Genomic DNA, 54298 nt, shown 5'->3' on the forward strand with positions numbered 1-54298 from the left:
CCCGGGCTGGGGCTGCGAGCTGGTCATTTCCCACCACATGAAGGCCTATGACCTGGACAAGAGCGTGCACGTCAACCAGGGCTCGTACTTCGCCCTGATGGCCGACACCATCACCCGCTACAAGGAAGGCAAGCCGATCCTGTACTTCACCTGGGTGCCGCAGTGGATTGCCAGCGTGCTGGTCGAGAACACGGACGTGGTCTGGCTGGAAGTGCCGAAGACCGACCTGCCGGATGGCAATAACGATGTGGACACCATGTACAAGGGCAAGAACCTCGGGTTCGCCGTGGACAAGGTGGTGGCGGTGCTGAACAAGGACTTCGCCGAGGAGAACCCGGCGGCCGTGAAGTTCCTCTCGCAGGTGCAGATCAGCACCGATGACGAGAGTGCGCAGAACCTGAAGATGCAGCAGGGCGAGAAGAAGCCCGCCGACATCCAGCGCCACGCCAAGGAGTGGGTCGCCGCGCATCGCCAGCAGTTCGACAGCTGGCTGCAAGCCTCGCGAACCGCCGCTGGGAACCAGGTCAGCCAGACCAAGCAGTAATGCCTTCGGGAGCCCGTGCTGCGGGCTCCCTCATTCCCTTTAGCCAGAACCCGTCTGTGGAGTCTCCACATGTCGCTCTACTCGTTCGTCCGCGATTTCCGTTTCCACGATGCACCGTCCCATACCCGCGAGCTGCTGCAGACCTGCTTGCTGGATATTCTCGGTGTGGCGGCCGGTGCGCGAGACAACCACACCAGCCAGGCGCTGAAACGCTACGCACTGGCGCATTACCCGGCTGGAAAACTGGCCAGCCGCCTGCTCTTCGATGGTCGCGCTGTGCATCCGCTAGGAGCCGCGTGGGCAGGCGGCTTCAGCGTCGATAGCCTGGATGCCCACGAAGGCCATTTCACGTCCAAGGGGCATGCAGGGGCGACCGTGGTGCCGGCCCTGCTGGCGATCGTCGACGCATGCCGTGAGCAGGGTAGGAACATCAGCGGTGAGGAACTGCTGAGCGCCCTCTGCATCGGTTACGAAACCGCTCTGCGTGCCGGCGCCGCGCTGATGGCTACCGCTCCTGAATACCATGCCTCCGGAGCCTTTTCCGGCGTCGGCGTCGTATGTGGAGGCGCGCGCTTGCTGGGCCTGGACGAAATGCGCTTCCGTCACGCGCTGGGTATCGCCGAATACTTTGGTCCGCGCTGCCCGATGATGAGACTGGTCGATCATCCGTCGATGTTGCGTGATGCCCATGGCGCGGGAGCCTACGCTGGCATCAATGCGCTGCTGCTGGCTGAAGCAGGTGTCACCGGGGCGCCGGCCGAGACGGTGGAAGATGATGCAGTGGCCGCCCATTGGCGGGATCTCGGCGAGCGCTGGGAAATCGATGCCCAGTACTTCAAGCCCTGGCCGGTTTGTCGCTGGGCTCAGCCGGCCCTCACCGCCGTGACGGGCCTCATGGCCGGGCATCCGCAGATCCGTGGCGAAAACATCGAGCAGATCCAGGTGCAGACCTTCCATGAATCCATGCGCCTGCAGGGGCATACGCCGGCCAACGCCGACGAGGCCCAGTACGCGTTGGCCTTCCCGCTTGCGGCGCTTGTGGTGCGTGGTCAGGTCGGGCCGCTGGAAGTGACGGGCGAAGCGATCCACGCCGCCGACATCCTCGCGGTGAGTCAGCGCATTGAAATCGTTGAAAGCGATGAGCTCTCCGCACGTTTCCCCAATGAAATCCTGTCGAGGGTTTCGATCCAGCTCAAGGATGGTCAGGTCCTCACAAGCCCGATCACCGCCGCCAAGGGGGACCCCGAAACCGCCATGACCCACGCGGAATTCCTCGCCAAGTTCAATTTGCTGGCCGGAATCAGCCTGGGACCGGAGCAGCGGCGCGAAATCGAACAGGCTATTGCGGCACTCCCGGGTAGCCCCAGCTGCGAGCGTCTTTTCGCCTTGCTATTCGAGCAGGCAGGCGCGATTCGATGACGTTGAACGGGATGCGGGTCGGCCCGTGTGGTGTGGTTGGTTTTTTTGGATTGGGGGGGACGCGCCGCTACCAGGGATGGAGTGGCAATGATGTAAATCCTGTACAGCTGTGAGTCGAGAAATGAGAACGTCATTCGAGAGTGTATTGAAGTGCAAGAACCTGGCGCATCTGGATAGGGCCAGTCGTGCAGGGCTGACGACGCCCGTACGCCGTGTCGCCTTCATTCTGCGCGAGCACTTCTCGATGATGGCCTTCACCGGTGCGGTGGATGCATTGGTGACGGCCAACCTCATGAGCTCGACTCCAGTGTTCGAGGTCCTGGTCGTTGGGGGCGAAAGCAACCTGGTGACGAGCGACCTGGGGATTGCCATTTCCACCGACTGCACCCTTGCTGAACTGGACGAGAAGCACCAGGAGATGATTGTGGTGTGCGGCGGATTCCGTGTCCGTCTCCAGAGTGAGCCGCAGCTGAAGACGAAACTGCGTAATGCCGGCGCGGCGGGTGCGGTGCTTGGCGGCCTCTGGAATGGTGCTTACTTCCTGGCTGAGGCCGGCCTGTTGAATGGCCATGAGTGCGCCTTTCATCCTGACGGTCGAGCGATGATGTCCGAGCTCTTTCCCAAGGTCAGCGTCACCACCCATTCCCACGTGCTGGACCGCAAGCGAATGAGTTGCGCGGGCGCGAACAGCTCGCTGGGCATGATGCTGGAAGTGGTGGGACACAGCGCAGGCCAGGAACTTCTGGACGCGGTGGAGGAGGTCCTGGGTTGCGACAAGATGCGGGAAACCGTTGACGTTTCAGTGGTGTCGATCGACTTCGATCCAACCTTGCTGCGAACGCTCAAGCTCGCCCTGGAACTTATGCACAGCAACATCGAGGATCCAATCGACATCGGTGAGATCGCGCGATACGCACGTATTTCCAGACGCCACCTGGAGCGTCTGTTCAGGCGATACGTAAAGGCGACACCTCCGCGCTACTACATGGAGCTGCGACTCACCCATGCGCGCCAGCTGTTGCAACACACCAACAAGTCCTTGACCGAAATATCGGTGGCCAGCGGATTCGCCACCCTTCCGCATTTCAGTCGCTGCTTTCGCGAGAAATTCGATGTGGCTCCCGGTCAATTTCGTTCTCGGTCTCAGTTCCGGGTCGGATAGGTAGCGACGCTGCGAGCTTCAGGGCTGCCCTGGGGCTGTGAGTAAAGTTCAAGCTGTCAGCAGCCATCAGTCCGGGCGCGGCGTCGTTTCGGGAAATGGAAGCGGCGAATGCAGAACTGTCCGGAAGCCCCCAATTGTGAGAATTTGCTTGCGCTGGTCCCAGACTTTGGACCGACATCCGGGTATCAGCAGAGGGAATGTCGATCCGCACCCTGAGTTGCTGTGAGTCGAGAAATGAGAGCGTCCTTCGAGAGCGTTCTGAAGAGCAAGAACCTGGCGCATCTGGACAAGGCCCGTCGTTCAGGGCTGACCACCCCTGTTCGTCGTGTGTCCTTCATCCTGCGCGAGCATTTTTCGATGATGGCCTTCACCGGTGCGGTGGATGCCTTGGTGACGGCCAATCTGATGAGTTCGACCCCCGTGTTCGAAGTCGAGGTGGTGGGTGGGGACAGCAATCTCGTCGTGAGTGATCTTGGCATCTCCATCTCCACCGATTGCACCCTCAACGAGCTGGATGAAAAGCGTCAGGACATCCTGGTGGTCTGTGGCGGCTTTCGCGTTCGACTCGAGGGTGAGGCGCTGCTACGGACGAAGCTTCGGTCTGCCGACGCCGCTGGGGCTGTACTCGGAGGGCTCTGGAATGGGGCGTTCTTCCTGGCTGAAGCCGGCTTGCTGGATGGCCATGACTGCGCATTCCACCCGGACTGTCGGGCAATGATGATGGAGCTCTTCCCGAAGGTGAATGTGACGAGCCATTCCCAGGTGCTCGACCGCAGGCGAATCAGTTGTGCCGGCGCGAACAGCTCCCTGGGCATGATGCTGGAAGTCGTGCGCCACAGTGCCGGCGACGAGTTGGTGAGTGCCGTGGAAGAGGTGCTCAGCTGCGACAAGATGAAGGATGTCGTCGATGTGTCAGTTGTCTCCATCGATTTCGATCCGACCTTGCCCGAGTCGATCAAGCTCGCACTGGAGTTGATGCACAGCAATATTGAAGATCCCATCGAGATCGAAGAGATTGCGCGCTACGTGGGGATATCCAGGCGACACCTGGAGCGCCTTTTCCGGCGCTACGTGAAGGCGACGCCGCCACGGTACTATCTCGAACTTCGGCTCACCCGGGCACGCCAGCTACTGCAGCACACCAACAAGTCGCTGATCGAGATCGCCGTGGCGAGCGGGTTCGTCACCCTCCCACATTTCCAGCGCTGCTTCCGCGCGATGTTCGATATGGCCCCGGGGCAGTTCCGCAAACGCAATCACTTCAAGGTTTGAGCGTGCGGGCCAGGCAAATGGAGTCTGGGAAAGTGTCCGGAGGGGTGTCGATTTTCAGCGTCAGTTCGTGCCCCCGAACGCCTTCCGACCCTGCTGGTTGGCCAGCAATCTCGCATCATGTTTTACAACCAAGGACACCCCATGCCGTATCAGACACGGACTGAAGCCTTCTGGGCAGGCGTTCGCACGCTTATTCCTTTGACACCAGGCGTTGTGCCGTTCGGGCTGGTCGCCGGTGTCATGGCCATAGACATGGGGATGTCCCCCGGCATGACCATGGCGATGACCTTGCTGTTCTATTCGGGGTCGGCACAGATGGCCGCGCTTCAACTGCTGCACAACGATGTGCTGCCGGTGGCGATCGTGATGACGGCCCTGGTCATCAATTTGCGCTTTGTGATGTACAGCGCGTCGCTCGCGCCGTTCCTGCATCACTTGCCCCGTCGTTGGACGTGGCCGCTGTCTTACATGCTGTCTGACCAGTCGTACGCCATCTGCATTCTCAAGCTTTCCTCGGGGGAACTGGGGCGCTTCGCCCACTTCTTTTACGCCGGCACGGCTGTGACCATGTGGGTGTCCTGGCAGCTATCGGTACTGGCCGGCGTCTACCTGGGCGCCAGCATTCCCAGTTCATGGTCACTGAGCTTCGCCATACCGCTGTCTTTCCTGGCGATTCTGGTGCCCTCCATACGCAGCGTGCCCAGCCTCGGGGCCGCTGCGGTGGGTGGGGTGGTGGCGGTCTTCGCGGTCGATATGCCCTACAACCTTGGATTGGTAACGGCTTCGATAGCCGGCATCGTGGCCGGGGTGCTCATCGAAAATGCGCGCCAGCGTTCGCAGGACGAAAAGGTGGCTGAATGAGTGATTTTGCTTTGTGGGGGCTATTTCTGGCCGTCGGGCTTGGAACCTTCGCCATGCGTCTTTCGTTTGTCGAACTCTACGGCCGACTGAGAATCCCTGCGCTATTGAGACAAGCCTTGTTGTATGTGCCTGCCAGTGTGTTGGCCGCGCTGGTGTTGCCCGCAGTGATCTACCCTAACGGGCATGGCGACATTGCCCTGGATAATCCACAGATACCGGCGGCTATCGTCGCAGCCTTGCTCGCCTGGAAAACACGTAACGCTGCGCTGACCCTCGCGGGGGGGATGGCCACGCTTTGGGCGCTCAAGCTTTCAGGGTGGTGATTGACTGCGTAGTTCAGGTGGGCAGGGCAGGGCAACAAGGCGCCTGAATCGGGCACAAAGTCGGCGCAAAAAAAAGCCGCCTGTGTGGCGGCGGCGAGGTCTCAAGCCTATGGCCTTCGACGAGTCACGTCTGTACGGAGGAACCGGCTTCGAAGCATTCGAGGCCGTGCAGGTCGCAGAACCTGGAGAGGGTCTGCCAATGCGATCAGCTGGAAGCGCACCGTGATCAGCGGAGCGATGCTGTTCATGACCTGACTGCGACGCAGATTACGCCGCCTTTGCCGGGCGATAGCTGTCCATACCCGACCACAGAAAGGACGAACGCGACGCGACGCACTGATTCAATAGCCCTGGTTGCATGCGTCGGCAGCACTCAACAAAAAACGGAGCTCCAAACCGGCTTGCGCCGGCCTGGAAGCTCCGCAAGGTGCGACTCCCCAGTTCCTTCTTCGTTATTGCGCCGAGCGGTGTTCGACGACGTCGACATCCGGAGCATCCGGCGCGTCATTGGGTTCTGCCTCGACGGCATCGACGTCCGGTGCATCAGCGGCGTCATCGGCTTCGTCCGCCGCCTCCCTGGCTGCGTCGCGGGCTGCATTAGCCGCAGCCTTGGCCGCATCCCTGGCGGCATCCGCGTCGTCTCTTGCAGCGTCCCGAGCCGCATTTGCCGCGGCCCTGGCTGCGTCCCTGGCGTTATCCGCAGCCGCTCTTGCGGCATCCCGGGCCGCATCCGCGCCTTCGTCACCTGCCGCCCTGGCCGCATCCCTGGCCGCATCGGCGGCTGATCTGGCGGCATCCCTGGCAGCGTCTGCGGCATCCTTGGCCGCATCTCTGGCGGCGTCCGCATCAGCCCGGGCGGTGTCCCTGGCCGCATTTGCATCATCTCGGGCCGCGTCCCTGGCGGCATCGGCAGCATCGTTGTCGTTGTCGTTGTCGTTGTCGTTGTCGGCGTCGTTGTCGTGGTCGCCCCTATTGCCGGCGATACCTCCGTGGTCCGCATCGCCGTGTCCCGGCCCGCCATGGCCATCGCCATCGCCATCGCCATCGCCATCGCCGTCACCATGGCCGCCATGTCCGGAGCCGGCGTTGCCGCCGCCCCCGTCATGACCGCCACCGTCTCCGCCGTGGCCGGAACCGCTACCACCGCCATGGCCACCGCCGTCACCGCCACCGCCACCGCCGTGACCACCGCCACCTCCACTACCACCTCCACTGCCGCTACCACCACCGCCGCCGTGCCCACCACCTCCTCCGTCCTGGGCATGGACGCTGAATGAAGTCGAAATGTAATCAGGTACCAGCACGCTGGATGCCGAGAGAACACCACCAATCGCTAGAGTGAGCAGGCACTTTCTAAAAGACATAGTCGGGCCTCCGTCTCGGTCTTCTGGGGTTGTCCCCAAGGAACACTCAGTCGGTTGAGCCCGGAGCGAGGCGGTGGTTCATCGCGGGGGCTGTTCTTCTGGACAGGCGGGCGGGGCGCTTGCACGTGTCTCTTGGAGCTCAGGGGAATAATGGGAGGGCTCGTTGGTACGGGTCCTTTTAACGGCGAGGAATTTTGTGGGAAATTTTCCCACAATGATTCACGGGGGAAACAGTTGAAGGCTGTTCGCCGGACAGTTTGAACTTCCAGTCCGGCTTTACATGCAGGCATGCAGCTGACGAGCGGTATCCCATTCTTCCTTGAAGTTCGCCGGTGAGGGGTAGCGGGACAGGCGTCAGCGCTTCCCTATGGCCGAGCCGGGTGAGCTGTGCAGGCGCATCCCGCGCGGCAGCCTGAAGTCGGCGCGCAGGCCGCTGCCCTCGCGGTTGGCGAGGCTGATGCTGCCGCCCAGGCGAGAGGCAATCATCTGCACGATGGCCAAGCCGAGCCCCGCGCCCTGGGGGTTGTCCTGGCTGTAGAAGCGTTCGAACAGCCGCTCCAGCCGGCTCTCGTCGATGCCAGGCCCCTGGTCTTCGACCCGCAGCAGGAGGAAGTCCGGGCCATCCGGCCGCAGGCTGACCTTCACTTCGCTGCCGGCCGGGGAAAAGTTGCTGGCATTGGTCACCAGGTTCTGCAGGGCAATGCCGATGGCCGCCGGATCGCTGGTGGTGCGGTAGTCGCCTTCCGCCACGTCCAGGGACAGCTCCAGGCCCTTGTCCAGCACCAGGGGCGTGAGTTCGGCAAGGTGTTCTCGAACCAGCGGTTCCAGGTCCACGGGCTGCCATTTCTGTTTGGCCAGTTCCGGTTCCACCCGGGCCATGGTGAGCAGCTGGTGAACCACGCGGGTCAGGCGGTCGACGCCCACCGTGAGAAATCGCAAGGCTTCGGTGCGCTGCTCATCGTTCGTGGCTTCCAGGGCGTTCTGCGCATGCAGGCGCAGGACCGCGAGGGGTGTTCGCATTTCGTGGGCGGCGTCGCCGATGAAGCGACGTTCGCGCTGAAGCATCTGTTCGATCTGCGCCAACAGCCGGTTGATCGCCGCCTGCATGGGCTCCAGCTCCCGCGGCAGTGGCACGACCTGCAGGGGCGCGAGGGAGTCGGCATGCCGGCTGCGGATCATTCGCGCCATGTTCTGCAAGGGGCGCAGGCCCCAGCCGATGGCCAGCCAGACCAGCGTCGCGAGGATGAGGATGCCGATCAGGTTCGGCCACAGGGTGTGGCGCACGATGCGTTCCACCAGGTCCTGACGCACATCGTCGCGCTCGCCCACCCAGATCAGCAGGCCCTGTACCGGATCCGGCAGGACGAATCCGCGCCAGTGGTGGTCGCCGAGCTGGAGGTTGTAGAACCCTGTGCGAACGGGGACGTGGTCGAAGGGCGGCGAGCTGGCCGATTGCACCAGGCTACTGCCGTCGCGGTCCCAGACGTGGAAGGCCAGCTTGCTCTCGTAGGGGTGGCCGACCTTGTGCGGCCCGGCCTGGCTGAGGGCCTGGTTGAACGCCCGGAACAGTTCAGTCCGGTCGCTGTTGGCCTGCGGCATGTGCATGACCCCCAGCAATAGCCGGGCGTTCTGTGCCAGGTGGGCGTCGTAGATTTCCTCCACCTCATGGCTGCTGTCGCGGTAGTTGAGGTAGACGATGATCAGGGTGCCGAGCAACAGCAGGACCATCACCAGCCCCAGGGTGCGGCGGCGCAACGAGGTCATGGCTGCGCATCCACCCGGTAGCCGATGCCTCGCACGGTGCGGATGAGGTCGCTGGAGAGCTTCTTGCGAAGGTGGTGGATATGCACTTCCAGGGTGTTGCTTTCGGCTTCTTCGTCCCAGCCATAGAGCGTCTGCACCAGGCGCTCGCGGGTGAGCACCTTGCCCGGTTGCGAGAGCAGTTCGTGGAGCAACTGGTATTCCTTGGGCGTCAGCGTCACCGGGTTGCCCTGGTAGCTGACTTGCTGGTTGGTCGGGTCGAGCACCACGCCGGCGTGTTCGATGAGTACCTGTGGCCGGCCCGCGCTGCGGCGCAAGAGGGCGCGCAGGCGGGCCTTGAGTTCATTGAGGTCGAAGGGCTTGACCAGGTAATCGTCGGCGCCGGCATCCAGGCCGAGGATACGGTCCTCAAGGCCGTCGCGGGCGGTGAGTACCAGCACCGGCAACGTGGAGCCGCCAGCCCGGAGTTTCTGCAGGACGTGCACACCGTCCAGTCGCGGCAGGCCGAGGTCGAGGATGGCCAGGTCGAACTCTTCATTCTGCAAGGCGTGCAGGGCGCTGGCGCCGTCGGTGAGCCAGTCGATGGTATAGCCCTCCTGGCGCAGGCCGGCGCGCACGCCTGCGCCGAGGGCGTTGTCGTCTTCGACAAGTAGGAGTCGCATGGGTCGCCTTAGTGCTTCAGTGCGTCTGGATTTCCTGCAGTAAAGCATCGATTTCCTGACGCCTGCCCTGGTCGGCCAGCTCGCGCCCTGGACGCGGGGCGGCGGCCTTGGCCTTGAGCAAGGCCTCGCGCGCCTGCTCCGGGTGACCCTGGCGATTGAGGTGGTCGCCCCAGAAATACAGGCTGTCGATCCCCGCCGGGTTGATCTCCAGGGCCTTGCGCAGCAACTGGTCAGCCTTGTCCTCGTCGCCGAAGCTGACGGGCCAGCCGGGCACCCGGTCGTACAAGGCACCGAGGCTGGTATAGGCCGAGCCCTGCAGGGCCTGTGGGTCGAGCTGGATGGCTTTTTCCAGGGCGGCGCGGGCTTCCTTCACCTTGCCCAGCGCCCCCAGACCACCTTCGGCGCCGGCCCAGCTGCTGGTGACGATGCCGTGCCAGATCCAGGCTTCGGCCGCCTGCGGGGCGCTGCGGGTGAAGGCGCCACTCTGGGCGGCGAGCTTCTCGAATTCGGCGGAGCGCTGCTTCTCCGGAAGCTGGTACTGGATTTCCGCCCAGCGTTTCTGGATGTCCGCCAGCCGCTGGCTGCCGCCGGCGTCGAGGGCCCATGCGGGGATGCAGAGGGTCAGGAGCAGTCCGAAGGTGCACAAGAGCTTGTTCATCATGAATGGTCCTTGCCGTGATGGAGGCCGCTGAAGCGGCGAATGATCGGCAGTTGCTTGTGCAGGGCGCGATCCACCAGGCCCGGCAGCATGCTGTTGAGGCGGACGAAGAACTTCTCCGGCCAGCCGAGGTAGAGCTCGCTGAGGTCTTTCTCGATGGCCGCGATCACCGCTCCGGCCACTTGCTCTGGCTCGTCCACGCCGACCTTGAGTTCGGCGTTGAGGGCCATGGCGGTCTGGCTGTTCATGCTGGTGCGGGTGGCGCGCGGCGCGACGTACAGAACGTTCACGGAGGTGTCGGCCAGTTCCCGGCGCAGCGCCTCGGAGAATCCGCGCAGAGCGAACTTGCTGGCGCAGTACACGGCATAGCCGGGATAGCCGATGGAGCCGTAGGTGGACCCCACGTTCACCACCAGGCCGTGGCGCTGCTGACGCAGCAATGGCAGGAGGGCACGGGTCAGTTGCAGGGTGGCGGTGACGTTGAGGGCGAGCATGTCTTCGATCTGGCCGTCGTCCACCTGCTCCAGCATGGCGAAGGCGTTCACCCCGGCGGCGTTCATCAGGACGTTGACGCCGCCCATGCCACGGGCAGCATCCAGCACGCGCTGGCGGCCCGTGGCGGAACGCAGGTCGGCGCCGACCCAGGACAGTTGATGCGAGAAGCGCTGGCGCAGCTCGCCCAGGGTCTCTGGATGGCGACTGACCGCCAGCACCTGGGCACCCCGTGCGCAGAGTTGTTCGACCAAAGCCAGGCCGATGCCGCCACTGGCGCCCGTGAGCAGTACCCGGCAGTCATCGAGTCGCATGGCTCACCTCACCGGCGCGGGGCAGGCCGCGGAACATCTCGGCATACAGCTGGTAGACGACCTTGGCGGCGTGGATCACGGCCTGTTGGTCGTCTTCGTCTTCCAGGCGATCCATCAGGCGGCGGTAGGTGGCCATGTGATCCTGGTCGAGGGCACCGTGGGAGGACAGGTAGCTGAAGGCCTCCGCCGGCAGTGCGAGGCTCTCGCGGATGGCGCCGGCAGCCTGGGTCGCCAGGGCGATGCTGGTGCCTTCCAGCACGTTGACCATGCCGAACAGTCCCACCGGGTTGCCTCGGGCAATCAGGTCGTAGAGGTAGGCGACCATCAGTTCGATGGCCAGCGAGGGACGACTATGGCGGGCGGCCTCGGCGTCGCCTCCGCAGGCCCGGATGTCATCGAGAATCCAGCGTTCGTGGCCGTATTCCTCATCGATGTATTCGCACACGGCGCCCCGCAGCCATTCCAGACGCGAGGGCAGGCGCGCCCCGCACGCCATCATCAGCGGCACGGTATGGCGCACGTGGTGGTAGGCCTGGCCGAGGAAGGCGCGGTAGCCCTCCAGGCTCACCTGCCCGGCCAGGGCCTCGCGTATCACCGGAACACTGAACAGGGCGTCCCGCTCGGCGGCGGTGGCGGCTTGCAGCTGGTTGAAGAAACTCATGGTCGTACCTCGTTCTCGAGTTCGAGCAGGGCGCTGCGATAGCGCTCGGCGATGGCTTCGCGGCGCAGGCGCCCGTTGCTGGTGAGCAGTCCGTCGGCAACGCTGAAAGGAGCGGCCAGCCGGTGCCACGCCCTGACCCGCGCGTAGTCGGGCAGGGCGGCGTTGGCACTGGCCACGGCATCGGCGAGGGTCTGGTCGTCGCAATGCGGGTCCAGCGGCCAGAGCAGGGCCAGGTTGCCGGGCAGGCCTTCACCCTGGACGAAGGCCTGGGCGATCACCCCGCGCTGGGTGAGCTCGGCTTCTACCCAGTCTGGATTCACGTTGCGGCCGAAGCTGGTGATGAACTGGTGTTTCTTGCGGCCCTTGAGGTGCAGGTAGCCTTCGCTGTCGAACTCACCCAGGTCGCCCGTGGGCCACCAGTCATCTGCATGGGGCGCCTCGCCCAGATAGCCGAGCAGGGTGGAGCCGGCGACTTGCACTTCGCCGTCGTCCGCCACTCGAACCTGAACATGGGGCAGGGGCCGGCCGACGCTGCCAGGGCGATTGGCACCAGGGCGGTTCAGGCAGACCACCGATGCGCATTCGGAGAGTCCGTAGCCTTCGAATACCGGCAGGCCGACCCGCGCCGCGCGGGCCAGCAGATCCTCCGAGACCCGCGCGCCGCCCACCGCGACAAAGCGGAACTGTGCGGCGCTGAGGAGGCTGCGTTCGATGGCGGTGACCAGACCGAGTAACAGCTGCGGCACCAGGATCAGGCTCTGGGCACCACTGAGTACGAGGGTGGCGAGCATTCGTTCCCAGTCCACCCCGCTAGCCCCCTCGATACCCATCTGCCGCTGCGGCAACAGGGTGACGCAGGCGCCGGCGAGCAATGCGGCGTAGATCCCGAGGTTCTCCAGCAGCACGGCCATCGGCAAGACGGCCAGGTAGTGCGCCGGTGCAGTGGGGCGGCTGGCGACGTCCAGTTCCTGGCTGACCCTTAGCAAGGTCGGCGCTCCCAGGCAGACGCCCTTCGGCTGGCCAGTGGTGCCGGAGGTGTAGGTGATTTTGGCGGTTCCGGCGGGCAGGGCGGCACGGGTGCCGGCGGGCCTGCGCCAGAAGTTGTCGTCCGCCTGGAAGCCGGCGTCTTCCAGTTCGCCTGCGTAGCCTGCATCCGCCACGGCCAGGCGGACGTCACACTGCGCCAGGCAATGGGCGCGCTGCTGCGGGCTGAAGAACGGCGGCAGGGTCAGGCAGGGACGTCCGGCAAAGAGGGCGGCCAGGTCCCAGAGCAGCGCCTCGGGTCCGTTGTCCAGCCCGAGTGCCAGCACGCCCTCGGGCTCATTGCGCAGCAGGCTTTCGCGCCGCTCCACTTCGGCCAGCAACTGGGCATAGGTATAGCGCCGGGTATCGCCTCGGATCGCCAGGGGCATCGGTAGATGATTGGCATGTTCGCGCAGGCGCGCGCGCAGAGCTTCAGGCTGCATGGTGGGACGCCCTTTCGATATCGGGAAAGCCCAGGCGCGCGAGTACGCCGTTGCGCTGCAATTGCTCGAAGCCAAGGCGGATGCTGCCGGTGAACACCTGGGGTTTCTGCTCGTAGTAGGTGCCCCATTGCTGCTGCCCCTCGGCGAGGCGCTCGGGGTCGGCCTCGCCGAGGGGCAGGGGTTCCAGACCCAGGCGATGGAAGCTGTTGACCAGTGCCGGGGCGCCGGTGAACACCACCCATTCCAGCTCCCGCAGGTTCAGCAACCAGGTCATCGCAACGATGATCAGCCGCGCATTGCCGGCGTTGATCGACGCCAGGTTGCCCACTTCAACCACCTGCTCGCGCCTGACTTCGCCGCCTGTGAGGGCGGAGATCAACGCTTCCGCCGAGCGCTCCAGGTACTGCTCGAGGAACAGCGGCCCCTGCTCGGCGAGGCGGATGCCGGTCGCGGCGCTGAGCGCTCCGTGATGATTGCGCAGGCTGAGCAGTTCCGGCATGAACTGGCGGATGTCGGCACCGTGGGCACTGAGAAACCGACGATGGACGAAATCCTCGGTCTGGGTGCGTCCCGGGGTGCCGGGCAGCAGCAGGGATAGGAAGTGTTGCTGCGAATTCAGACCGAAACGTAAGGGGAACAGGGCGTTCCACTCGGCATTGTTCATCGCGGCCCTCCAGGCGAATGGCGAATGGAGGGAGTATCCGGCGCGAGTCTTAAGGGACTCTGAAGATGCCGCGCGCACCTGTCGCGCAGTGGTCATCTCGCTGACACGCAGGCGTCATGCCTCTGGAGCATCCTGATTGCAGGAACAGAAAGGGCACAGGAAGTGCCAGGGTGCAAACTGAAGCTGCCGGCGATGGCAGCTTTTTTTTTGCTTGCGGATAGGCGAAGCAGGCGTCGAGCGGTACGCCAACCTCGTTACAGCTTGTAGCCGATCTGCCTGAGCAGGCCCTTGCGCCAGGCGACGTCCTCTTCGCCTTCGATGCCCCTGGGGGAGAAACCGTCCACCACGCCGAGAACACCGCGGCCCTGTTCGGTCTCGGCCAGGATGACCTGGGTCGGGTTGGCGGTGGCGCAGTAAATGCGGCAGACCTCCGGCACGAGCTTGAGGTTGTTGAGCACATTGACCGGGAAGAAGCCTTCACCCAGGAAGACGATGAAACTGTGCCCGGCGCCTATGTCCAGGGCGTTCTTGCGGGCCAGTTCGAGCATGGCCTCATCGGTGCCGGAGCAGCGCACCAGGCAACTGCCGGAGGCTTCGCAGAAGGCCAGGCCGAAGCGGATGCCGGGCACGCTTCCCACCAGGGTTTCGTGGATGTCTTCGACCGACTTGATGAAGTGGGTCTGGCCGAAGATGAAGTTGATCGACTCGGGCTTGTCGATGCTGACGCTGATGAGTTGCATGTGGCGAACCTCCAGCCCCCATGGAAAGCATAGTCAGGTGTCTGGAGTCTCGGAATGTGCGCTTCTGTAGGGTGCGCTGTGCGCACCGGCTGTTTTGCACGTTAGTTTCCGTGCGCGTAGCGCACCCTGCCCGATGTCGTTCAGGGTCTCAGCAGAAAAAGAAAAACCCGGCATGAAGCCGGGTTTTTCGTAGCGGATAGCGCCTTATTCGGTGCTCAGCACACCGCGACGGATCTGGTCGCGTTCGATGGATTCGAACAGGGCCTTGAAGTTGCCTTCGCCAAAGCCGTCATCGCCCTTGCGCTGGATGAACTCGAAGAACACCGGCCCCATCAGGGTTTCCGAGAAGATCTGCAGCAACAGGCGCTTGGTGCCGCCTTCGGTGGTGCCGTCCAGCAGGATGCCGCGCGATTGCAGCTCGGCTTCCGGTTCGCCATGGTCTGGCAGACGGCCCTGGAGCATCTCGTAGTAGGTGGCCGGCGGTGCGGTCATGAAGCGCATGCCGAGGGCTTTCAGCTCGTCCCAGGTCTTGACCAGGTCATCGGTGAAGAACGCCACGTGCTGGATGCCTTCGCCGTTGAACTGCATCAGGAACTCTTCGATCTGCCCCGCGCCCTTGGAGGACTCTTCGTTCAGCGGGATGCGGATCATGCCGTCCGGCGCGGTCATGGCCTTGGAGGTCAGGCCGGTGTACTCGCCCTTGATGTCGAAGTAGCGGATCTCGCGGAAGTTGAACAGTTTCTCGTAGAAGTCCGCCCAGTAGGCCATGCGGCCGCGGTACACGTTGTGGGTCAGGTGATCGATGAACTTCAGGCCGGCACCTTTCGGGTGGCGGTCGACACCTTCGATGAACTCGAAGTCGATGTCATAGATCGACGAGCCTTCGCCGAAACGGTCGATCAGGTACAGCGGCGCGCCACCGATGCCCTTGATTGCCGGCAGGCGCAGTTCCATCGGGCCGGTAGGGATCTCGATGGGCTGGGCACCCAGTTCCAGGGCGCGAGCGTAGGCCTGGTGGGCATTCTTCACACGGAAGGCCATGCCGCAGACGGACGGGCCGTGCTCGGCGGCGAAGTAGGCGGCCTGGCTCTTGGGCTCGTTGTTGAGGATCAGGTTGATCTCGCCCTGGCGGTACAGGTGCACGTCCTTGGAACGGTGAGTCGCGACCTTGGTGAAACCCATGATGGCGAAGATGGGTTCCAGGGTATTCGGGGTGGGGGATGCGAACTCGATGAATTCAAAGCCCTGCAGGCCCATGGGGTTTTCGAACATGTCAGCCATTTTTTGGCACCTCAAGCAATTGATTGGAAGTTATAGGTCAATGCGAGGTGGCGGCCGGTGGCGCGCAGGAAATGCCGCGTACGCTGCGGGCGAGATAGTCGCCGATGGTGACTTTGAATCCGAGGCTTTGCATGGACGTTGCCTCAGGCCGGTTTGTCGGCTTGCTGGTCAGGGTGCGCCTGGATGAAGGCCGGATGCTCGAGGGCAAGGCCTTCTACCCGGGCGATCTTCGGATAGTGTGACAGGTCCAGCTCGAAACGGCGGGCGGCATAGACCTGCGGTAGCAGGTAGACGTCGGCCAGGCCCGGTTCGCCGAAGCAGAAACCTTCCTCTCCTATAAGGGCTTCGACCGCGTTGAAGCCTTCCGCGATCCAGTGACGAATCCAGTTCATCACCTCGGCTTCCTCAATCCTGAGGCCGCGCAGGCGGTTGAGTACCGAGACGTTGTGCAGCGGATGGATATCGCAGCCGATGATCGCGGCCACCGCGCGCTGTTGGGCACGGGCTTCCAGGCCTTGGGGCAGGAGGGCGGGCTGCGGATGGCGTTCTTCGAGGTATTCGATGATGGCGGGGGACTGGGTCAGTACCTGGCCGTCGTCGGCACGCAGGCTGGGCACGCGACCCTGGGGATTGAGCGCCTTGTATTCGGGGCTGTGCTGCTGGCCGCCATCCTGGATCAGGTTTACCGGGATATGCCGGGCGTCCAGCCCCTTCAGCGCCAGGGCGATGCGCACCCGGTAGGAAGAGGTGGAGCGGTAATAGGTGTAGAGGTCCATGGCAATCGCTCGGCGGCAGGCGTTCCGATGTGAGGTCCGGATGCCAGAATTATTGTTTTCGTAATCAATTTACACTTTGCGTAATTTGCGGGCTGAGGGCGGGGCTGTCAAGCGGCGAGCGGAGCGAGGAAAACCTGTGGGGGCGAATTTATTCGCCAAGGGCTGCAACGCAGCCCGCGATGAACGCAGGGCAGACCGGCGGTCTGCTTGGCGAATGAATTCGCCCCTACAACAGAGAAAAAGGACCCGGAAAAAAAAGGCCCCGCATCGAGCGGGGCCTGGGTATCACTGGTTCTGCTTGGCGTCCTGTACGCCTGCCGTGTTGTTCAGCAGGCTGCCGGTCGCCGTCTGCAGGAAGGCTTCGAGGTACTTCTGCAGATGCGGGTCGCTATCGCCGGGGACGCGCTCCGCCTTGGCATCGGCGCCCAACTGGTACTGGTAGAGGCGCGCCGGGAAGTCCTTGGGCTGTACCAGGATGCGGTCGCTGCTGACGATGGCCACCGTCTGGTCGCTGCCGGACGGCTTGATCACGCCAATGCCCGGATCGCCTTCCGGCAGGTTGAGCAGGTCACGACCCCAGCACTGGTGACGCACATCGCCGCCCAGACGGCCCATGATGGTGGGCACGACGTCGATCTGGGTGCCGACGGTATGGCTGAGGTCGCCGAACTTCTCCCGCACGCCCGGGCCGATCAGCAGCAGCGGCACGTTGAAGCGGAACAGGTCCATCTCGGTGAGCTGCTTGTCGCTGCCGAAGCCATGGTCACCCACGACCACGAACAGCGTGTCCTTGAAGTAGGGCTCCTTGCGCGCTTTTTCGAAGAACTGGCCCAGGGCCCAGTCGGCGTAACGCATGGCGGTCAGGTGCTCGTCATGGGCGCCGTGGCCGGTGACCTTGTCTACCGGCAGCTCCACCGGCAGGGCATAGGGCGTGTGGTTGGAGAGGGTCTGCAGTAGCGCGTAGAACGGCTTGTCGGTGGGCATCTTCGCCAGTTCGGCGGCACCCCGGTCGAACATGTCCTGGTCGGAAACGCCCCAGGTCTTGTCCATGAACACCGGATTGACGAAGTCTTCGCGGCCGATGAAGCGGGTCATGCCCTGGTTGCTGAAGAAGCCGGACTGGTTATCCCACTGGAAGTTGCCGTTGTAGACGTAGAGGTCGTTGAACTCGCGGGCGCTCAGCAGTTGCGGCAGGCCGGAGAACTTGTGCGCGCCTTCCGGGGTGCGCATCAGGTACTCGAAGCTCGGCAGGTTGGGGAAGCAGGCCATGGTGGCGAACATCCCCTGGTGGGTATGGGTGCCGTTGGAGAAGAAGCGGTCGAACAGCAGTCCCTCCTTGGCCAGTTTGTCGAAGTACGGAGTGATGCCGTCCTGGCTGCCCATGGCGCCGACATAACGGCCGGCGAAGCTCTCCATCAGGATCACCACCACGTTCTTGATCGGCAGCGTGCCTTCAGCCGGCGGGGTGAAATCACGACGGATGGCGGCCGTGTCGGCGTCCACCAGCTTGTCGTTGGGAGTCAGCAGCATCTGGCGCACGGCGGCCAGGGCTTCGTCCTCGGGCAGCGTCGCCTTCCAGGCGTTGTCGCGGTGGGACGAGAAGCTGTTCTTGGCGGCGTCTACCAGAGTCAGGGTGCCGTTCAGGCCCAACTGGTTGGCGAACATCGAATCGGTGGTGAAGGCATCGCCCCAACGCAGCGGCGGCCCCTGGCGCAGGTGGCCACGGACGGCGACCACCGCAATCACCAGGCAGACCATGAAGATCGCCACGCGGCTGAACCAGGGCGCGGTTGCACGGGCGTTGGGCTGGGCGTTCACGACACTCGGCGCGCGCGGACGACTGACCAGGTCCAGGCCACGGAACATCAGGTAGAGCAGGGCGGTGGCGAGGGTCCAGGCGATCAGGTAGCGACCTACCGGGAAGCCGTTCCAGATCATGCTGGCGACGGTGCCCAGGTCTTCCTGCAGATACTGGAACACCAGGCTGTTCAGGCGCTGGTGGAACTCGCGGTAGAAGTCCAGCTCGCTGATGCCGAGGAACAGCGTGAGGCTGGCGAACAGGGTTAGCCAGAGGCGGTGCAGGCCACGTGCGGCCATGGCGCGGACGCTGAACAGCGATAGCAGCAGCGGAACCAGGGCAAATACCACCACCCGCAGGTCGAAGCGCAGGCCGTTGTAGAAGGCTTCGACGAAGACCGAGGCCGGGCTGTCGCCGATCTGGGCGCTGTTGTAGGTCAGCAATGCCACCCGCAGCAGGGTGTACATCAGCAGCAGCGCGAGGGCGCTGAGCAGGGTGAAAGCCAGGTGGCTCTTGACGGTCGGGGAGTCCAGGTTGAACGAGGACTGCCGGGTGGCTACGGGTTCCTGTGCGGTCATGCGATCAAGCATCCATTGGTCTACTCAGGGCGGGGCGGCACCTTTGGAGGTGAACGATGCCGGGGGTCAAGTAGATCACCTGATGGCACATTGGTTCCAGATAGGTCCGCCGAAAACGACGGACATTGCCAGAGGGAATGTGAAGAAAACGTCGAATGGCGACCTGCGACGGCGCCGAGATGTGTCGGACTGTTTCGTCGGATGGGGGTGGGCATCGTCAGTTGGGCACCCCGAGGCCCGCCAGTTTCTCCGGATTGCGCACGATGTAGATGTCACTGACCCGGCCGTCTTCGTCGTACGCGAAGGTGACCGAAGCCGCGATTTCGTCGCCGTGGGCGAGGATCACGCCGCGCCCGCCGTTGAGCTCGGCGGGTAGCCAGTCGTAGTCGCTCCAGTAGCCGCGCAGGGAGCCGAAGATGAAGTCCAGCACCTCGGCCTTGCCCTGGAGGATGTGGCCCAGGGTCGGTACTTTGCCACCGCCATCGGCGCACAGCTCCACTTCGTCCGCGAGCAGGGCGGTGAGCCCGGCAGTGGCGCCGCTGACGATGGCCGCGTGGAAGGCTTCGAGCAATTGCTCCTGGCGTTCCCGTGGCGGCTGGTGGCGCACCTTGCCTTCAGACAGGCCCATGCGGGCGCGGGACACCAGCTTGCGGCAGGCCGCTTCCTGCACGCCGATGGCGCGGGCCACGTCCGCGTAGTCCTGGTCGAATATCTCGTAGAGCAGGTAAGCCGCCCGCTCCCGAGGCGTGAGGCGTTCCAGCAGCAGGAGGAAGGCGGTGGACAGCGAGGAGGAGAGTTCCAGCAGCATTTCCGGCGATTCCGTGGTTTCGCTGTGGATGGGCTCCGGCAGCCAGGTGCCGACGTACTCCACCCGCGCCCGGTGGCCAAGGCGCAACTGGTCGATGCAATGGCGGGTGCAGAGGGTGGTCAGCCAGGCGCGCGGGTTGGCCAGGGTCGCGGGGTCGCTTTCGCGCCACTTGAGGAAGGTTTCCTGCACTGCGTCCTCGGCGTCGCTGCGCGAGCCGAGAATGCGGTAGGCCAGGTCCATCAGGAAGCGGCGGCTGTCTTCGAAGACAGCCGTGGCGTCGGCGGTTCTCACTTCAGTGCCTCGATATCTGGATGCGGTTCCAGAGGTTGATCATCGCCACGGTGGCGGTCAGAGCGCCGATTTCGACTTCGCTGAAATGCTCGCGCAGGTTGGTGCGCAGGGCAGCATAGTCGGTGCGCCGGTCGAGCTGGGTCAGCGCCTCGGTCCAGGCCAGCGCCGCTTTTTCACGCGGGGTGAAGTCGTTGCAGTGGTCCCAGACCACCAGACGATCCAGGCGCTCGCTGGTTTCGCCGTCTTCCCGCGCCTCGCGGGTATGCATCTTCACGCAGAAGGCGCACTGGTTGAGTTGCGAGGCGCGCAGTTGCACCAGGTGATGCAGGCTGCGTTCGAGGCCGAGGGCATCCAGTGGGGCGTGCACCTCGCCCATGGCGTTGATGACATCGGGGATGACCTGCTGGTAGTTGAGGGGGCTTGCGGGGCTCATGTCGTGTTCCTCGTTCGGGATTGGAAGGGGGTACACCTTCACGACGAACCAGGGATTCGAGTTGTGACATGCCCTCTCGGAATTCATGTAGGAGCGAGCTTGCTCGCGAAAGATCGTGCTCGGACTGTTCGCGAGCAAGCTCGCTCCTACAGGGCAGGGCTGCGCCCTGCTTGGCGATTGAAATCGCCCCTACAGAGGTCTATCTGCGTTCGCGGATTGCGGCTGCTTCACGGGTCACCAGGTCGATGAACGACAGTGCCAGGGGAGAGCGCTCGTCGCGCCGGCGCACCAGCCAGACGGCGGTGGTGGCGCCCGGGTCCAGCAGGGTCCGGTAGACCACGCCGTCGACGCGGGTGCGGCGGAACGAGGCGGGCAATATCGACACGCCAAGCCCGGCCGAGACCAGACCAATGATGGTCATGGCTTCGCTGGCTTCCTGGGCGACGCGGGGCAGGAAGCCGGCGTTGCGGGCGAGTGTGAGCATCTGGTCATAGAGCCCGGTACCGAAGGTGCGCGGGAAGAACACGAAGGGTTCCTCCGCCAGTGCGCTGAACTGGATGCCTTCCTCGCTGCCGGCGGCCAATGGGTGGTCGGCACGCAGGATGGCCACCAGCGGTTCGCTGAACAGCTCCACCGCCAGCAGGTTGTCCGGCAGGCTGAGGGGCCGGATCACGCCTACCTGCAGGCTGTCCTCCAGCAGCGCTTTGACCGTTTCCGCGCTGCTGCCTTCGGTCAGTTCCAGGTGGACATCGGGATAAGCCTGGCGAAATGCGTGGATGCTGCGGGGAATGGTGGAGGTGAAGGGGGCGGAGGAGGTGAAGCCCACCTTCAGTTCTCCCAGCTCGCCACGGTGGGCGCGGCGCGCGAGTTGCACCGCCTTGTCCACTTGCACCAGTACCTGGCGGGCTTCATCGAGGAAGCGGCGGCCAGCTTCGGTCAGCTCGACGCGGCGATTGGTGCGTTCCAGCAAGCGTGCACCGATCTCTTCTTCCAATGCCTGAATCTGCTGGCTCAGCGGCGGCTGGGAAATGCCCAGTTGCTCCGCGGCCCTGCCGAAATGCAGCTCTTCGGCCACGGCAATGAAATAGCGCAGATGCCTGAGTTCCATGGGGATCTCCTTTGATATCTAAAACATATCAAATGTGTCGAACAATATATTGGAGATAATATAAACCGCTCGATATCCTTCGGCCCATAACCCCAACAACGAATATCCCCAGCCCCTGATCCAGGCGGCACGGCCTCGTTGTGCCTGCTCGCCGCTACATTCCGAAGGTGCCCCGTGAGCAAATCCCAGGCAGTACTCAAGACCGAAGACGAACCCGCGTTTAGCGAGGCGGCCCGTGACGCAGCCAGCAAGCTGCCGGATGCCGCCGCCAATGACCCTGAGCTCTCTACCTACATCCGCAAGGGCACGCCGCAATTCATGCGCACTTCCTTGGCGCTGTTCTCCGGCGGCTTCGCCACGTTTGCTCTGCTGTATTGCATCCAGCCCATGATGCCGGTGCTGTCCAAGACCTATTCCATCACCGCCGCGCAGAGCAGCCTGGCCCTTTCGGTGTCCACCGCCATGCTCGCCCTCGGCCTGCTGGTAACCGGTCCGCTGTCTGATGCCATCGGCCGCAAGCCGGTGATGGTGGTGTCGCTGCTCGCCGCTGCGCTGTTCACCCTGGCCAGTGCCGCGATGCCGACCTGGGAAGGTGTGCTGCTGATGCGTGCCCTGGTGGGCCTGGCGCTGAGCGGCCTGGCCGCCGTGGCCATGACGTACCTCAGCGAGGAAATCCACCCCCATCACCTCGGCCTCTCCATGGGCCTCTATATCGGTGGCAATGCCATCGGTGGCATGAGCGGGCGCCTGATCAGCGGGGTGCTGGTGGACTTCGTCTCCTGGCAGGCGGCCATTGGCGTGTTGGGGGGCCTGGCGCTGGTCGCCGGGCTGGTGTTCTGGCGCGTGCTGCCCGAGTCGAAGCATTTCCGCCCGCAGCCGCTTAAGCCGTCCACCCTGGTGGAGGGCTACCGCATGCATTTCCGCGATGCCGGCCTGCCCTGGTTGTTCCTGACCGGCTTTCTGCTGATGGGGGCCTTCGTCACCCTGTTCAACTACATCGGCTATCGCCTGCTGGCTTCCCCCTACCAGATGAGCCAGGCCGTGGTGGGCGTGCTTTCGGTGGTTTACCTCACCGGTATCTACAGCTCGGCCTGGGTCGGCTCCCTGGCCGACAAGCTGGGTCGGCGCAAGGTGCTCTGGGCCTCGATCCTGCTGATGCTGGGTGGCCTGGTGCTGACCCTGTTCAGCCCGCTGGGGATGATCCTGGCCGGCATGGCGATCTTCACCTTCGGCTTCTTCGGCGCGCACTCGGTGGCCAGCAGCTGGATCGGCCGGCGTGCCCAGCGCGCCAAGGGCCAGGCGTCCTCCCTGTACCTGTTCTGCTATTACGTCGGTTCCAGCCTCGCCGGCACCCTCGGCGGTCTGTTCTGGCACCACTACGGCTGGCAGGGCGTCGGCCTGTTCATCGGCGGTCTGCTGGTGATCGCCGTGGCAGTCGCCCTGCACCTGGCACGGCTGCCGGCGCTGCCGGGCAACGCCATCGTGCAGCCGGCGCACTGATGTCGCCACGCGGGATCGCCACTGCGGCCCCGGGTGCGACAACGCGCCCCTCGCGGCGATATCCCCGGTGATGACGAGGGCTGGCAGAATGGCCAGCCTACCCACCGACCAGAGTGGGAACCCACTGCCTTTCATGCGTGCACCACCCCTTCGAACCGATCAGGGAAGTACTGCATGAACATCACCTCCACCGATATCTGCAATGCCGCCGATGCCCTCAACGGGTTCGTCGGCTTCAACCGCAAGCTGGGCAAGTACATCGTGCGATTCAGCGAGGACTCGTTTGGCATGGACGTGCCCGACGACAGTATCACGCCAGCCTGTGAGTTCGTCTGGACGGTCAAGGCCGACCAGGTCATGAGCTTGAGCCGCGAGTGCCTGCAGATCCTGCTGGAACAGAACATCAACGATCGCCTCAATCTGAGCGACGTGCTGCTGGTCTATCTGCGCCGCACCGACCTGCCGGAGATCAGCGCCGAGCGCCGGCGTCTCTGACCTGTACGGGCATCGCCGGGGACGCTTCCCCGGCAACGAACTCAGGGCAACCAGCGCAGCCCCATCACCCCGCCCACGATCAGCCCCATGCAGGCCAGCCGGCCAGCGGAGGCGGAATCCCCCATCCAGATCACGCCCGCCAAGGCGGTTCCCACTGCGCCGATACCGGTCCAGACGGCGTAGGCCGTGCCCACCGGAAGATGGCGCAGGGCCAGGGTCAGCAGCCCGAGGCTGCCGCTGAGTACCAGCAGGGTGCCGGCCAGGAGCCAGGGCCGTTGCAGGCCGTTGGCGCTTTTCAGGCCAAGGGCGAAGGCCACTTCCAGCACGCCGGCGGCGAGCAACATCAGCCAGGAGCTTGTCGGGGTCATCGGCTATCTCTCATCTCAAAAAAGAACGAGCCCCGCAGGGCTCGTAAAGTGGGGGAGGAATCGCTCAGCCGGCGAGCAGCTTGCCGCGTACCAGGCTGCCCAGGGTCTTGAAGGTCAGCACCGCCAGGGCAACGCTGAGGAACAGCAGGCTGGCCCAGGCGATCACCTGCAGCGGCAGGCTGCCTTGCACATGGGCGTACTTCAGGGCTGCGTTGGCCAGTGCCGCCAGGGGGAAGCTGATGGCCCACCAGGACGGGGCGAAGGGTACGTCGCGGCGGAACACCTTGAAGCCCAGGACAACGGCCAGGAACAGGCCGAAGTAGAAGAGCAGGGCGGCGAAGCGGTCGATTCCGAACAGGTTGGCGTAGGCCAGGAAGCCGACTTCGAAAGGCGCAATCAGGATCATCAGCGACGGGATCATGGGTTTGGCCAGCGCTTCCTGATGCACCAGTCGCGGGAAGATGCTGGTGAAGAAAACCAGAGCCAGGGTCGCACCCACTGCCGTTGCCAGCAGGTTCAGCTCGCCTGCCCAGGCCATGGGCATATGTCCGCCGGTAACGGCGATGTCCAGCGTGGCGACACCCGGGATCAACCAGGCGGGCACGGCGTGCTGCGGGTCCTGTTTGCCCTTGAGCAGGCGCGAGAGCACCAGGCCACCGAGTAGCACGGCGAGCACGCTGCCCAGGGTCCACATGGCCTGGCCCAGGGTTTCGTTGTAGGGCGCTGCGGTCACCGACAGCAGCAGTATCGAAATTACGATGGTGCCGAAGAAGTTGCCGGCGATGGGATGGGTGAACTCGTTGATGACGGCCTGGCGGTGACGCAGCAGCTTGGTCAGGTAGCCGGCAACGAGCACCACGAAGACCAGCGCGGCGAACAGGCCGATGGCTTCGCCGATCAGCGGGCTCACGCCGAAATACTGGTGGGCCAGGCGCCAGCCGATGCCGAGGCCGGCCAGCCCCATGACGGAGCCGAACAGGTTGACCGGCAGGTGCTTGATCGAGGTATTGCTTACCGGCTTGGCCTGGACGTCTTCTTGCGGGGGGATGAATACGGTGTTCATGGCGGACTCCGTTGGGCTGGATTTGTCGTTGGAGATAGTTTCTGCCATGCTCGTTTTGGCTTAAATAGCCGTGTAACGACGTATTCAGCCAACCTCCCGACAGTGACGGACAAACCCATGCGTATCGCCCTGCTGGCCTTTCCCCGCGTGCAATTGCTGGACATCGTCGGCCCGGCCGACGTCTTCGCCGAAGCGGCGAAGCAACTGGGCAATCCCCGTGCCTACCGGGTCGAGGTGATTGGCACCGAGCCGGGGCTGCTCAAGGGCAGCAGCGGCTTGCGCCTGGCGGTGGACTCCACTGTCGAAACCCACAAGGGCAAGCTCGACACCCTGCTGGTGGCGGGCAGCCCCTTTGTCGACGACATCGCCGGTAACCCGGCGCTGCAGCAGTGGCTGCGCCAGCAGGCGGGTTCGGTGCGGCGGATTGGTTCGGTGTGCAGCGGTGCTTTCGTCCTCGCCGCGGCCGGCATGCTGCGCGGGCGCCGGGTGACCACCCACTGGAACAGCAGTGCGCGCCTGTCGGAAGAGAACCCCGAGACCCATGTGGAGGCCGACAGCATCTACGTCAAGGACGGCAACCTCTATACCTCCGCCGGTGTCACGGCGGGCATGGACCTGGCGCTGGCCATGGTGGAGGAAGACCACGGCCGAGAGCTGGCGCTACGCGTCGCGCGGGAGATGGTGATGTTCTTCAAGCGGCCGGGCGGCCAGTCCCAGTTCAGTGCCCACCTGGCGGCGCAGACCGCCGAGCGTTCAGTGATCCGGGATATCCAGGACCACGTGCTGGCCAGTCTGAAGGGCGACCTCGGCGTGCCTGCCCTGGCGGCGCGGGCCGGGATGAGCGAGCGCAATTTCGCGCGTGTGTTCAAGCAGGAAACAGGTACCACGCCGGCCGAGTTCGTCGAGCTGGCGCGCATCGACGCGGCACGGCGCCTGGCGGAGGAGTCCGACGTTCCCCTGAAACGGCTTGCGGATGAGGTGGGCTATGCCAACGTGGATGGTTTCCGGCGTGCTTTCCAGCGACGCCTGGGCGTGACGCCAAGCGATTACCGGGCGCGTTTCAAGCTGGATGACTGAGTTCGGCGCCGATGCCGATCTGGTTGCCATCCGGATCGCGTACGGAGAAATCGCGCATCCCGTAATCTGCCAAGGGGATCACTGCCGCGGTCCTTGCTCATCGGGAAATGCGTGCAGGATAGCGGGTCGCCGTAGAAGTGCTCTGGACTTGGCGGGCGCAGCTGCATCAACTACTGCATGGGGCCTGAAGCTGCGCCCCGCCGGGATCAGACGTAGGGTTGGTTGCCGAAGCCGCGCGGCAGACGTTGCCGGCCCGGCATTTGTCTGAGTCGTTCTACCCACACCGAACGCCAATCGCTGGCGGCGTGGGCGGCCTTGGCCTGACGTGCTGCGCGCCTTGCGGCATTTCGGGCGTCTCGACGAGCCTCCTTGAAGGCCTCGGTATTCTTGCAGTTGCGGCATTTCACCCGCGCCAGTTCGGTGGTGGCGATCAGGTTGCTACCGTGTCGGCCGCAGGCAAGGTTTTTGCCGATCTTGTAGTGAGTGATCATTCGCAGATCTCCTGAAACTCAGCGCCCGGCTATTCGCAGGAGGAGCGCAGGGCACCAGTGGGGGTTGCATGCGTTTTGACCGGGCACGAATCCCCAGGGTTCGAGTTGTTGGGCCGAACGGTCTAGTACACGCCGGGAATCAGGCGGGAAGTTCGCGCGCAGTAGGCTTCGTACTCCTCACCGAATTCGGTACGCAGCAAGGCTTCTTCCGCATGGATACGCGCCAGCAGCGGCGGCAGGGTCAGGACGACCAGCATCAGGCCGATGCCGGAACGGAAGGCAAGGGCCCAGCCGAGCGAGGCGATCATCAGGCCCAGGTAGCTGGGGTGGCGGATCACGCCGTAGATGCCGTCGGTCACCAAGCGGTGGCCGGGCTGGATCGCCACCAGTCCACTGAAGCGGTTGCCCAGCACGAAGACCGGCCATAGTCGCAGCGCGCCACCGGCGGCGAACAGGAAGACGCCCAGCCAGCGAACACCGTCGCCGCCGAAGGTCCAGACATCGAGGCGATCGGTGTAGGCCGGCAGGAAGGCACTGAGGATGCCGATGATGCCGAACACCGGGAGTACCCAGCGATTGCGCCGGTCTTCGCGCATCCCACTGCTGAGATTGCCGCCGGAGAAGGGCGCCAGCCCCGCCAGTAGGAACAGCACCAGGGTCAGGACCACCAGCGGCGGATGCCCGAAGAAGGCTGCGAAGCCGCCGAGGCCGAGAATCGCGAGCCCCAGATAGGCGAGGGTGCTGGCAAGGGTAACGAGCAGCAGGCCGGGCCGGGACATGGTGGCGCACCTCCGATCAGCGTCGACAAGGCATTGGACAGCAGGCCGTGTGGCCGGTGCTATAACTGAAGTCCTTGGGGGATTTACCGAGGAGGGCACCGTCATGGGATGCCGCGGAATCCTGCTGCTGGTATTGCTCGCGCCCTTTGCCCGGGGTGAGGGCTATGGCGATTCGTACTACGGGCTGGGGCCTTACCTGGGCACTACCTACTACCCCAGCAGCCCGCTGCAATCCTATGTATCGCCGCCTCCGAGGCCCTTCGCCGACCTGCCGCCGCAACCCTTTGTCGTCGTTCCCGACTACCACCCGTTTCGCGATGCCCAGTTACCCCGCGTCAGCACTGAAAAGCCGCAAGTGCTGATTCGCACCTTCGACCCGGCGCTGGGGGTGTATCGCGATGTCGAGGTGCGGGACGGGGAGGGCGTGCTGGCTGAAGAAGTCTGTGAGGGGTGGTGGTGCAGTGAGGAATGAATGCGTGTGCTCGCGGAGATTGTTCGCGAGCAAGCTCGCTCCTACAGTCAGTAGCTTCACGACGCCCCTAAGTTTCGCCGTCCGAACCGCCGTCGGTAATCCGTGGGCGATAGTCCGACCATCTTGTTGAATACCTTGCGGAACGCCGCCGGGTCCTGGTAGCCGACCTCCCAGGCGATCTGGTCCACGGAGCGGTTGGTCAGCTCCAGCAGCTCGCGGGCCTTGGCCGCGCGCAGTTGCTGGCAGTACTCGGTGGGGCGCAGGCCGGTGGCCTGCTGGAAGCGGCGCAGGAAGGTGCGCTCCCCCAGCCCGGCCTCGGCGGCCATGGCGGGGAGGCTGACCTGGCGCGCGTCCTGGCGTTGAAGCCAGCGCTGAACCTTGAGCACCGCTTCGTCGCCGTGGGTGAGACGCGGCGTGAAGCGACGGAAATACTGCTGCGAATGACGGGTCAGGTCGAGGGCAAGGAAGCTGGCGGTATTCGCGGCGATGGTCGGTCCCAGCAGCCGATCCACCAGGGTCAGCCCCAGGTCGGTCCAGGCCATCACACCCCCAGCGGTGATGATGTCGCCGTCGTCCACCACCAGTTTATCGGCATCCACTTCCACCTCCGGGTAGCGCTCGCCGAGGTCCTTGGCCAGGCTCCAGTGGGTGGTCAGCGGACGACCGGCGAGCAGCCCGGTCTGGGCCAGCACGAAGGCGCCGGCACACACCGAACACAGGGTGACGCCGGCGGCGTGCCGCAAACTGAGCCAGTCGACGAAGGGTTGCAGGGTTTCGGCCGGGGGCAGGGGGCCAATGCAGGGCAGGGCAATCACCACAGAGGGCCGGCTTTCGGTGTCCGGGTGGCTGTCCCAGGTGCAGCGGATTTCCCCATCTGGGGCGGCGCTCCAGTGGCGCACCCGCAGGGTGGGCAGGTCGGCATCGGCGTGCTCGGCGGCCAGGCGATTGGCGACCGCGAACAGATCGGAGAGGCCATGGGCGGCTGCCAGCTGGGCGCCGGGATAGAGCAGGAGGCCGATCTCCAGCATGGTCTTCATTGTCAGTTTTTCCTGCGAATTTGTCGGTTGCGCCGATCCTCATCCGGCGCGGGGAGGAGCACCTTAGGCCCCACGTCTCCACCCCCACAACCTGAGGTGAAAATCATGAGCAAGCAAGCCGTCATCGTAGTCGACATCCAAAAGGACTATTTCCCCGGCGGTCTGTGGACGCTGAGCGGTGCTGACGCCGCTGCCGACAACGCCGCCCGGATCATAGGCGCTGCCCGTGAGGCCGGCGACCTGGTGGTGCATATCCGCCACGAGTTCACCAGCCCGGAGGCGCCGTTCTTCCGTCCCGGCTCAGAGGGTGCGGAGATCCATCCCAAAGTGCTCAACGCCGACGGCGAGCCAGTGGTCCTGAAGCACTTCGTCAACTCCTTCCGGGAAACCAATCTGAAGGAGATCCTCGAGGGTAGCGGCGTGGACAAGTTGACCGTGGTGGGCAGCATGAGCCACATGTGCGTCGACGGCATCACTCGTGCGGCGGCCGACTTCGGCTACGAGGTCACGGTGATTCACGATGCCTGCGCCTCGCGGGACCTGGAATTCCAGGGCAAGACGATCCCCGCCGAGCAGGTCCACGGGGCGTTCATGGCCGCCCTGGCCTTCGCCTACGCCAAGGTGGTTTCCACTGACGAATATCTCGCCCAGCAGGCTTAAAGGGGCTGGGGGGACTGCGGCGAAAGCGGAGGAGGGTTGTGCACGTCGATACGAGCGGCGTTTCGCTCTACTATCACCTGCTGGATTTCTGCTGATACGCCTGACCCGGAGTCCCCCATGAACGACCAAACCCTTCCCCCCGAGTACCTGGAATTCGCCGAAGAACTGGCGGACGCGGCGGCCCGGGTAACCCTGACGTATTTCCGTCTGCCGCTGGAGGTGGAGAACAAGGAGGCTGAGCGTTTCGACCCCGTGACCCTGGCCGACAAGGGCGCCGAGCGGGCCATGCGCGCGCTGATCGGCGAGCGCTATCCCAGCCACGGTGTCCTGGGAGAGGAAGAAGAGAACATCGCGGGTGAAGCGCCCTGGACCTGGGTACTGGACCCCGTGGATGGCACGCGCTCCTTTATCAGCGGCATCCCGCTCTGGGGCACGCTGATCGCCCTCAACGACGGCACCCGTCCTGCGCTGGGTGTAATGGACCAACCCTTTACCCGCGAACGTTTCGTCGGCGACGGCAGCAGCGCTTCGCTTAACGGCCGGCCCATCCAGACCCGCGCCTGCGGCAAGCTCACCGAGGCGACGCTGATGGTCACCAGCCCCGAGCACTTCCGCGAGTCGCCCTATCGTGAGGTCTTCGAGCAGCTTGCCGGCCAGGTGCGTCTGGTGCGCTACAGCGGCGATTGCTACGCCTACTGCATGTTGGCCCTGGGGCTGGTGGATGTGGTGCTCGATCCCGGGCTCAAGCCTTATGACATCCAGGCGCTGATGCCGATCATCCAGGGCGCCGGTGGCGTGGTTACCCGCTGGGATGGTGGCGACGCGCAGGACGGTGGCGATGTCATCGCCTGCGGAGATCCGCGCTTGCATGCACAGATCCTGGAGCTGATGCAGTCGGCATAAGTGCTGGGTGCGGGGTGGGAAACCGAAATACGAGGAGTTCCGCCTGTGGGAGTTTCTGGGTTTCCCGCCTAAGCACATGAATGCCAAGCGTATTCCGCTGCTCGAATTATTGGCCGGAAAATAAACCTGTACTTCCTGGTCGAACCGCGTATAGTCCCGCCCACTGCACTGCAAATGTCTCTGCGATACTTGGCTCGATGTTCTGATTTGAAGTTATTTCATCTCCTCGATTCGTTACAGCTTTAGCACTCAGTAGTTCCTGATCAGTTATCAGGGTTGTTTCTTTTTATCCTGGAGATATGAAATGTCCAATCGTCAATCCGGCACCGTCAAGTGGTTCAACGATGAAAAAGGCTTCGGCTTCATCACCCCCGCAGAAGGCGCTGACCTGTTCGTTCACTACCGTTCGATCGAAAGCTCGGGCTTCAAGAGCCTCAGCGAAGGCCAGCAAGTGACTTTCGAAGTCGTACGTGGCCAGAAAGGCCTGCAGGCGGACAAAGTTCAGGTAGTCTGATACTTTTCCTCTAGAAGAGCCCCGCAAATGCGGGGCTCTTTCATTTATATCTCACGAAAGTTCAACTTGATTCTTCGGCGTAGAGTGCTGGAGGGTTTTGTATTTTTATTCATCGCCTCCATGAATCATTGATAGTGGAAAGTTAGCTATTTGGTTCTGCGCTTCTGGCGGCATCACTCGCTGTATTGGAGAGTTCTGCATGCCAGGCTATCAGGTCAGATTCCAGGATATATCCGTCGGGGATATGGACTTTCATATCCGCTCGTTGCTCGATCATCAGCAGTATCATGATCCGGAGTTCGAGGCTGAGAATCTCGGAATATCCCCCGAAAGTTGGCCATTGTTCGGTCAGGTCTGGCCGTCCGGCCACGTCCTGGCGCACGCCATGCTGACGATGGAACTGGAAGGTAAGCGCATCCTCGAAGTGGGGGCTGGGCTGGCCCTCGCCAGCCTCGTCGTGCACCGACGGGGCGGCGATGTAACGGCCAGCGACTACCACCCGTTGATTCCCGCCTTCCTGACGGAAAACTTGCGCCTGAATGATCTCGGCCCGATCAATTACCAGGTCGCCAAATGGTCCGACATCAATGACGACCTCGGGCTGTTTGACATGATCATCGGCAGCGATGTCATCTACGAGCACGAACAACCGGCGCAGCTTGCCGACTTCATCGACCGCCATTCGGCCGACGTGGTGGATGTCTACATCGTCGATCCCAATCGCCCGAACCGCTCGAAGTTCTGCCAGGAAATGGCGGAACTCGAATACGACTCGGAAATCACCTGCATGAACCGCGTGATGAACAACGGCGAAGCCTATAAAGGTTCTCTGCTGCACTTCCAACGCGACGATTCCCGCTTCAATCAATGATTGGCGGCGGCATGCCGTAGTCGCGGGGCGATTCGGCCAGGGCGCTCTACACTGGCACAGGTTATCGACTGCACCGAGGCGCGGCGTCATGACCTATCCACGCGAAAGCACCGGCTTGTTGCTGGTGGACCCGTATAACGATTTCCTCAGCGAAGGCGGCAAGCTCAACGGCCTGGCCAAGCAGGTGGCCGATGCCGTGGGCACCCTGGACAACCTGCGCCGAGTGGTGGCGGCGGCGCGCAACGCCGGCATCCAGGTGTTCTACGTTCCCCATCACCGTGCACGCCCCGACGATCTCAAGGGCTGGACGCATCCCAGCCCTTACCAGCTCGGCGCCGCCCGCGCCCAGGTATTCGCGGCGGGTAGCTGGGGTGGCGAATGGCACCCGGACTTCCAGCCCCGGGAAGGTGACGTGCTGGTGCATGAGCACTGGGGCGGCAGCGGGTTCGCCAACACCGACCTGGACTTCCAGCTCAAGCAGCATGGCGTGCAGCAGGTGATCCTGGTGGGCATGCTGGCCAATACCTGCATCGAATCCACAGGGCGATTCGCCGCCGAGCTGGGCTACCACGTCACGTTGGTGACGGACGCGACGGCGGCGTTTTCAGCGGAAGCCATGCACGCGGCCCATGAGCTGAATGGGCCGACCTATGCCCACGCGATTCTCAATACCGAAGAAGTGCTGGCGGCGCTCACGACCGACCCGTCTCTCTGAAGTCGGTGCGCACAGGACCCCTACGGTCCAGAGCGGTGGTGCTTTATGTAGGAGCGAGCTTGCTCGCGAAAGGTCGGGCTCCGAAGGTTCGCGAGCAAGCTCGCTCCTACACGTTCGGTGGTGAGCCAGACGCCTCAGTAGCTGTACTTCAGCGTCGTCATGAAGTTGCGCGGGGCGCCGTACACGCCGGTGCTGTTCGCGCTGCTGAAGTACTCCTTGTCGAACACGTTGTTCAGGTTGACCGACGCAGTGAGGTTTTCGCTGACGTCGTAGCGGGCCATCAGGTTGGCGACGGCGTAGCTGTCCTGGGCGAAGACGTGCAGGTCGTCACCGTACTTGCTCTGCCAGTTGAAGCCGCCACCGACGGTCAGCTTGTCCAGGGCTCCGGGCAGGCGGTAGGAGGTGAAGGCCTTGACGTTGTGGCGCGGCACGAAGGTGCGGATGCGGTCGCCGTCGGCGCCTTCGGTGATGTTGTAGGCGTAGCCGGCGGAGACCTGCCAGCCTTCCTGCAGCTCACCGTTGAGCTCCAGTTCAACGCCTTTGCTGGTGGCGCTTTCCTCGGAGGTGTAGGCGGCAACGCCGTCCCAGATCGCCAGGTTTTCCTGCTTGGTCTTGAACAGCGACAGGCTGGAGTTGAGGCGTTCCTCGAAGAAGCTGCCTTTCACCCCGACTTCGTAGCCGGTGCCTTCCTCCGGTGGCAGGGTGCCGTTGTCGGCATCCCGGACCCAGAAGCCCTGCGGGTTGAAGATCTTGGTGTAGCTGGCATACACCGACCAGTTTTCGTTCAGGTCCTGGACCACGCCCGCATAGGGAATGGTGACGCCGGTTTCCTTCTCACTGGTCTTGCTGGTGGTATCGGGGAACGTGGTGGACTCAGTGGTGCGCTTCCAGTCGATCACGCGGCTGCCGAGGATCAGGCTGGTGCTGTCGGTCAGGTGCAGTCGGGTAGTCAGGTAAGCCGCGTACTGGTCTTCCTTCATGTCGCTCTCACCGACCTTGCTGAATGCCGGTACGTTAGCCTCCCCACCCCAGTTGTAGATGCTGTCGATGGTGCCGTCGTAGGGGGGCGTCGACCACGAACCGAGCCAGCCACCGTAATCCGGGCTGTCCATTTCGCGGAGTTGGGACAGGGTGACGCCGGTGATCAACTCGTGCTCACGGCCGAACAGGCTGAAGGGCCCGGTCGCATAGACATCCAGGTTGTCCTGGGTGGGCGAGCCGCCCCACTTGGTGGGCATGAGACTGGCGCCAGCACCGGTGGCCGGGTCGATGTCCCCGGACAGGTAGCTGACGACAGCGTCGTACTTGTTCTCGGTATGGCCGACTTCGACCTTGCCGCTCCAACCATTCTCGAACTGCTGCTCGATAGACGCGAAGACGTTGGTCTGCTCACGGTCGTAATAGGACCAGTCCGGCGCCGTGTTGGCCGAGCGCGGCATGTTGGTCTTCTGGCCGTTGCTGAAGAACATCGGGAAGCCGCCGCGCATGGGCGAGTCGGTATTGGTCTTCAGGTAGCTGAAGCCGACGGTGAGCAGGGTGGATTCGGTCAGGTCGAGTTCGGTGATGCCATAGACCAGGCCGATCTGCTGCTCGAAACGGTCGATCCAGGCGTTCTGGTCCTTGTAGTCGAGCACCATCCGGCCGCGCACGTTGCCGCTGTCGGTGAGCGAGCCGGAAACATCCACGCCACTGCCGTAACGGTCCCAACTGCCGGCTTCGGCGGTGAGGCTGATCTGCGGATCGAAGGTCGGGCGCTTGCGGATCAGGTTGACGGTGGCGGCGGGGTTGCCCATGCCGCTGATCAGGCCGGTGGCGCCGCGTACCACTTCGATGCGGTCGTAGATGGCGGTGCTCTGGGTGTAGTTATCCAGGCGCGGCGAGGTCGGCACGCCGTCCACCTCGAAGTTGTTGATCTGGAAGCCGCGCGACCAGTAGGCGTCCGAGTCGGCGCCGAGTCCGTTGCGAACCACGGTGATGCCGGACGTGGCCTCCATGGCTTCGGTGAGGTTGGTGAGCTTCTGGTCCTCGATGCGCTGGCGCGTCAGCACGGTGACCGCTTGCGGGGTTTCCTTGGGGGTGAGGTTGAGCCGCGTGGAGCTGCTGGAGGAATAGGTGGTGTAGGAACCGCTGCCTTCGGTGGTGGAGCCCGGAGCCTTGCCGGAAATGCTCAGCGTGGTCAGCTCCAGCGCCATGCCGGCGTCCGGTGCCGGTTGCAGCTCGTAATGCCCGCTGCCGGTAGGCACGGCTACCAGGGAGTTGCCGCCGAGGAGGATTTGCAGCGCCTGGTCCGGGCTGTAGTTACCGCGCAGGGGCTGGCTGGTCTTGCCCGCAGTCAGCGCACCATCTCCGGCCAGCAGAATGCCCGTCTGCGCCGCGAACAGGCCAAGCTGGGTCGCCAGCGGTCCGGCAGGGATGTCGAAGCTCTGTACTTGCTGCTCGGCGGCGAGGACTGTGGAGCTGGCCAGGAAGGACGGGGCGCTGGAAACGGCCAGGCCGATGGCGAGCGCCAGCGGGCGAGCGGAGAAGCGTGGTGACATGCTGAAAATCCTGTGGAGTCGTGAAGGCTGAACGCCGTTGTCACCAGCTAGTTCGGATGGCTCGCGAAAACCGGACATGCGAATGAGAAATATTGTTGATGATGCCTGGGATCAGCGGGGTTCCAGGCTGATCCACCAGGGCAGCGGACGGTTGATACGAATCGGCAGCACGCCTTCCAGCATCGCCAGGGCCTGCTCGCCGTCATGCAGCGGGAAGCTGCCCACCACCCGCAAGTCGGCGACTTCCGGCGCCACGACCAGGTGGCCATGGCGGTAGCGCGAGAGCTCTTCGACGAATGCCGAGAGCGGAATGTTGTCGGCCAGCAGAACGCCCTTGCTCCAACTCTGTCGCGCCGGGTTCACCGGCAAAACGGCGCTGATCCCTTGGCGGCCCAGGTGTAATTGCTCGCCGGCGCGAGCCACCGCCCTGGCGTCACCAGCCTGGTTGCGGGCCTCCACGGCGCCCTGGTAGACGCTGAGTTCGGTGCGACCTTCCCGTTGCAACACGCTGAAGCGGGTGCCCAGGGGGCGCAGTCGGCCCTCCACCGTTTCCACCAGCAGCGGGCGCGGGTCGCTGGCGGTCTCGATCAGGACCTCGCCCTGGATCAGTTTCAGCAGGCGCAGGTCGTCGCGATAGTCCACGTCCAGCGCGGAACCGCTGTTCAGCCAGAGGCGGGTGCCGTCGGCCAGACGCAGTTCGCTGACCTCGCCGACGGCGCAGTGGTAGTCCGCGCGCCAGGCAGCCAGTAGGTCGGGCAGGCCGCCATGGCGCCAACCCAACCAGCCCAGCAGGGCGACGCCGGAGATAGTTGCCAAACCGCGTAGCACCTGCCGACGTGACGTCGGGCGACGGGCACCGCGCAGCGCCTGCAAGGCACCTTCGCCGTCCGCGTGAAGCGGCTCGAAGCGTTGGCCGACCCGCTCGACGTAGTGCCAGGCCTGGCGGTGCTGGTCGCACTGGCCATGCCAGTGCTGCCATTCCCGGTGAGTCTGGAGGTCGCCGGGATCGGCGTGCAGGCGCGCATACCAGTGAGCGGCCTGTTGCAGGACGGCGTGATCGGGCTTGATTGCACTCATGGTGTCAGGCCAGCGCCTCGTCGAGCTCCGCTTCCAGCAGCAGGCACTGGAACATGGCATCGGCGATGTAGCGCGTCACGCTCCGCTCGGAAACCCCCAGGCGCTGGGCGATGTCCTTGTAGCCCAGGCCGTGAAGCTGGGCCAGAAGGAAGGCCTCGGCCACCTTCGTCGGCAAACGGCAGAGCATCGCGTGCACCTGCTGCAGGGCTTCGAGCACCAGCAGGCGATGCTCCTCGGAGGGTGCGAAGGCTTCCGGTCGGGTGGCCAGCACCTCCAGCCAGGCCTGCTCCACCTGGCGGCGGCGCCAGAAATCCACGCAGACATTGCGCGACATGCCGCTGAGATAGGCGCGGGCATGGCTCTCGTTGTCGAAGGTGCGCGGCTTGCTCAGCAGGCGCACGAAAACATCATGTGCCAGATCCGCCGCATCGCTGGCGTTGCCAAGCTTGCGGTTGAGCCATGCGCGAATCCATCCGTGATTCTCGCGGTAATACAGCTCGACTTGCCGCTGGTAGGAAGGGGTCGACATCACAGGGATACGCCGGGTTTGGGATTCGGATGCATTTGAGAAAGATTTGCATCTTATGTGCTGCGTTACCGGCTGGCAATCTGAACGTCGCAAGAGCTGTAGGAGCGAGCTTGCTCGCGAAAGAGCGCGCGCTCGGACTGTTCGCGAGCAAGCTCGCTCCTACAAATGCGGCATGCGGCCTGTCTCTCAGTAGACATCCCTCACGTAGCGCTTCTCCTGCGCCAACCTGCCGACGTAGGCCTCCGCATCAACTGCACTGAGCCCGCCATGCTCGCGCACCACTGCCTTGAGCGCGGAATCCACATCCCTGGCCATGCGGCCGGCGTCGCCGCAGACGTAGAAGTGCGCACCATCCTCCAGCCAGCGCCAAAGCTCGGCACCTTGTTCGAGCATGCGCTGCTGCACGTACACCTTCTCGGACTGGTCGCGGGAGAAGGCGGTGTCCAGGCGATGCAGGTGGCCGCTGGCCTGCCAGGCGTGCAACTCGTCGCGGTAGTAGAAGTCGGTCGCTTCCCGCTGCTCGCCGAAGAACAGCCAGTTGCGGCCCTTGGCGCCGGAAGCTTCGCGCTCCTGGAGGAAGGCGCGGAAGGGGGCGATGCCAGTGCCCGGGCCGACCATGATCATTGGCCGCTGCGGGTCGGACGGCACGCGGAAGTGGGCGGACTTCTGGATGAAGATCGGCACATCGCCCTGGCCGGCGCGGTCGGCAAGGAAGGCCGAGCAGACGCCGTCTCGATCACGTTCCTCGCACCGATAGCGCACGGTGGAAACGGTCAGGTGGACTTCGTCCGGCGTAGCCAGGGGGCTGGAGGCGATGGAATAAAGGCGCGGTTGCAGGCGCTTGAGGCAGCCCAGCAGTTCCTCTGCGCTGGCGCGGATCGGGAATGCACGCAGCAGGTCGGGCAGTTGCCTGCCCCAGAGCCAGTCGCCCAGTTCCGCCTTGTTCGCCGGCTCCAGCAGGCGCTGGAGCTCCGCACTGCCGGTGCGCTCTGCGACGAAGCGCAGCACATCGGGTGTGACCTTGGCGATCTCGAAATGCCGGCCCAGCGCATGGGAGAGTGGCAGGACGCCCTGGTCTCTCACTTCAACCGAATGATTGCCGTCGAGGTCCAGGGCAGTCAGGACCTCATTCACCAGCGACGGACAGTTGCTGGGCCACACGCCCAGCGCATCCCCAGCCTGATAGCTCAGCCCGCTGCCCTTGAGGTCGAGGACAATCTGCCGGGTCTCCTTGCTCGAACCCGGCGCATTCAGCACGGGGTTGCGCAGCAGGCGGCTGGCGAGAGGGCGTTGGCGGCTGTAGGCCGGAATCTCTGCGTCCTCGACGGGAGCTCCAACGGTCTCCAGAACCGGTTGCTCCACCACGGCACCGGCCAGGGCCCCCAGGACGTTGGCCAGCCAGGCGCGCGCCGGTTCCTCGTAATCCGGTTCGCAGTCCACGCGCGGCACCAGGCGACGGGCGCCGAGGGCTTCGAAGCGGGCGTCGAGCCGGCGGCCGAAGCCGCAGAACTGATCGTAGTTGGAGTCGCCCATGGCGAGCACGGCGAAGTCCAGCCCGGTCAGCGAGGGCGCGTTTTCCGCGTTCAGGGCGCTCCAGAGTGATGCGCCGTTGTCAGACGGATCGCCATCGCCAAAGGTGCTGGCAATCACCAGCACGGTGCCGGCGCTGGCCAGTTCGGCGGGCTGGATGGCGTCCATCGAGCGCACCGTCGCGGCGCGACCTTCAGCCTTGAGCCGTTCCGCACAGACGGAGGCGAAGCTCTCGGCATTGCCGGTTTGCGAACACCAGAGCACCAGCAAAGGGTTATCCACAACGGTAGCGGGCGCTGGTTGCGTCGCAGGTGACTCCCAACTGCGGGAGAACAGCCCTGCGAGGATGCCGTCCAGCAGAAGGCGGGTATCCGCAGCCAGGGGCGCGCTGGCCGGCAAGGTAGGGACGCCACCTTGCTTGCGGCTCTCTTCACTGCGCAGGCCGAGCAGGTAACCCTGCAGGTAGCGCTGCTCGGTGGGCGCCAGGCTGAGGTCGGCACTGTCTTCGAGATTCAGCAGGCGGGCGAAGGCGTTGATCGGCATGTCGGCGAGTTCCTCCGAGAAACCGGCGGCGGCGCTGGCCGCGACCGACTCGACTTCTAGCAAGGGGATGAGCTGGGGGCTGGCCGGCGTGACGGGCGCCAGGGCGACGGCGCTGTACTTGAATTCCGGCTGCAGCGAAATAGGGTCGATGGCGTCGCTGGTTACGGCGTTGATCGCCAGGTCGTCGCCGTAACGGTCGTTCCAGTGGAAAGGCGCGAAGCAGTTGCCCGGCTGCACGCGGTCGGTGACCACTGCCGGCAAGATGGCGCGACCACGCCGCGAGCGCACTTCAACCGGGCCCTTGTCGACGATGCCCAGACGGCTGGCATCGTTCGGGTGAATTTCCAGGAAGGCGCCAGGGTTGAGCTTGTTCAGGGTGGCCACCTTGCCGGTCTTGGTCAGGGTGTGCCACTGGTGCTGCACGCGGCCGGTGTTGAGCACCAGCGGGAAGGCATCGTCGGGCAGGTCCGCCGGTTCCATGTGCGGACGGGGAAAGAACACCCCCTTGCCGTCAGCGGTGGCGAAGGCAATGGTCGGGCGGGTGCCGTCGGCGTTCAGCTTGAGCGCCTGGCTGACGCCGTCGTTGAGGTAGCGAATGGGGTTGCGCGCGTTGGCTTCACTGCCCGGTGCGCAGGGCCATTGCAGCGGCCCCTGGCGCAGTAGCTCGAAGCTGGCGCCGCGGATGTCGTAGCCGGTCTTGGGGTTCCAGGCTCGCTTGATCTCGTCGAACACTTCCCCTGCGGAGCTGTAGCCGAAGGCGTCGGCAAACCCCATCGCACAGGCCACGCGGGCGATGATCTGCCAGTCCGGCAGGCTGTCGCCGGGGGCGTCCACGGCCTTGCGGGTGAGGGTGAGATTACGTTCGGAATTGATCATCACGCCTTCCGACTCGGCCCACAGCGCGCCGGGCAGGAGGATATCGGCGTAGCGGTTGGTCTCGGTGTCGAGGAACGCGTCCTGGGTGATCACCAGTTCGGCGGCCTGCAGCCCCTCGACGGCATGGCGGCGATTCGGCACGGTGGCCACCGGATTGGTGCAGATGATCCAGCAGGCCTTGATGTCCCCGTCACGCATGGCCTCGAACATGGCGACGGTGCCGTTGCCGCCATCCTGGCGCAGGTGCCCGCGTGGGAGTTGCCACAGGTCTTCGATGAAGGCGCGATCGTCCGCCACCAGCAGCGAGCGCTGGCCGGGCAGGCCGGGGCCCATGTAGCCCATTTCGCGTCCGCCCATGGCGTTGGGCTGGCCGGTGAGGGAGAAGGGGCCGCTGCCCGGCCGGCAGATGGCGCCGGTGGCCAGGTGCAGGTTGCACAGGGCGTTGGTGTTCCAGGTGCCGTGGGTGCTCTGGTTGAGGCCCATGGTCCAGCAGCTCATCCACTCCGGTGCTTCGCCGATCCATTGGGCGGCCTTGTGGATATCCGCTTCAGGCAGTCCGGTGATGGCGGCGACGCGTTCCGGTGCGTAGTCCTCGAGGAAAGCCGGCATGGCTTCCCAGCCTGTTGTGTGGGCGGCGATGAAGTCGGGGTCGGTCTGGCCGTTGCGATGTAGCAGGTGCAGCAGGCCGTTGAGCAAGGCGAGGTCGGTGCCCGGCCTGATGGGCAGATAGAGGCTGGCCTTGTCGGCGGTGGCAGTGCGGCGTGGGTCGACCACGATCAGCTTCGCCCCGGCCTTGACCCTGTCCATCATGCGCAGGAACAGGATCGGGTGGCAGTCGGCCATGTTGGCGCCCGTCACCAGGAACAGGTCGGCCTTGTCGAAATCCTGATAGGAGCCGGGCGGACCATCCGAACCCAGGGAGAGCTTGTAGCCGCTGCCCGCGCTGGCCATGCACAGCCGGGAGTTGGATTCGATGTGACGGGTGCGGATGAATCCCTTGGCCAGCTTGTTGGCCAGGTACTGCGCTTCCAGCGACATCTGCCCGGATACATAGAGGGAGATGGCGTCCGGGCCATGGCTATCGAGCAGGGTGCGGAGGCGTCGCGCGGTGTCGTCGATGGCCTGGTCGATGCTGGTGCGCACCGGGTCGCGGCTGCGTTCGTGGCGCAGGTAGGCGTGCTCCATGCGGCCGGAATCGGCGAGCGGCTGGGCGCAGGTATTGCCCTTGGTGCAGAGGCGGCCGAAGTTGCTCGGATGATCCTTGTCGCCCGTCACCCTGATCACGCGGTTGTCCGCGACTTCCATGACGATGCCGCAGCCGACGCCGCAATAGGGACACACGCTTCGCACTGTCTTGTTCGCCATAACCGGTTCCTGCCGCGGAAACGAAAAAGCGCCATGCCACCCTCCGTCGGAACGGGGGAGACACGGCGCCTTTGTCGTGGGGTAGGGCAATCGGCATTGATTGCCTTGGCGGTGCTATCGCAAGGCACATGCCAAGTCTCCAGCGATGCGCGTGAAGGCTTGGCGGGACGGTGCTTGCGGGTAATTTCCCGCTTGATTCGCAACGTGCTGGATGAGCTTCAGGATGGGGCGCGGAAGCTGCATTCGCACCGTTTTGGTTCTTGTCCGGATGCTAGCGGGATTCGCCGGTGGCAACGCTCGAGGCAGCTGCCGGACCTGCTGGAGGCCGCGCCGTTGCTGGCGTTGGCAAGGGAGCGCAAAACGCGATTCGGCAATCTGGCACAGCCACTGCATAGGCAGGACCAGGCCCACCGCGAACAATGCGGAGGGCGGCCCGGCAGATCAAAGGCGATCACTCCCCCGGGTTGACAGGTGTATCAGGCAGTGCGGCCCGACTACACCCATGAACGAACAGGCAAAGGCGCCTGGGACGAGAAGTCCCAGGCGCTTTTTTTTGCCCCCAGAAAACGTGATTGGCTTGGGCCGGGTGCTACCTATGAATTCCAACGTCGCTTCCACTGATGTGCAAACGCTGATCGTCATTGGCAATGGCATGGTCGGCCATCATTGCGTCGAGCAATTGATCGAGCGCGGCGCCCTGGATCGCTACCGCATCGAAGTCTTCAGCGAAGAGCCGCTGCGTGCCTATGACCGCGTGCACCTCTCCGAATACTTCACGGGCCGCGATGCCGAATCCCTGGCCCTGAGCGAGGCCAGCCTCTATCAGACGCCGGGCGTGACCCTGCACCTGGGCGTGCCCGTGCTGGGCATCGACCGCGAGCGGCGCGAAGTGATGACCGCCAACGGTAGCCTGGCCTACGACAAGCTGGTGCTGGCCACCGGTTCTTATCCTTTCGTGCCTCCTATTGAAGGCGCCGAAGGTGACTCGCGCCTGGTCTACCGCACCCTGGCGGATCTCGACACCATTCGCGCGGCTGCCGCCCAGGCACGTCGTGGCGTGGTGGTGGGCGGCGGTCTGCTGGGCCTGGAAGCGGCCAACGCGCTGAAGTCCCTGGGGCTCGACGCCCACGTGGTGGAGTTCGCCCCGCGCCTGATGCCGGTCCAACTCGACGACCTCGGCGGTGCGGCCCTCAAGGCGCGTATCGAAGCGCTCGGCGTGGGTGTGCACCTCTCCAAGGCCACCCAGTCCATCAGCGCCGGCGAGGACTATCGCTATCGGATGAACTTCGCTGGCGAGGATTTCCTGGAAACCGACCTGATCGTCTTCTCCGCCGGTATCCGCCCGCAGGATGCCCTCGCCCGCCAGTGCGGCCTCGAACTGGGCGCGCGCGGCGGCGTGGCCATCGATGGCCAATGCCTGACCTCCGATGCGGACATCTACGCCATCGGTGAGTGCGCCGCCTGGAACGGCAGCATCTTCGGCCTGGTCGCCCCCGGCTACCAGATGGCCCGCAGCGTCGCCACGCAGCTCTGCGGTGAAGACGCCGATCCCTTCATCGGCGCCGACATGTCCACCAAGCTGAAGCTGTTGGGCGTGGATGTGGGCTCGATCGGCGATGCCCACGGTGCGTTGCCTGGCGCGCGCAGCTACCGCTTCATCGACGAAGCTACTTCCAGCTATCGCCGCCTGGTGGTTTCGGCCGACGGCAAGCAGGCCCTGGGTGCCGTACTGGTCGGCGACAACAGCTACTACGACACGCTGCTGCAATACGTGCAGAACGGCATTGCGCTGCCGGCCGACCCGTCCAGCCTGATCCTGCCGGCGGGCGAGGGCGCTCCGGCCCTGGGCGCGGACGCGCTGCCGGCCACCGCCACCATCTGTTCCTGCCACAACGTCAGCAAGGGCGCGATCTGCTCCGCCATCGACGGCGGCTGCACCGACGTCGCCGGGGTCAAGACCTGCACCAAGGCGGCCACCGGCTGCGGCGGTTGCGCGGCGCTGCTCAAGCAGGTGGTGGAGCACGAGCTGTCGGCCCGTGGCGTGGCGGTGGACAAGAGCCTCTGCGAGCACTTCGCCTACACCCGTCAGGAGCTCTATGCACTGGTGCGGGTGGAAGGCATCGAGACCTTCGAGGAAATGCTCGCCAAGCATGGCCGTGGTCACGTGGGCTGCGAGATCTGCAAGCCGGCCATCGGCTCCATCCTCGCGTCCTGCTGGAACCGGCCGATCCAGGACCCCTGGCTGGTGCCGCTGCAGGACACCAACGACACCTTCATGGCCAACATGCAGAAGAACGGCACCTACTCGGTGGTGCCGCGCATCCCCGGTGGCGAGATCACCCCGGAAGGTCTGATCGCCATCGGCGAAGTGGCGAAGAAGTATGGCCTCTACACCAAGATCACCGGCGGCCAGCGCATCGACCTGTTCGGCGCCCAACTCCACGAGCTGCCGGATATCTGGGCGGAGCTGATCGCCGCCGGCTTCGAGACCGGCCACGCCTACGGCAAGTCGACCCGTACCGTGAAGTCCTGCGTCGGCAGCACCTGGTGCCGCTACGGCGTGCAGGACAGCGTGAAGATGGCCCTGGATATCGAGCACCGCTACAAGGGCCTGCGTTCCCCGCACAAGCTGAAGTTCGCCGTCTCCGGCTGCACCCGTGAATGCGCCGAGGCGCAGAGCAAGGACGTGGGTGTGATCGCCACCGAAAAGGGCTGGAACCTCTATGTCAGCGGAAACGGCGGCATGCGCCCGCGCCACGCCGAGCTGTTCGCCACCGATCTCGATGACGAAACCCTGATCCGCTACATCGACCGCTTCCTGATGTTCTACATCCGCACCGCCGACAAGCTGCAGCGCACCTCGGTCTGGCGCGAGAGCCTGGACGGCGGCCTGGACTACCTCAAGGCGGTGATCATCGACGACAGCCTGGGCCTGGGGGCGGAGCTGGAAGCACAGATGCAACTGGTGGTGGACCGTTACGAGTGCGAGTGGGCCAACGCCATCAACGACCCGGAGAAGCTCAAGCGCTTCCGCACCTTCGTCAACGACGCGAGCGGCGACCCGGACATCCATTTCGTCAAAGAACGTGGGCAGATCCGTCCGGCGCGGGCGGCCGAGCTCACCTTGATCCCAGTAGCCGAGGAGGTGGTCTGATGATCGAAGCAAGCCTGCAACGCAATGAAGTCCGGGGCCGTTGGCAAACCGTCTGCCGCCGGGAGGATCTGGTGCCCAACTCGGGCGTGGTGGCCCGGGTGAGCAACATCCAGGTAGCGCTGTTCTACCTGAAGGGCGAGGAGGGTGAGCAGTTGTTCGCGGTGCAGAACCACGACCCAATGGCTAATGCCAACGTAATCGGCCGCGGCATCATCGGCCACCTCGGCGGTGATCTGGTGATCGCCTCGCCGCTCTACAAGCAGCACTACCGTCTGGAGGACGGTTCTTGCCTGGAGTATCCGGAACAGAAGCTGCGGGTATGGCCAGTCAGGTTGCAGGGGGATGTGGTCGAAGTTGGGGTTGATTGAACGGCTGAGTTTCTACGCCGCGCCGGGGGACCAAAAGCGGTTCAGCCGCCCACCTGATCGTCAGCGGAAAGTCATCCAGAGTGAGCGGCTGTTTCTGTAGGAAGGACTTTCTACGTCGCGCCCTGGGCCCGCGCATACATCATGTGTGCGTCCATCAGCAGCGCTTCCATTCCCGAAAGCAGGGCTTCCTGGCGCAGGCGGCCGGCGGTGCCTGATCCCTGTTCAAGACGCAGGCGTTCGATCAGGCGGCAGACTTGCACCAGCCGGTAGTCGCCCAGCCGGTGGCAAGCCTCGGGGCTGGCGTCGGCGCGCACATCCAGAACGTCGACGGGGAAGTCTTCCAGGGTGGGAAAGCGGTGCGAAGTCATACGCGGGGCGCTCGTAGTTGCTGCGGGGTTCAGAACGCTACGCACGCGCCTTGTAGGGGTTCAAGGCTAGCGTATTGTGTGATTTTTCGGGTTGTCAGTAAGGAATCGGAGCCGCCAGGCAGCGATCGCAGGCGAGGAATTCGACTCCGCAGTGATCAACTGAAACTCAGCGCACCCTGCTTGCAGCAACGCACCAGCGCTTCTTCCAGCTTGCGGTCGGGCATGGCGTGGGCGCGGAGGGTGCTCGCGGTTTTCTCCACGTAGTCCCGCGTGCTGCCGTAGTGGCCGCTCGCGCCGTCGAACACCTGGCGCAGCACGTGGTCCGGCAGGGCGCCGGCATAACAGGCGAAGTCACGGCGCAACACGAAGCCAAGGGCCTGCACCTGGGGCCCGCCCTCCAACTGGCAGTTGAGCCATTTCGGTTGGTAGGCGGCGTCGGGCATTTCCCGCTGCCAGAGGGCGAACAGGTGCTCCTGCAGTTGCTCTTCCGGAAGGCGATAGGCGAAGCCCGCGCAGGAGCCGCCACGGTCCAGGCCCAGCACCAGCCCCGGCGTTTCCGGCGTGCCGCGATGGATCAGCGACCAGAGGTAGAGGCCGCGGTGATAGCCGTGGATACGCGCGCGGCGGGACTCCACCGCAGGACATTCCGGTCGCCAGATCAGCGAGCCATAGGCAAACAGCCAGACCGGCCCGCCGCGATGGCGCGCCATGGTGTTTTCCAGGGAAGCGAGCAGTTCCGCGCGAGTGAGCTGGACCGGCTGCTCGAGCAGGGGCGGGTAGGGCGTGAAAGTGGTTTCTGGAATGCTGCCGGCCATAAGTGAACTGCAATAGGGCTCGTTGTTTGTTTTAGCAGGTAGCGGGTCGTCGGCGAACTGACGGTCGTCGAATTCCGCACAAATTTCTCGCCAGCCGAGCTCAACACGTCCTGCTGATGAATGAAAGGAATGACTTGGCATGCCTTTATCGCGGGGAGTGATAAAGCGCGGCTCGTATTCAGTCGCGCGCTGTCTCCGACGAGGTGATGCGGATCGACATGTTTTGTTGCAAGGAACTGCGTCACGCTGTCATCAAATGCGAAATTTTTGTCGTGAGATGCAAAGAGCCGGTTGGCGGCTATCCCTAGGCTTTGCGACCCGGTTCCAAGGGGTGGAAAGCGTGTGCGTCCGCCCCGACAAACTCCTGGAGTCATTCATGGCGAAACCGCTTTGCACCCTTGCGCTGGCAGGCGTTGTCCTGCTCGGCAGCGGCTGTTCCAGCAAGATCACCCAACCCGAGGAGTACTCGGGTTTCCTTGGGGATTATTCAAAGCTCGAAGAAACCATGTCCGCCAGCGGCGAGCCCGTATTGCGCTGGACCGCGCCGGACTTCGATCCGAAGCGCTATGGCACGCTCCTGGTGGAAAAGCCGGTGTTCCATCCGACCCAGGCCCCCAGTGACCAGATGAGCCAGCAGACCATGGACCAGATCGCCGCCTACATGCGCATGTCGCTGCAGCGCGAGCTGATCGGCAAGGCCCGCCTGGTGGGCACACCGGAGGCGGACACCCTGATCGTGCGTCCGTCCATCTCCGCCGTGGCGATCTCCAACGAGCACCTGAAGGTCTATGAGGTCATCCCGATCGCTCTGCTGGCGGCTGCTACCACCACGGCGGCGGGAGCGCGCGACCAGGAAGTGGCCATCTACGCCGAAGTGGAAGCGGTGGATGCAGCCAGCGGCAAGCCTGTCGTCAGGACGGTGCGCAAGGGCAAGGGATTGAGCCTGGAAAACCGCAAGACTCCGCTCGTACTGGACGACCTCAAGCCCGTGCTCGATGACTGGGCGCGGGACGCGCGCAACTTCAGGCCCTGACGGGCCTCCCCCGATAAATACCCAGGTGGGAGCCGGTCGATGGCCGGTTCCTTTTCGCGTGCGCCGGAAACACTGGCGCACAGCGGCCTGGCCTCGAATCCGCAACATCTCCGGCGCCTTGCACAACCCGGCCGGATGCGGACGTCTTCCCCCCGAAAACCAGGTGATGAAATGGTAAGTGACGGGATTCTCGATTACTTCGCCCTTGGCGTGCTGTTCTTCGTCGTGATCGTGCTGTTCTACGGCATCATCGTGATCCACGACATCCCTTACGAAATCTCCAAGCGGCGCAACCACCCGCACCAGGACGCGATCCACGCCGCCGGCTGGGTGAGCCTGTTCACCCTCCATGCGCTGTGGCCGTTCCTGTGGATCTGGGCCATGTTGTACCGCGAGGATCGCGGCTGGGGCTTCGGCACACCGAAGGCCGAACTGGAGCAGCAACTGGCCGAGATGCGCCGGCGTCTGGAACGCCTGGAAGGACAGGGCGCGCCCCGTTCTGCCCATGCGGTAGAGGAGGCCTGACATGGACCTGCTGTTGATCCTCACCTACACGGCCATTTGCGTTGCCATCTTCAAGATCTTCCGCATCCCGCTGAACAAGTGGTCGGTGCCCACCGCCGCACTGGGCGGCGTGGTGCTGATCGGGACCTTGATCTTCCTGATGAACTACAACCACCCGTACTCGGAAGTGGCGCGCAGCTACTTCGTGTCGACACCGGTGATTCCGACGATCAGCGGCCAGGTGGTGGAGGTTCCGGTCAAGACCAACCAGCCGCTGGAGAAGGGCGATGTGCTGTTCCGCATTGACCCGACGCCGTTCGAGAACAAGGTGAAGTCCATCAAGGCGCAGCTGGTTTCAGCCCGTGCCGACCAGTCCCGTGCCCGTGAACTGGCTGCCCGCAATGTCGGCAACCGCCGCGACGTGGACCTCACCACCGCACGGGTGGATGACCTGCAGGCGCAGCTGAACATCGCCCAGTTCGACCTCGACCACACGGTGGTGCGCGCGCCGAGCAAGGGCTTCGTGACCCATGTGTCGCTGCGCCCGGGCATGATGGCCACGCGGTTGCCGCTGCGTCCGTCCATGGTGTTCATCCCGGACGAGGGCCACTACATCGCCGCCTGGATGCGCCAGAACAGCCAGTTGCGACTGACCCCCGGCGACGAGGCCGAAGTGGCGTTCGACGGCATCCCGGGCCAGGTGTTCAAGGGCAAGGTGAAGCAGGTGATTTCGGTGATCGGCGAAGGGCAGGTGCAGCCGTCCGGCAACCTGCTCAGCTTCACCGGCACGCCGCCCCCTGGCCGGGTGCCGGTGATCGTCGAGATCACCGACCCGGACTATGCCCAGTACGCGTCCCTGATGCCTGGCGGCGCCTACGGCCAGGCGGCACTCTACAGCGAGCATTTCCACCACGTGGCAGTGATGCGCAAGATCCTCCTGCGCATGGCGGCCTGGATGAACTACATCTTCCCCTTCCATTGAGCGTTGCACCTGCCTTTCGCCTCGGAACCTTTGCGGGTGCCGGGGCGACGGGCAGGTGATTTTTTTCTGGCTGCGGGAAATCCGGCTTGGGCGGCGCAACGCGTTGTCGCCCTCCGGTTTCAAGGACTGGCGGGACGTTCCCGCCGGCCGGGTGCGGGACGGTCACAGGGAGTACCCGAGCGCGTCTGGACAACTGCATGGATTTCGCTGCGCGGAATCCGCATGTCTGACAGAGAGAGGGATGTATGACCGGGAAAACCGACAAGTCCAGGGAGTTGGCCAACGGGCTCAGGATGCCTCGCAAGCAGTACGAGGCGGAGCTGAAAAGGTTGCATGTCGAACTGGTGAAGCTGCAGCGTTGGGTGGTGCAGGAAGGGATCAAGGTCTGCGTCGTCTTCGAAGGCCGTGATGGGGCCGGCAAGGGCGGTGTGATCAAGGCCCTCACGGATCGCACCAGCCCGCGCATCTTCCGCACGGTCGCGTTGCCGACGCCCACGGAGCGGGAGAAGTCGCAGATGTACGTACAGCGCTACATCGGACACTTCCCGGCCGGTGGCGAAGTCGTGATCTTCGACAGGAGCTGGTACAACCGCGCGGGCGTCGAGCGGGTCATGGGCTTCTGCAGTGACAAGGAGGTCGAAAAGTTCTTCGCCTTCACGCCGCTGTTCGAGCGCGCGGTGGTCGAGTCGGGGATCATCCTGCTGAAGTACTGGCTGGAGGTCAGTCCGCAGGAGCAGGAGCGCCGGCTCGAGGACCGCATCCGCGACGGGCGCAAGACCTGGAAGCTGTCGCCGATGGACATCAAGTCCTTCACGCGCTGGGACGACTACACCCGGGCGCGCGATGAAATGTTCATGGCGACCGATACCTCGTGGGCGCCCTGGCATATCGCCCGCTCGGAGGACAAACGCCGCGTTCGCCTCAATGTCATCCAGCACCTCCTGGACCAGATTCCCTACGAGGACGTCCCCGAGGAAAGCGAAGCGAAGCTGCCCAAGCGAGGCAGGATCGGGACCGATCAATCCCCCGACTATCCCTTCCGTTACATCGCCCAGCGGTACTGAGCCGCCAGGCGCCGAGGCTCGCCTCACCGCCCCGGGCTGCGGTCATCCGGCTCGCGGGCGGATCTGAATCCGAATACAGGAACTCCCATGGCAACTCGTACAGGGCGCACCTCGCTGCGCTCGTTCCCGGGCGTGATCGCCCTGCCGGCCGGCCTGCTGCTGGGCGTCCTGCCGCTGGCCCACGCCGTGCAGCAGAACGTCGTGCCGATTGCAGCGCCGATGCTCGCACCCGAGCCGCCGCCGAATCGAACCTATGATTTCGAATGCCTTCGCGAGCGCCGCACCATCCGCATCCTGGTCCCCTACAGCCGCACCTTCTTCCACATCGAGCAAGGCCGCCAGAAGGGCGTCAGCCATGAAACCGGACTGGCGTTCGAACGCTGGCTCAATCAGCGATACCCGCGCCGGAGTGGTGGTCCGCGCTGGCACGTGATGTTCATCCCGGTAAGCCGCGATCAGTTGCTGCCCAGCCTGATCCGTGGCGTCGGTGACATTGCCGCAGGTGGTTTGGTGGCAGACGAGCGTGCACGCTTCGGTGGGCAGGTGGTCATGGCGTCCGGTGAGTTCCGCAGCGAACCGGTGCTGGTGAGCGGCCCCTTCGGCGCGAAGCTTGCGCGCCTCGATGACCTGGCCGGCAAGGAGGTCGCGGTACCCGCGCTGAGCCATGATTTCTGGGGACTGGTGGAACTGAGCCGGACCTTCAGCGAGCGTGGTCTGGCGCCGATTCATCTGTTGCCCCAGGCCGAAGGCATCGAGCCCGAGGAGCTGCTGGGACGGGTGAATGCCGGGACGCTCGCCGCAGCCGTGGTGGACCGGCGCGTGGCGAAAGCCTGGCAGCCGACCCTGGAAAACCTTGCGATCCAGCCCCTCCGGTTCTCCTGGGGTGGCCACTACGCCTGGGCCGTGCGCGACGGCAATCCCGAGCTGCGTGAAGTGTTGGCGGAATTTTTCAGTGATCAGCAGCGCGGCAGGCGCCCGGCACGAGCCTGGAAGGAGGAGCGGCTGGAGGCCGGACGCTTTCTCGATGAACCGGCTTCAGCCGACGAACTGCGTCGTTTCCACCGGCTCAATCGGGCCTTTATCGCGTCCGCCGAGCGCCATGGCCTGGACCCCCTGATGCTGATGGCCCAGGCCTTCCACGAATCGCGGTTCGACCAGCGTGCGCGCAGCAACCAGGGCGCGGTGGGGGTGATGCAGGTGCTGCCAAGTACTGCGGCGGACCCGAATGTGCGGGTGTCAGGCGTAGGCAGCAGTGCGGAAAGGAACGTCGAAGCTGCCAGCAAGTACCTGCGTTTTCTCGCCGACACCTACCTGGACGACCCGGCGCTGACTCCGGACAACCGTATGTTCCTGCTGCTTGCGGCCTATAACGCCGGGCCCGGCAATTTGCAGAAGATCAGGCGCATGGCGCGGGAAAGCGGTCTCGACCCGGATCGCTGGTACGGCCATGTGGAGCGGATGGCGGCCAGGGAACTGGGGCGTGAAACCCTCGATTACGTGAGCAATGTGTACAAGTACTACGTCTCCTACCGATTCGCCCAGGAGCGGGAGGAAATGCAGGCGGAAAGCCTGTTCGGCAGGCTGGAAAAAAGGGGCTGAGATGCAGCCCCTGGGAAGGAGCGGCTCGCTGCCGAGGCAGGAGCCGCACGGGGAATCAGAAGAGCACGTAGGCGCTGGCGCTGGTCTGGTCGAGTTCGATATCACCGACCTTCAGGACTTCCTGTTCCAGGCGCACGCCGACGTTGCGGAACACGTCCACTTCGACGCCGAGACCGTAGGTCAGGTCCAGGTCGCTGCTGTCACCGGCGCTGTCGTCGTCGGCCTCCCATGCATGCACGCCGGCACTGGCGAACAGGCGCACGCGGTCGCCCACCGGAACGCCGAAGTGAGCGGCGGCCTGCAGGGAGTGGCCGTCGAAATCGGCGCGCTCGCCTTCGAAGCTGCCCAGGTCGACCCATGCGCCTTCCACGGCCAGGTAGGGGTTGAAGCGGTAGCCGACGTAGGCCTTGTAGCTGTTGTCGTCGTCGCCGATGGTGCGCTCGTCGATTTCGACCCGGGTCACGCCGCCGCCCAGGTACAGGCCGCGGTCATCCGCGAGAGCGCTGAGGGAGCTGAAGGTGAGGAGGGCGGCTGCCAGTTGTTTGCCGAATTTCATCATTTGTCCTGTGGGGTTGGTTGGATTGGAGCGGGGGATCAGGCCGATCCTTTTGGCCGGAACTCTCTGTCCAGGCGTTCGCGAATCTGTAATGCGCTCGCGTCGAGGGCCGGGTAGATGTCCTCGACCGTGGGCTTGTCGGATTGCCCGATGTTGCGACCCTTGGCGCGGTCGACGGCGCGAGCGAGGGTTTCGCCGCTGGTGCCGTCGCGGACTTCGCTTTCGAAGAACACATAGAGGGTTTCATCGCGCACGCCGGTGACGTGCAGGGAGAGGCCGATCAGCATGCCGATCGGGATGTACTCCGTGACGTTCGGATCACGGGGCTTACGCTGGAGATCGGCGATCGATACACGCAAGGAGAGGGCCCCCGGTGTGGGGCGGTTCACCAGGCGGTAGCCGGCTGAGGACAATTGCCGTTCCAGCTGGCCACGGAAGTGGAGGAGCAGTTTGTTGATATCCGCATCGGACTCGCTGAAAACCTGCTCGTTATTGGCGAGTGACTTGGGCAAGTCGATGTATATCGATTTGTCGTGTTTGCTTGAAAGTGGCGCTGGATATTTCTTCCAGGCAATGGTGCCTTCGTCTCTTTCAATGATTTGCAACGGCGCAGTGGCGGGTCGCGTCGATAGTTCGGTCGTGTCGATGGCGGGAGCCATCGAACAGCCACACAGCGCCATCGAAAGCGAGAGGATGGAAAGTTCTTTGATATGCATGTGAATTCCTGTTGGGGTCGCGCCGGCCGGCCTGCTCGATGCACCGGGGAGTGGTCGCAGGCACGAACGGCAGTCCGGCTTGCCGCAAGCGGTTCATCCGGATGAAAGAGCACGTGAAGCCTTGCTTTCGCGCCCTTTCCGGCGCCCATGCACTGTGGGCCAAGGGCGGCCAGAGCAAGAATCAAAAATCGTTATTTGTGCCGTGTGGTGCGCAGCTGGGAGTCGATGTGCGAGAGAATCCGCATCATTCCTGTGGTTAATGAAATCAATAAGCTCAGAAAAGATTCATGAAAAACCAGTTCAAGTTCTTCCTGAAGAGTGGCGGCGCCGTGTTGTTCGATGCCGCAAACAACCAGTTGCATATAAGTTCGAATGTGGGTGAGCCGCGCACGGTGACACTTTCCTATTCGGAGTCCCGCTTGTTGCAACTTCTGCTGGATAAACCGGGGGAAACCCGCAGTCGCAACGAAATAATGGAATACGCCTGGGATAACCGTGTGGTTGCCGCCGGAAGTCTGAACCAGGCGATATTCACCCTGCGCAACCTGATCGAAGACGGCACCGACCACGAGTTGCTGCAGACCGTCCCGCGCCGGGGTTATCGATTCAACGCGCAACAGGTCGCCGAAGAAGCCACGCCGCCGCCCGCATCGGCGCCCGCGCCGGGCGTCGCCGAAGTCGTGGCCGGGGCGGACGCGGAGCAGGCCCCGACGACCGCCGATTCTCCATTCACCGCCCCACGGCATCGGCTGGCGAACCTGCTCCGCTCGCCGAAGCTGCTGGTGCCTGCCTATGCATTGATGTGCTGCCTGCTCGCGCTGGTGGCGCTGTATCGCCTGGGCGTCTTCGATGACGCCGCGTCGGAGCTGGTAATCGAAGACGTGGCGGTCGGTCCCATGACCTACCACTTCATCGGCGACAGCGCCGAGGAGAACGCCAGGATTCGCGAGACCTTCAAGCCGGCGCTGGATGCCCGCGAGGAAGGCCTTGCCGGACATATCTGGATCAACCGCTCGAACCGCCTCTATGACCTGGCCTGCGTGCGTACCGATGGCACCACGGAGAACCTGATCTTTCTCGAGGACAACAAGATGGCCAACCTGCAACTGGAAATGGTCCGTCGCTGCATGAGGGGCTGGCCATGATGCTGCGCCGCTACAAACACGCCTTCATCCTCGGCGGGCTGGCCTTGCTGGCCGTGGCCGGCCTGGTGTTCGACCGTCCCGCCTACAGGCTCGGCGTTTCCTACCACGGCACCAGCGACATCGTGCTCAACGACGGTGCGCGGATTCGCCTGGAAGAGCGGCTCATCATCGGTGAAAAGATGAGCTTCGCTGCCATGGAACGAGTCGCTTCGGAGGTCAATTACGCGTCGCTGGTGGCGGATGTCCTGCATTTCGGACCCCGCAGTATCGATGTCCGCCTGCAGAAGGCCCAGACCAGTCGGGCCCGGCCCATGGAACGGATGAGTGAGATTCCCGATGTGATGTTCGGCCGTCAGTACGGCCTGGCGACGGGGGCGACGATGCGGCTGGAATTCCTGCCGGCGCCGGAGGGCGCGATCTGCTACTACGCCCGCGAGATTGACAACTTCCGCTGCCTGAACCGCTGAACTCCCGCCTGGTGCGCGGAGCGGTGGCAATGGCTGGCCACCCTCCGGTGCCTGCCCCTGTCAGGCGCTTTCCGGCAGGCGAAGTTCGGTCACTTCCTTGAGCTTCCCATCCAGGGTGCGGGTTTCCACGCTCAGGATGACCATGGGCCGCTCGGTGCGAACGACCTTGATGCGAGTGAGGGTATCCGAGGTGTTCTGGATGACCAGGGATTCCCCGACATTGCGACACAGGACCAGCATTTCAGGCACTCCGTTGAAGTAGTCACGGCATCGATTCTCGAAGCCGCTGCAGGCCTGATGCGAATCAAAAATGTTCATTGCTGTTGGGGCCCTGTAGCGGGCCGACTTCGGGCCGCTGGCTGCTTCAGGTTGGCTATTGGCTCGCTTGCGCGGGGCCGGGGCGGGCCGCGTTCGGAAGAGGGTGACTACCGGCTGCGCGGAGTATCAGGGCAGCCCTTCGGTCTGCTTGGCGATTGAAATCGCCCCCACAGGAAGGGTGCCCCCGGGAAGTACGGAGCCGCTGGCGCGAGTCACCCCTCGCCCTGCGGGAGAGGGGCCGGGGGAGAGGGTGGTTACCGGCAGCGCGGAGTATCAGGGCAGCCCTTCGGCCTGCTTGGCGAATGAATTCGCCCCCACAGGAAGGGTGCCCCCGGGAAGTACGGAGCCGCCGGCGCGAGTCACCCCTCGCC

53 protein-coding genes (1 of these 53 only partly in view) are annotated in these 54298 nt (G+C 64.1%); 25 read left to right on the plus strand and 28 right to left on the minus strand.

Annotation, left to right across the window (positions count from 1 at the left end):
• The 7 genes from proX to E8E95_RS15640 form a co-directional block, all read left to right on the plus strand.
• A protein-coding gene (gene proX, locus E8E95_RS15610) for a glycine betaine/L-proline ABC transporter substrate-binding protein ProX (RefSeq protein WP_280351634.1) crosses the window boundary here: on the plus strand, window positions 1-544 show its 3' portion. 497 nt of this gene lie to the left of the window's left edge; only the last 544 of its 1041 coding nucleotides appear in the window; the start codon falls outside the window, past its left edge; it ends in the stop codon at window positions 542-544.
• Between the two features lie 69 nt (window positions 545-613).
• Window positions 614-1963, plus strand: coding sequence for an MmgE/PrpD family protein (locus E8E95_RS15615; RefSeq protein ID WP_280351636.1), 1350 nt, complete (start codon window positions 614-616; stop codon window positions 1961-1963).
• Between the two features lie 121 nt (window positions 1964-2084).
• Complete coding sequence (locus tag E8E95_RS15620; protein WP_280351754.1) at window positions 2085-3125, plus strand: helix-turn-helix domain-containing protein; 1041 nt, start codon at window positions 2085-2087, stop codon at window positions 3123-3125.
• A gap of 234 nt (window positions 3126-3359) precedes the next feature.
• Window positions 3360-4397, plus strand: coding sequence for a helix-turn-helix domain-containing protein (locus E8E95_RS15625; protein ID WP_280351637.1), 1038 nt, complete (start codon window positions 3360-3362; stop codon window positions 4395-4397).
• A gap of 141 nt (window positions 4398-4538) precedes the next feature.
• Window positions 4539-5258: an AzlC family ABC transporter permease gene (locus E8E95_RS15630; protein WP_077525785.1), complete on the plus strand. Its 720-nt coding sequence runs from the start codon at window positions 4539-4541 to the stop codon at window positions 5256-5258.
• Window positions 5255-5581: an AzlD domain-containing protein gene (locus tag E8E95_RS15635; RefSeq protein ID WP_280351640.1), complete on the plus strand. Its 327-nt coding sequence runs from the start codon at window positions 5255-5257 to the stop codon at window positions 5579-5581. Before E8E95_RS15630 ends, E8E95_RS15635 begins: the two co-directional genes overlap by 4 nt.
• A 959-nt stretch (window positions 5582-6540) precedes the next feature.
• Window positions 6541-6858, plus strand: coding sequence for a hypothetical protein (locus E8E95_RS15640; RefSeq protein ID WP_280351642.1), 318 nt, complete (start codon window positions 6541-6543; stop codon window positions 6856-6858).
• Between the two features lie 441 nt (window positions 6859-7299).
• On the opposite strand, the gene E8E95_RS15645 is transcribed toward E8E95_RS15640, so the two are convergent.
• From E8E95_RS15645 to E8E95_RS15710, 14 genes are all read right to left on the minus strand, one after another.
• Window positions 7300-8709: an ATP-binding protein gene (locus tag E8E95_RS15645; RefSeq protein ID WP_280351643.1), complete on the minus strand. Its 1410-nt coding sequence runs from the start codon at window positions 8707-8709 to the stop codon at window positions 7300-7302.
• Window positions 8706-9368 carry a response regulator transcription factor gene (locus tag E8E95_RS15650; protein WP_280351645.1) on the minus strand — a complete coding sequence of 221 codons (663 nt, stop codon included), beginning with the start codon at window positions 9366-9368 and terminating at the stop codon, window positions 8706-8708. Before E8E95_RS15650 ends, E8E95_RS15645 begins: the two co-directional genes overlap by 4 nt.
• A 16-nt stretch (window positions 9369-9384) precedes the next feature.
• On the minus strand, window positions 9385-10029 hold the full coding sequence (locus E8E95_RS15655; RefSeq protein ID WP_280351647.1) for a hypothetical protein: 645 nt from the start codon (window positions 10027-10029) through the stop codon (window positions 9385-9387).
• Window positions 10026-10832 carry an SDR family oxidoreductase gene (locus E8E95_RS15660; RefSeq protein WP_280351649.1) on the minus strand — a complete coding sequence of 269 codons (807 nt, stop codon included), beginning with the start codon at window positions 10830-10832 and terminating at the stop codon, window positions 10026-10028. Before E8E95_RS15660 ends, E8E95_RS15655 begins: the two co-directional genes overlap by 4 nt.
• Entirely contained in the window at window positions 10819-11493 is a 675-nt protein-coding gene (locus tag E8E95_RS15665; protein ID WP_280351651.1) for an iron-containing redox enzyme family protein, read from the minus strand. Before E8E95_RS15665 ends, E8E95_RS15660 begins: the two co-directional genes overlap by 14 nt.
• A complete protein-coding gene (locus tag E8E95_RS15670; RefSeq protein WP_280351653.1) occupies window positions 11490-12959 on the minus strand; it encodes an AMP-binding protein in 1470 nt (489 codons plus the stop codon). The genes E8E95_RS15665 and E8E95_RS15670 overlap by 4 nt, the downstream gene beginning before the upstream one ends.
• A complete protein-coding gene (locus tag E8E95_RS15675; RefSeq protein WP_280351655.1) occupies window positions 12949-13623 on the minus strand; it encodes a thermostable hemolysin in 675 nt (224 codons plus the stop codon). Before E8E95_RS15675 ends, E8E95_RS15670 begins: the two co-directional genes overlap by 11 nt.
• 254 nt (window positions 13624-13877) lie before the next feature.
• A complete protein-coding gene (locus E8E95_RS15680) occupies window positions 13878-14363 on the minus strand; it encodes an adenosine-specific kinase (RefSeq protein ID WP_280351657.1) in 486 nt (161 codons plus the stop codon).
• Window positions 14364-14567: 204 nt separating this feature from the next.
• Complete coding sequence (gene hppD, locus E8E95_RS15685) at window positions 14568-15644, minus strand: 4-hydroxyphenylpyruvate dioxygenase (RefSeq protein WP_280351659.1); 1077 nt, start codon at window positions 15642-15644, stop codon at window positions 14568-14570.
• Between the two features lie 143 nt (window positions 15645-15787).
• Window positions 15788-16420 (minus strand): maleylacetoacetate isomerase, encoded by a 633-nt coding sequence (maiA, locus tag E8E95_RS15690; protein WP_280351661.1) that lies wholly within the window; start codon window positions 16418-16420, stop codon window positions 15788-15790.
• A gap of 285 nt (window positions 16421-16705) precedes the next feature.
• Window positions 16706-18796, minus strand: a complete 2091-nt coding sequence (locus E8E95_RS15695) for an LTA synthase family protein (RefSeq protein WP_280351663.1) — start codon at window positions 18794-18796, stop codon at window positions 16706-16708.
• A 217-nt stretch (window positions 18797-19013) separates the two neighbouring features.
• Window positions 19014-19895, minus strand: coding sequence for an RNA polymerase sigma factor SigJ (gene sigJ, locus E8E95_RS15700; protein WP_280351665.1), 882 nt, complete (start codon window positions 19893-19895; stop codon window positions 19014-19016).
• Between the two features lies 1 nt (window position 19896).
• The gene (locus E8E95_RS15705; RefSeq protein WP_280351667.1) at window positions 19897-20328 is read right to left on the minus strand and encodes a carboxymuconolactone decarboxylase family protein; all 432 of its coding nucleotides are present in this window, start codon (window positions 20326-20328) and stop codon (window positions 19897-19899) included.
• 199 nt (window positions 20329-20527) lie between these two features.
• Entirely contained in the window at window positions 20528-21436 is a 909-nt protein-coding gene (locus tag E8E95_RS15710; RefSeq protein ID WP_179060765.1) for a LysR family transcriptional regulator, read from the minus strand.
• Between the two features lie 174 nt (window positions 21437-21610).
• Between E8E95_RS15710 and E8E95_RS15715 the strand changes: the two genes are divergently transcribed.
• Entirely contained in the window at window positions 21611-22936 is a 1326-nt protein-coding gene (locus E8E95_RS15715) for an MFS transporter (protein WP_077525805.1), read from the plus strand.
• Window positions 22937-23110: 174 nt separating this feature from the next.
• Window positions 23111-23431 (plus strand): DUF2025 family protein, encoded by a 321-nt coding sequence (locus E8E95_RS15720; RefSeq protein WP_280351671.1) that lies wholly within the window; start codon window positions 23111-23113, stop codon window positions 23429-23431.
• A 41-nt stretch (window positions 23432-23472) separates the two neighbouring features.
• Here E8E95_RS15720 and E8E95_RS15725 read toward each other — a convergent pair whose 3' ends face one another.
• On the minus strand, window positions 23473-23799 hold the full coding sequence (locus E8E95_RS15725) for a multidrug efflux SMR transporter (RefSeq protein WP_179060762.1): 327 nt from the start codon (window positions 23797-23799) through the stop codon (window positions 23473-23475).
• Window positions 23800-23863: 64 nt separating this feature from the next.
• Window positions 23864-24862, minus strand: coding sequence for an SLAC1 anion channel family protein (locus E8E95_RS15730; protein WP_280351675.1), 999 nt, complete (start codon window positions 24860-24862; stop codon window positions 23864-23866).
• A 117-nt stretch (window positions 24863-24979) separates the two neighbouring features.
• Between E8E95_RS15730 and E8E95_RS15735 the strand changes: the two genes are divergently transcribed.
• Window positions 24980-25939: a DJ-1/PfpI family protein gene (locus E8E95_RS15735; RefSeq protein ID WP_280351677.1), complete on the plus strand. Its 960-nt coding sequence runs from the start codon at window positions 24980-24982 to the stop codon at window positions 25937-25939.
• Between the two features lie 206 nt (window positions 25940-26145).
• Here E8E95_RS15735 and E8E95_RS15740 read toward each other — a convergent pair whose 3' ends face one another.
• Together E8E95_RS15740 and E8E95_RS15745 are read right to left on the minus strand one after the other, a co-directional pair.
• Window positions 26146-26430 carry a hypothetical protein gene (locus E8E95_RS15740; protein WP_280351679.1) on the minus strand — a complete coding sequence of 95 codons (285 nt, stop codon included), beginning with the start codon at window positions 26428-26430 and terminating at the stop codon, window positions 26146-26148.
• Between the two features lie 122 nt (window positions 26431-26552).
• Complete coding sequence (locus E8E95_RS15745; RefSeq protein ID WP_280351681.1) at window positions 26553-27209, minus strand: isoprenylcysteine carboxylmethyltransferase family protein; 657 nt, start codon at window positions 27207-27209, stop codon at window positions 26553-26555.
• Between the two features lie 103 nt (window positions 27210-27312).
• Here E8E95_RS15745 and E8E95_RS15750 point away from each other — a divergent pair, with 103 nt between their 5' ends.
• Window positions 27313-27681: a hypothetical protein gene (locus tag E8E95_RS15750; RefSeq protein WP_179060757.1), complete on the plus strand. Its 369-nt coding sequence runs from the start codon at window positions 27313-27315 to the stop codon at window positions 27679-27681.
• Window positions 27682-27737: 56 nt separating this feature from the next.
• Here E8E95_RS15750 and E8E95_RS15755 read toward each other — a convergent pair whose 3' ends face one another.
• Window positions 27738-28718 carry a GlxA family transcriptional regulator gene (locus E8E95_RS15755; RefSeq protein ID WP_280351684.1) on the minus strand — a complete coding sequence of 327 codons (981 nt, stop codon included), beginning with the start codon at window positions 28716-28718 and terminating at the stop codon, window positions 27738-27740.
• Window positions 28719-28823: 105 nt separating this feature from the next.
• Between E8E95_RS15755 and E8E95_RS15760 the strand changes: the two genes are divergently transcribed.
• The 5 genes from E8E95_RS15760 to E8E95_RS15780 all read left to right on the plus strand — a co-directional run bounded on the left by E8E95_RS15760 (window position 28824) and on the right by E8E95_RS15780 (window position 32381).
• Window positions 28824-29378: a cysteine hydrolase family protein gene (locus tag E8E95_RS15760; RefSeq protein WP_280351686.1), complete on the plus strand. Its 555-nt coding sequence runs from the start codon at window positions 28824-28826 to the stop codon at window positions 29376-29378.
• Window positions 29379-29495: 117 nt separating this feature from the next.
• Complete coding sequence (gene hisN, locus E8E95_RS15765) at window positions 29496-30281, plus strand: histidinol-phosphatase (RefSeq protein ID WP_280351688.1); 786 nt, start codon at window positions 29496-29498, stop codon at window positions 30279-30281.
• Window positions 30282-30585: 304 nt separating this feature from the next.
• Window positions 30586-30795, plus strand: a complete 210-nt coding sequence (locus tag E8E95_RS15770) for a cold-shock protein (RefSeq protein ID WP_077525815.1) — start codon at window positions 30586-30588, stop codon at window positions 30793-30795.
• 199 nt (window positions 30796-30994) lie between these two features.
• Complete coding sequence (locus tag E8E95_RS15775; RefSeq protein ID WP_280351691.1) at window positions 30995-31666, plus strand: SAM-dependent methyltransferase; 672 nt, start codon at window positions 30995-30997, stop codon at window positions 31664-31666.
• Window positions 31667-31754: 88 nt separating this feature from the next.
• The gene (locus E8E95_RS15780; RefSeq protein WP_280351693.1) at window positions 31755-32381 is read left to right on the plus strand and encodes an isochorismatase family cysteine hydrolase; all 627 of its coding nucleotides are present in this window, start codon (window positions 31755-31757) and stop codon (window positions 32379-32381) included.
• Between the two features lie 134 nt (window positions 32382-32515).
• On the opposite strand, the gene E8E95_RS15785 is transcribed toward E8E95_RS15780, so the two are convergent.
• The 4 genes from E8E95_RS15785 to E8E95_RS15800 all read right to left on the minus strand — a co-directional run bounded on the left by E8E95_RS15785 (window position 32516) and on the right by E8E95_RS15800 (window position 40838).
• Window positions 32516-34918 carry a TonB-dependent siderophore receptor gene (locus E8E95_RS15785; RefSeq protein WP_280351695.1) on the minus strand — a complete coding sequence of 801 codons (2403 nt, stop codon included), beginning with the start codon at window positions 34916-34918 and terminating at the stop codon, window positions 32516-32518.
• Between the two features lie 111 nt (window positions 34919-35029).
• Window positions 35030-35995 (minus strand): FecR domain-containing protein, encoded by a 966-nt coding sequence (locus E8E95_RS15790; protein ID WP_280351697.1) that lies wholly within the window; start codon window positions 35993-35995, stop codon window positions 35030-35032.
• A gap of 4 nt (window positions 35996-35999) precedes the next feature.
• Window positions 36000-36524 (minus strand): sigma-70 family RNA polymerase sigma factor, encoded by a 525-nt coding sequence (locus E8E95_RS15795; protein WP_280351699.1) that lies wholly within the window; start codon window positions 36522-36524, stop codon window positions 36000-36002.
• A 186-nt stretch (window positions 36525-36710) separates the two neighbouring features.
• The gene (locus tag E8E95_RS15800; RefSeq protein ID WP_280351701.1) at window positions 36711-40838 is read right to left on the minus strand and encodes a sulfite reductase subunit alpha; all 4128 of its coding nucleotides are present in this window, start codon (window positions 40836-40838) and stop codon (window positions 36711-36713) included.
• Between the two features lie 595 nt (window positions 40839-41433).
• Here E8E95_RS15800 and nirB point away from each other — a divergent pair.
• The gene (gene nirB, locus E8E95_RS15805) at window positions 41434-43992 is read left to right on the plus strand and encodes a nitrite reductase large subunit NirB (protein WP_280351703.1); all 2559 of its coding nucleotides are present in this window, start codon (window positions 41434-41436) and stop codon (window positions 43990-43992) included.
• Window positions 43992-44360: a nitrite reductase small subunit NirD gene (gene nirD / locus E8E95_RS15810; protein ID WP_280351705.1), complete on the plus strand. Its 369-nt coding sequence runs from the start codon at window positions 43992-43994 to the stop codon at window positions 44358-44360. Before nirB ends, nirD begins: the two co-directional genes overlap by 1 nt.
• A 110-nt stretch (window positions 44361-44470) precedes the next feature.
• Here the strand turns inward: nirD and E8E95_RS15815 are convergent, their stop codons facing one another.
• Window positions 44471-44728: a hypothetical protein gene (locus E8E95_RS15815; protein WP_280351708.1), complete on the minus strand. Its 258-nt coding sequence runs from the start codon at window positions 44726-44728 to the stop codon at window positions 44471-44473.
• 155 nt (window positions 44729-44883) lie between these two features.
• Window positions 44884-45543, minus strand: a complete 660-nt coding sequence (locus E8E95_RS15820) for a gamma-glutamylcyclotransferase (protein ID WP_280351710.1) — start codon at window positions 45541-45543, stop codon at window positions 44884-44886.
• Window positions 45544-45919: 376 nt separating this feature from the next.
• Here E8E95_RS15820 and E8E95_RS15825 point away from each other — a divergent pair, with 376 nt between their 5' ends.
• The 5 genes from E8E95_RS15825 to E8E95_RS15845 all read left to right on the plus strand — a co-directional run bounded on the left by E8E95_RS15825 (window position 45920) and on the right by E8E95_RS15845 (window position 50725).
• A complete protein-coding gene (locus E8E95_RS15825; protein WP_280351712.1) occupies window positions 45920-46576 on the plus strand; it encodes a DUF3313 domain-containing protein in 657 nt (218 codons plus the stop codon).
• A 186-nt stretch (window positions 46577-46762) separates the two neighbouring features.
• Window positions 46763-47101, plus strand: a complete 339-nt coding sequence (locus E8E95_RS15830; RefSeq protein ID WP_280351757.1) for a DUF3302 domain-containing protein — start codon at window positions 46763-46765, stop codon at window positions 47099-47101.
• Between the two features lies 1 nt (window position 47102).
• Entirely contained in the window at window positions 47103-48062 is a 960-nt protein-coding gene (locus E8E95_RS15835; protein ID WP_280351714.1) for a biotin/lipoyl-binding protein, read from the plus strand.
• 293 nt (window positions 48063-48355) lie between these two features.
• Complete coding sequence (gene ppk2, locus E8E95_RS15840) at window positions 48356-49126, plus strand: polyphosphate kinase 2 (RefSeq protein WP_280351759.1); 771 nt, start codon at window positions 48356-48358, stop codon at window positions 49124-49126.
• Window positions 49127-49213: 87 nt separating this feature from the next.
• On the plus strand, window positions 49214-50725 hold the full coding sequence (locus tag E8E95_RS15845) for a transglycosylase SLT domain-containing protein (protein WP_280351716.1): 1512 nt from the start codon (window positions 49214-49216) through the stop codon (window positions 50723-50725).
• Between the two features lie 55 nt (window positions 50726-50780).
• Here E8E95_RS15845 and E8E95_RS15850 read toward each other — a convergent pair whose 3' ends face one another.
• On the minus strand, window positions 50781-51281 hold the full coding sequence (locus E8E95_RS15850; RefSeq protein WP_280351719.1) for an outer membrane beta-barrel protein: 501 nt from the start codon (window positions 51279-51281) through the stop codon (window positions 50781-50783).
• Between the two features lie 38 nt (window positions 51282-51319).
• The gene (locus E8E95_RS15855; RefSeq protein WP_280351721.1) at window positions 51320-51997 is read right to left on the minus strand and encodes a DUF3313 domain-containing protein; all 678 of its coding nucleotides are present in this window, start codon (window positions 51995-51997) and stop codon (window positions 51320-51322) included.
• A gap of 287 nt (window positions 51998-52284) precedes the next feature.
• On the opposite strand from E8E95_RS15855, the gene E8E95_RS15860 reads away from it, so the two are divergent.
• Together E8E95_RS15860 and E8E95_RS15865 are read left to right on the plus strand one after the other, a co-directional pair.
• Entirely contained in the window at window positions 52285-53142 is an 858-nt protein-coding gene (locus E8E95_RS15860) for a winged helix-turn-helix domain-containing protein (RefSeq protein WP_280351723.1), read from the plus strand.
• Window positions 53139-53609 carry a hypothetical protein gene (locus E8E95_RS15865; RefSeq protein ID WP_179060737.1) on the plus strand — a complete coding sequence of 157 codons (471 nt, stop codon included), beginning with the start codon at window positions 53139-53141 and terminating at the stop codon, window positions 53607-53609. Before E8E95_RS15860 ends, E8E95_RS15865 begins: the two co-directional genes overlap by 4 nt.
• A gap of 60 nt (window positions 53610-53669) precedes the next feature.
• Here the strand turns inward: E8E95_RS15865 and E8E95_RS15870 are convergent, their stop codons facing one another.
• Window positions 53670-53849: a hypothetical protein gene (locus tag E8E95_RS15870; RefSeq protein WP_158713834.1), complete on the minus strand. Its 180-nt coding sequence runs from the start codon at window positions 53847-53849 to the stop codon at window positions 53670-53672.
• Window positions 53850-54298: the final 449 nt, after the last annotated feature.

This window comes from Pseudomonas sp. BN414, from assembly GCF_029871275.1.
Taxonomy (GTDB): Bacteria; Pseudomonadota; Gammaproteobacteria; order Pseudomonadales; family Pseudomonadaceae; genus Metapseudomonas; species Metapseudomonas resinovorans_C.

Bases quoted from the DNA above. Each gene is read 5' to 3' on its own strand.
- E8E95_RS15750 (WP_179060757.1), top strand. From the start codon at position 27,313: ATGGGATGCCGCGGAATCCTGCTGCTGGTATTGCTCGCGCCCTTTGCC.
- E8E95_RS15845 (WP_280351716.1), top strand. From the start codon at position 49,214: ATGGCAACTCGTACAGGGCGCACCTCGCTGCGCTCGTTCCCGGGCGTG.
- E8E95_RS15775 (WP_280351691.1), top strand. From the start codon at position 30,995: ATGCCAGGCTATCAGGTCAGATTCCAGGATATATCCGTCGGGGATATG.
- E8E95_RS15710 (WP_179060765.1), bottom strand. From the start codon at position 21,436: ATGGAACTCAGGCATCTGCGCTATTTCATTGCCGTGGCCGAAGAGCTG.
- E8E95_RS15660 (WP_280351649.1), bottom strand. From the start codon at position 10,832: ATGCGACTCGATGACTGCCGGGTACTGCTCACGGGCGCCAGTGGCGGC.
- E8E95_RS15825 (WP_280351712.1), top strand. From the start codon at position 45,920: ATGGCGAAACCGCTTTGCACCCTTGCGCTGGCAGGCGTTGTCCTGCTC.
- E8E95_RS15695 (WP_280351663.1), bottom strand. From the start codon at position 18,796: ATGACCGCACAGGAACCCGTAGCCACCCGGCAGTCCTCGTTCAACCTG.
- E8E95_RS15655 (WP_280351647.1), bottom strand. From the start codon at position 10,029: ATGATGAACAAGCTCTTGTGCACCTTCGGACTGCTCCTGACCCTCTGC.
- E8E95_RS15760 (WP_280351686.1), top strand. From the start codon at position 28,824: ATGAGCAAGCAAGCCGTCATCGTAGTCGACATCCAAAAGGACTATTTC.
- E8E95_RS15790 (WP_280351697.1), bottom strand. From the start codon at position 35,995: ATGAGTGCAATCAAGCCCGATCACGCCGTCCTGCAACAGGCCGCTCAC.
- E8E95_RS15850 (WP_280351719.1), bottom strand. From the start codon at position 51,281: ATGAAATTCGGCAAACAACTGGCAGCCGCCCTCCTCACCTTCAGCTCC.
- hppD (WP_280351659.1), bottom strand. From the start codon at position 15,644: ATGGCTGACATGTTCGAAAACCCCATGGGCCTGCAGGGCTTTGAATTC.
- E8E95_RS15785 (WP_280351695.1), bottom strand. From the start codon at position 34,918: ATGTCACCACGCTTCTCCGCTCGCCCGCTGGCGCTCGCCATCGGCCTG.
- E8E95_RS15625 (WP_280351637.1), top strand. From the start codon at position 3,360: ATGAGAGCGTCCTTCGAGAGCGTTCTGAAGAGCAAGAACCTGGCGCAT.
- nirD (WP_280351705.1), top strand. From the start codon at position 43,992: ATGATCGAAGCAAGCCTGCAACGCAATGAAGTCCGGGGCCGTTGGCAA.
- E8E95_RS15675 (WP_280351655.1), bottom strand. From the start codon at position 13,623: ATGAACAATGCCGAGTGGAACGCCCTGTTCCCCTTACGTTTCGGTCTG.
- E8E95_RS15620 (WP_280351754.1), top strand. From the start codon at position 2,085: ATGAGAACGTCATTCGAGAGTGTATTGAAGTGCAAGAACCTGGCGCAT.
- E8E95_RS15870 (WP_158713834.1), bottom strand. From the start codon at position 53,849: ATGCTGGTCCTGTGTCGCAATGTCGGGGAATCCCTGGTCATCCAGAAC.
- E8E95_RS15680 (WP_280351657.1), bottom strand. From the start codon at position 14,363: ATGCAACTCATCAGCGTCAGCATCGACAAGCCCGAGTCGATCAACTTC.
- E8E95_RS15630 (WP_077525785.1), top strand. From the start codon at position 4,539: ATGCCGTATCAGACACGGACTGAAGCCTTCTGGGCAGGCGTTCGCACG.
- E8E95_RS15860 (WP_280351723.1), top strand. From the start codon at position 52,285: ATGAAAAACCAGTTCAAGTTCTTCCTGAAGAGTGGCGGCGCCGTGTTG.
- E8E95_RS15635 (WP_280351640.1), top strand. From the start codon at position 5,255: ATGAGTGATTTTGCTTTGTGGGGGCTATTTCTGGCCGTCGGGCTTGGA.
- E8E95_RS15855 (WP_280351721.1), bottom strand. From the start codon at position 51,997: ATGCATATCAAAGAACTTTCCATCCTCTCGCTTTCGATGGCGCTGTGT.
- E8E95_RS15795 (WP_280351699.1), bottom strand. From the start codon at position 36,524: ATGTCGACCCCTTCCTACCAGCGGCAAGTCGAGCTGTATTACCGCGAG.
- ppk2 (WP_280351759.1), top strand. From the start codon at position 48,356: ATGCCTCGCAAGCAGTACGAGGCGGAGCTGAAAAGGTTGCATGTCGAA.
- E8E95_RS15650 (WP_280351645.1), bottom strand. From the start codon at position 9,368: ATGCGACTCCTACTTGTCGAAGACGACAACGCCCTCGGCGCAGGCGTG.
- E8E95_RS15815 (WP_280351708.1), bottom strand. From the start codon at position 44,728: ATGACTTCGCACCGCTTTCCCACCCTGGAAGACTTCCCCGTCGACGTT.
- maiA (WP_280351661.1), bottom strand. From the start codon at position 16,420: ATGGACCTCTACACCTATTACCGCTCCACCTCTTCCTACCGGGTGCGC.
- E8E95_RS15730 (WP_280351675.1), bottom strand. From the start codon at position 24,862: ATGAACACCGTATTCATCCCCCCGCAAGAAGACGTCCAGGCCAAGCCG.
- E8E95_RS15705 (WP_280351667.1), bottom strand. From the start codon at position 20,328: ATGAGCCCCGCAAGCCCCCTCAACTACCAGCAGGTCATCCCCGATGTC.
- E8E95_RS15645 (WP_280351643.1), bottom strand. From the start codon at position 8,709: ATGACCTCGTTGCGCCGCCGCACCCTGGGGCTGGTGATGGTCCTGCTG.
- E8E95_RS15780 (WP_280351693.1), top strand. From the start codon at position 31,755: ATGACCTATCCACGCGAAAGCACCGGCTTGTTGCTGGTGGACCCGTAT.
- hisN (WP_280351688.1), top strand. From the start codon at position 29,496: ATGAACGACCAAACCCTTCCCCCCGAGTACCTGGAATTCGCCGAAGAA.
- E8E95_RS15725 (WP_179060762.1), bottom strand. From the start codon at position 23,799: ATGACCCCGACAAGCTCCTGGCTGATGTTGCTCGCCGCCGGCGTGCTG.
- nirB (WP_280351703.1), top strand. From the start codon at position 41,434: ATGAATTCCAACGTCGCTTCCACTGATGTGCAAACGCTGATCGTCATT.
- E8E95_RS15720 (WP_280351671.1), top strand. From the start codon at position 23,111: ATGAACATCACCTCCACCGATATCTGCAATGCCGCCGATGCCCTCAAC.
- E8E95_RS15865 (WP_179060737.1), top strand. From the start codon at position 53,139: ATGATGCTGCGCCGCTACAAACACGCCTTCATCCTCGGCGGGCTGGCC.
- E8E95_RS15820 (WP_280351710.1), bottom strand. From the start codon at position 45,543: ATGGCCGGCAGCATTCCAGAAACCACTTTCACGCCCTACCCGCCCCTG.
- E8E95_RS15745 (WP_280351681.1), bottom strand. From the start codon at position 27,209: ATGTCCCGGCCCGGCCTGCTGCTCGTTACCCTTGCCAGCACCCTCGCC.
- E8E95_RS15835 (WP_280351714.1), top strand. From the start codon at position 47,103: ATGGACCTGCTGTTGATCCTCACCTACACGGCCATTTGCGTTGCCATC.
- E8E95_RS15770 (WP_077525815.1), top strand. From the start codon at position 30,586: ATGTCCAATCGTCAATCCGGCACCGTCAAGTGGTTCAACGATGAAAAA.
- E8E95_RS15755 (WP_280351684.1), bottom strand. From the start codon at position 28,718: ATGAAGACCATGCTGGAGATCGGCCTCCTGCTCTATCCCGGCGCCCAG.
- E8E95_RS15735 (WP_280351677.1), top strand. From the start codon at position 24,980: ATGCGTATCGCCCTGCTGGCCTTTCCCCGCGTGCAATTGCTGGACATC.
- E8E95_RS15740 (WP_280351679.1), bottom strand. From the start codon at position 26,430: ATGATCACTCACTACAAGATCGGCAAAAACCTTGCCTGCGGCCGACAC.
- E8E95_RS15670 (WP_280351653.1), bottom strand. From the start codon at position 12,959: ATGCAGCCTGAAGCTCTGCGCGCGCGCCTGCGCGAACATGCCAATCAT.
- E8E95_RS15665 (WP_280351651.1), bottom strand. From the start codon at position 11,493: ATGAGTTTCTTCAACCAGCTGCAAGCCGCCACCGCCGCCGAGCGGGAC.
- E8E95_RS15615 (WP_280351636.1), top strand. From the start codon at position 614: ATGTCGCTCTACTCGTTCGTCCGCGATTTCCGTTTCCACGATGCACCG.
- E8E95_RS15800 (WP_280351701.1), bottom strand. From the start codon at position 40,838: ATGGCGAACAAGACAGTGCGAAGCGTGTGTCCCTATTGCGGCGTCGGC.